This window comes from Brevibacillus laterosporus (assembly GCF_030489605.1).
Classification (GTDB): domain Bacteria; phylum Bacillota; class Bacilli; order Brevibacillales; family Brevibacillaceae; genus Brevibacillus_B; species Brevibacillus_B laterosporus_E.
Window position 1 is genome coordinate 57,672 of the sequence record NZ_JAUKFY010000008.1, and the last position, 57,671, is coordinate 115,342.

General features: G+C 42.4%; 46 protein-coding genes (2 of these 46 cut by a window edge). 30 read left to right on the plus strand and 16 right to left on the minus strand.

Annotated features, from left to right (window positions below; all coding sequences use genetic code 11):
- A protein-coding gene (locus QZ995_RS10890) for a HesB/YadR/YfhF family protein (RefSeq protein WP_301806604.1) crosses the window boundary here: on the minus strand, window positions 1-268 show its 5' portion. 20 nt of this gene lie to the left of the window's left edge; 268 of the gene's 288 nt are visible here — the first part of the coding sequence; it begins with the start codon at window positions 266-268; the stop codon falls past the left edge of the window.
- Window positions 269-659: 391 nt separating this feature from the next.
- Between QZ995_RS10890 and adhE the strand changes: the two genes are divergently transcribed.
- The 4 genes from adhE (at window position 660) to QZ995_RS10910 (ending at window position 6,501) form a co-directional block, all read left to right on the plus strand.
- A complete protein-coding gene (gene adhE, locus QZ995_RS10895) occupies window positions 660-3,269 on the plus strand; it encodes a bifunctional acetaldehyde-CoA/alcohol dehydrogenase (protein ID WP_301806605.1) in 2,610 nt (869 codons plus the stop codon).
- A 374-nt stretch (window positions 3,270-3,643) separates the two neighbouring features.
- Window positions 3,644-4,657 (plus strand): ABC transporter substrate-binding protein, encoded by a 1,014-nt coding sequence (locus tag QZ995_RS10900; RefSeq protein ID WP_301806607.1) that lies wholly within the window; start codon window positions 3,644-3,646, stop codon window positions 4,655-4,657.
- Window positions 4,658-4,783: 126 nt separating this feature from the next.
- A complete protein-coding gene (locus QZ995_RS10905) occupies window positions 4,784-5,713 on the plus strand; it encodes an ABC transporter permease (RefSeq protein WP_301806608.1) in 930 nt (309 codons plus the stop codon).
- On the plus strand, window positions 5,707-6,501 hold the full coding sequence (locus QZ995_RS10910; protein WP_301806610.1) for an ABC transporter ATP-binding protein: 795 nt from the start codon (window positions 5,707-5,709) through the stop codon (window positions 6,499-6,501). The genes QZ995_RS10905 and QZ995_RS10910 overlap by 7 nt, the downstream gene beginning before the upstream one ends.
- 81 nt (window positions 6,502-6,582) lie before the next feature.
- Here QZ995_RS10910 and QZ995_RS10915 read toward each other — a convergent pair whose 3' ends face one another.
- A complete protein-coding gene (locus QZ995_RS10915) occupies window positions 6,583-6,897 on the minus strand; it encodes a DUF4870 domain-containing protein (RefSeq protein ID WP_003334459.1) in 315 nt (104 codons plus the stop codon).
- Between the two features lie 345 nt (window positions 6,898-7,242).
- On the opposite strand from QZ995_RS10915, the gene QZ995_RS10920 reads away from it, so the two are divergent.
- On the plus strand, window positions 7,243-9,540 hold the full coding sequence (locus QZ995_RS10920) for an immune inhibitor A domain-containing protein (RefSeq protein ID WP_301806614.1): 2,298 nt from the start codon (window positions 7,243-7,245) through the stop codon (window positions 9,538-9,540).
- 263 nt (window positions 9,541-9,803) lie between these two features.
- Here the strand turns inward: QZ995_RS10920 and QZ995_RS10925 are convergent, their stop codons facing one another.
- A complete protein-coding gene (locus QZ995_RS10925; protein ID WP_113756953.1) occupies window positions 9,804-9,890 on the minus strand; it encodes a putative holin-like toxin in 87 nt (28 codons plus the stop codon).
- A 120-nt stretch (window positions 9,891-10,010) separates the two neighbouring features.
- Window positions 10,011-10,781, minus strand: coding sequence for a sulfite exporter TauE/SafE family protein (locus QZ995_RS10930; RefSeq protein ID WP_301806615.1), 771 nt, complete (start codon window positions 10,779-10,781; stop codon window positions 10,011-10,013).
- A gap of 270 nt (window positions 10,782-11,051) precedes the next feature.
- Here QZ995_RS10930 and cyoE point away from each other — a divergent pair, with 270 nt between their 5' ends.
- Together cyoE and QZ995_RS10940 are read left to right on the plus strand one after the other, a co-directional pair.
- On the plus strand, window positions 11,052-12,002 hold the full coding sequence (cyoE, locus tag QZ995_RS10935; RefSeq protein WP_031411643.1) for a heme o synthase: 951 nt from the start codon (window positions 11,052-11,054) through the stop codon (window positions 12,000-12,002).
- Between the two features lie 205 nt (window positions 12,003-12,207).
- On the plus strand, window positions 12,208-13,104 hold the full coding sequence (locus QZ995_RS10940; RefSeq protein ID WP_301806620.1) for a COX15/CtaA family protein: 897 nt from the start codon (window positions 12,208-12,210) through the stop codon (window positions 13,102-13,104).
- Between the two features lie 42 nt (window positions 13,105-13,146).
- Here the strand turns inward: QZ995_RS10940 and QZ995_RS10945 are convergent, their stop codons facing one another.
- The gene (locus tag QZ995_RS10945) at window positions 13,147-13,731 is read right to left on the minus strand and encodes a GNAT family N-acetyltransferase (RefSeq protein ID WP_301806621.1); all 585 of its coding nucleotides are present in this window, start codon (window positions 13,729-13,731) and stop codon (window positions 13,147-13,149) included.
- Between the two features lie 183 nt (window positions 13,732-13,914).
- Here QZ995_RS10945 and QZ995_RS10950 point away from each other — a divergent pair, with 183 nt between their 5' ends.
- From QZ995_RS10950 to addA, 4 genes are read left to right on the plus strand one after another with little or no spacing between them, the layout of a single operon-like run.
- Entirely contained in the window at window positions 13,915-15,171 is a 1,257-nt protein-coding gene (locus tag QZ995_RS10950) for an exonuclease SbcCD subunit D (protein WP_301806623.1), read from the plus strand.
- Window positions 15,171-18,848 (plus strand): AAA family ATPase, encoded by a 3,678-nt coding sequence (locus QZ995_RS10955; RefSeq protein ID WP_301806624.1) that lies wholly within the window; start codon window positions 15,171-15,173, stop codon window positions 18,846-18,848. The genes QZ995_RS10950 and QZ995_RS10955 overlap by 1 nt, the downstream gene beginning before the upstream one ends.
- Window positions 18,849-18,860: 12 nt before the next feature.
- The gene (gene addB / locus QZ995_RS10960; RefSeq protein ID WP_301806626.1) at window positions 18,861-22,331 is read left to right on the plus strand and encodes a helicase-exonuclease AddAB subunit AddB; all 3,471 of its coding nucleotides are present in this window, start codon (window positions 18,861-18,863) and stop codon (window positions 22,329-22,331) included.
- Window positions 22,328-26,518: a helicase-exonuclease AddAB subunit AddA gene (addA, locus tag QZ995_RS10965; protein ID WP_301806628.1), complete on the plus strand. Its 4,191-nt coding sequence runs from the start codon at window positions 22,328-22,330 to the stop codon at window positions 26,516-26,518. Before addB ends, addA begins: the two co-directional genes overlap by 4 nt.
- Before the next feature lie 63 nt (window positions 26,519-26,581).
- Here the strand turns inward: addA and QZ995_RS10970 are convergent, their stop codons facing one another.
- Together QZ995_RS10970 and QZ995_RS10975 are read right to left on the minus strand one after the other, a co-directional pair.
- Window positions 26,582-26,854 (minus strand): hypothetical protein, encoded by a 273-nt coding sequence (locus QZ995_RS10970; protein WP_301806630.1) that lies wholly within the window; start codon window positions 26,852-26,854, stop codon window positions 26,582-26,584.
- 407 nt (window positions 26,855-27,261) lie between these two features.
- Window positions 27,262-27,540 (minus strand): DUF5316 family protein, encoded by a 279-nt coding sequence (locus tag QZ995_RS10975; protein ID WP_301806631.1) that lies wholly within the window; start codon window positions 27,538-27,540, stop codon window positions 27,262-27,264.
- Between the two features lie 151 nt (window positions 27,541-27,691).
- On the opposite strand from QZ995_RS10975, the gene purU reads away from it, so the two are divergent.
- Complete coding sequence (gene purU / locus QZ995_RS10980; protein ID WP_301806632.1) at window positions 27,692-28,591, plus strand: formyltetrahydrofolate deformylase; 900 nt, start codon at window positions 27,692-27,694, stop codon at window positions 28,589-28,591.
- Here purU and QZ995_RS10985 read toward each other — a convergent pair.
- The 3 genes from QZ995_RS10985 to QZ995_RS10995 all read right to left on the minus strand — a co-directional run bounded on the left by QZ995_RS10985 (window position 28,564) and on the right by QZ995_RS10995 (window position 30,885).
- The gene (locus QZ995_RS10985; protein ID WP_301806633.1) at window positions 28,564-29,268 is read right to left on the minus strand and encodes an alpha/beta hydrolase; all 705 of its coding nucleotides are present in this window, start codon (window positions 29,266-29,268) and stop codon (window positions 28,564-28,566) included. The two genes, purU and QZ995_RS10985, sit on opposite strands and share 28 nt — an antisense overlap.
- 170 nt (window positions 29,269-29,438) lie before the next feature.
- Window positions 29,439-30,095, minus strand: coding sequence for a CoA transferase subunit B (locus tag QZ995_RS10990; RefSeq protein ID WP_301806634.1), 657 nt, complete (start codon window positions 30,093-30,095; stop codon window positions 29,439-29,441).
- 94 nt (window positions 30,096-30,189) lie between these two features.
- Window positions 30,190-30,885: a CoA transferase subunit A gene (locus tag QZ995_RS10995; protein ID WP_301806635.1), complete on the minus strand. Its 696-nt coding sequence runs from the start codon at window positions 30,883-30,885 to the stop codon at window positions 30,190-30,192.
- Window positions 30,886-31,090: 205 nt separating this feature from the next.
- Here QZ995_RS10995 and QZ995_RS11000 point away from each other — a divergent pair, with 205 nt between their 5' ends.
- From QZ995_RS11000 to QZ995_RS11090, 18 genes are all read left to right on the plus strand, one after another.
- Complete coding sequence (locus tag QZ995_RS11000) at window positions 31,091-31,906, plus strand: HAD family hydrolase (RefSeq protein WP_301806636.1); 816 nt, start codon at window positions 31,091-31,093, stop codon at window positions 31,904-31,906.
- A gap of 407 nt (window positions 31,907-32,313) precedes the next feature.
- The gene (locus QZ995_RS11005) at window positions 32,314-32,820 is read left to right on the plus strand and encodes a VanZ family protein (protein WP_301806638.1); all 507 of its coding nucleotides are present in this window, start codon (window positions 32,314-32,316) and stop codon (window positions 32,818-32,820) included.
- Between the two features lie 120 nt (window positions 32,821-32,940).
- Window positions 32,941-34,680, plus strand: coding sequence for an acetate/propionate family kinase (locus QZ995_RS11015; protein WP_366919694.1), 1,740 nt, complete (start codon window positions 32,941-32,943; stop codon window positions 34,678-34,680).
- Window positions 34,681-34,793: 113 nt separating this feature from the next.
- Window positions 34,794-35,234, plus strand: coding sequence for a S1 RNA-binding domain-containing protein (locus tag QZ995_RS11020; RefSeq protein ID WP_301806639.1), 441 nt, complete (start codon window positions 34,794-34,796; stop codon window positions 35,232-35,234).
- Window positions 35,235-35,343: 109 nt separating this feature from the next.
- Entirely contained in the window at window positions 35,344-36,174 is an 831-nt protein-coding gene (locus QZ995_RS11025; RefSeq protein WP_301806641.1) for an alpha/beta hydrolase family protein, read from the plus strand.
- 332 nt (window positions 36,175-36,506) lie between these two features.
- Complete coding sequence (locus tag QZ995_RS11030) at window positions 36,507-37,802, plus strand: radical SAM/SPASM domain-containing protein (RefSeq protein WP_301806642.1); 1,296 nt, start codon at window positions 36,507-36,509, stop codon at window positions 37,800-37,802.
- Window positions 37,802-38,077, plus strand: a complete 276-nt coding sequence (locus tag QZ995_RS11035) for a PqqD family protein (protein ID WP_301806644.1) — start codon at window positions 37,802-37,804, stop codon at window positions 38,075-38,077. The genes QZ995_RS11030 and QZ995_RS11035 overlap by 1 nt, the downstream gene beginning before the upstream one ends.
- Window positions 38,078-38,228: 151 nt before the next feature.
- Complete coding sequence (locus QZ995_RS11040) at window positions 38,229-39,488, plus strand: MFS transporter (protein WP_301806645.1); 1,260 nt, start codon at window positions 38,229-38,231, stop codon at window positions 39,486-39,488.
- A gap of 126 nt (window positions 39,489-39,614) precedes the next feature.
- Window positions 39,615-40,844: a PucR family transcriptional regulator gene (locus QZ995_RS11045; protein ID WP_301806647.1), complete on the plus strand. Its 1,230-nt coding sequence runs from the start codon at window positions 39,615-39,617 to the stop codon at window positions 40,842-40,844.
- A 156-nt stretch (window positions 40,845-41,000) separates the two neighbouring features.
- A complete protein-coding gene (gene ald, locus QZ995_RS11050) occupies window positions 41,001-42,128 on the plus strand; it encodes an alanine dehydrogenase (RefSeq protein ID WP_301806649.1) in 1,128 nt (375 codons plus the stop codon).
- 162 nt (window positions 42,129-42,290) lie between these two features.
- Entirely contained in the window at window positions 42,291-43,379 is a 1,089-nt protein-coding gene (locus QZ995_RS11055; RefSeq protein ID WP_301806650.1) for a quinone-dependent dihydroorotate dehydrogenase, read from the plus strand.
- Window positions 43,380-43,543: 164 nt separating this feature from the next.
- Window positions 43,544-44,470, plus strand: a complete 927-nt coding sequence (gene panE / locus QZ995_RS11060) for a 2-dehydropantoate 2-reductase (RefSeq protein ID WP_301806651.1) — start codon at window positions 43,544-43,546, stop codon at window positions 44,468-44,470.
- Window positions 44,471-44,508: 38 nt separating this feature from the next.
- On the plus strand, window positions 44,509-45,459 hold the full coding sequence (locus tag QZ995_RS11065) for a 4-hydroxy-3-methylbut-2-enyl diphosphate reductase (RefSeq protein WP_301806654.1): 951 nt from the start codon (window positions 44,509-44,511) through the stop codon (window positions 45,457-45,459).
- An 84-nt stretch (window positions 45,460-45,543) separates the two neighbouring features.
- Window positions 45,544-46,761: an MFS transporter gene (locus tag QZ995_RS11070; RefSeq protein ID WP_301806655.1), complete on the plus strand. Its 1,218-nt coding sequence runs from the start codon at window positions 45,544-45,546 to the stop codon at window positions 46,759-46,761.
- Complete coding sequence (locus QZ995_RS11075) at window positions 46,748-47,437, plus strand: hypothetical protein (protein ID WP_301806657.1); 690 nt, start codon at window positions 46,748-46,750, stop codon at window positions 47,435-47,437. The genes QZ995_RS11070 and QZ995_RS11075 overlap by 14 nt, the downstream gene beginning before the upstream one ends.
- A 272-nt stretch (window positions 47,438-47,709) precedes the next feature.
- The gene (locus tag QZ995_RS11080; protein WP_301806659.1) at window positions 47,710-48,279 is read left to right on the plus strand and encodes a TetR/AcrR family transcriptional regulator; all 570 of its coding nucleotides are present in this window, start codon (window positions 47,710-47,712) and stop codon (window positions 48,277-48,279) included.
- Between the two features lie 96 nt (window positions 48,280-48,375).
- Window positions 48,376-49,623: an efflux RND transporter periplasmic adaptor subunit gene (locus tag QZ995_RS11085; RefSeq protein ID WP_301806660.1), complete on the plus strand. Its 1,248-nt coding sequence runs from the start codon at window positions 48,376-48,378 to the stop codon at window positions 49,621-49,623.
- Window positions 49,616-52,723: an efflux RND transporter permease subunit gene (locus tag QZ995_RS11090; protein ID WP_301806663.1), complete on the plus strand. Its 3,108-nt coding sequence runs from the start codon at window positions 49,616-49,618 to the stop codon at window positions 52,721-52,723. The genes QZ995_RS11085 and QZ995_RS11090 overlap by 8 nt, the downstream gene beginning before the upstream one ends.
- Before the next feature lie 129 nt (window positions 52,724-52,852).
- On the opposite strand, the gene QZ995_RS11095 is transcribed toward QZ995_RS11090, so the two are convergent.
- The 6 genes from QZ995_RS11095 to proB all read right to left on the minus strand — a co-directional run.
- Window positions 52,853-53,185 (minus strand): spore coat protein, encoded by a 333-nt coding sequence (locus QZ995_RS11095; protein WP_031411611.1) that lies wholly within the window; start codon window positions 53,183-53,185, stop codon window positions 52,853-52,855.
- A 27-nt stretch (window positions 53,186-53,212) separates the two neighbouring features.
- A complete protein-coding gene (locus QZ995_RS11100) occupies window positions 53,213-53,503 on the minus strand; it encodes a ferritin-like domain-containing protein (protein WP_301806666.1) in 291 nt (96 codons plus the stop codon).
- A gap of 157 nt (window positions 53,504-53,660) precedes the next feature.
- Window positions 53,661-54,488: a hypothetical protein gene (locus QZ995_RS11105; protein ID WP_301806669.1), complete on the minus strand. Its 828-nt coding sequence runs from the start codon at window positions 54,486-54,488 to the stop codon at window positions 53,661-53,663.
- A 119-nt stretch (window positions 54,489-54,607) separates the two neighbouring features.
- Window positions 54,608-55,456 (minus strand): pyrroline-5-carboxylate reductase, encoded by an 849-nt coding sequence (gene proC, locus QZ995_RS11110; RefSeq protein ID WP_301806671.1) that lies wholly within the window; start codon window positions 55,454-55,456, stop codon window positions 54,608-54,610.
- 28 nt (window positions 55,457-55,484) lie between these two features.
- On the minus strand, window positions 55,485-56,786 hold the full coding sequence (locus QZ995_RS11115) for a glutamate-5-semialdehyde dehydrogenase (protein WP_301806673.1): 1,302 nt from the start codon (window positions 56,784-56,786) through the stop codon (window positions 55,485-55,487).
- Window positions 56,787-56,804: 18 nt separating this feature from the next.
- Window positions 56,805-57,671: the 3' portion of a glutamate 5-kinase gene (gene proB, locus QZ995_RS11120; protein ID WP_301806674.1), read on the minus strand. Its footprint extends 285 nt past the window's final position; the window shows 867 of its 1,152 coding nt (coding positions 286-1,152); its start codon lies off the right edge, out of view — the gene reads right to left on this strand; its stop codon occupies window positions 56,805-56,807.

Consider the following 57,671-nt stretch of genomic DNA (forward strand, 5'->3'; position numbering starts at 1 on the left):
TTTCTTCTAAAGCTTCATTAAAATCAACGGTCATGCTTTTATCCTCAATAAACCACATATCATCTTGTTCAAAAAAGAAGGTAATGCCTTCAACCGTATTGGAGAGTGCGATCTCATTCGGTTCGGCTTTAGAAATCCCCATGGAATAGCTTTTATGTAGGCTGGTGCCTCCGCCGTATCGGACGAAAAAGCGAATGAAATCGCCTGATTTGAAGCCCCAGTCTTTTTTGAACCAAGCAAGTGCCTGTGGTGTAATGGTAATGGACATTGAGAGCCACTCCTTTATCATGTCATCTGGAGATTGGTCGATACAGAAGTATCCTTTTATGTAGCATACCAGATTTTTATTGAAACATGATAGGAGATAAGTGTAAAGTCTAAAAAAGTTAGTTAAAAAAATACACAAACGTGTGATAAACATCACTTACATATGCGTGGTTATCGAGTAAGATAAGTGTGTACCGAGGAGCTGAATAGAAAAAGATAGCTCTAAGGCGGTTTATAAGGAATTGCTTTGTTGCACTACTTTATATTAACTAGAAAAAGTTCCTTGTAAACTATAATGTGAAAAATTTCACTTTATTTTTAAAGAGATATGTGAAATTTTTCACTAAATGTGTGGATACAATGCTTTCTTATTTAATAAGGAGGAAGAAACCATGAGCAATGAAGGAAAAGTGCAGGAGCAAGCAAAAGAAGAGGCAGCAAAAACAATGATTGATACCTTGGTCGAGAATGGTAACCAAGCGTTAAAGGACTTTGCTAATTACGATCAGGAGCAAATAGACAGCATTGTAAAAGCAATGGCGTTAGCCGGGTTAGATAAGCACGTATATTTGGCAAAATTGGCTCATGAGGAAACAGGACGCGGTGTTTTTGAAGATAAGATGATCAAAAACATTTTCTCTACAGAATATATTTATAACAGTATTAAAAAGGATAAAACAGTTGGTCTTATCCGTGAAGATGAGCAGAATGGCATCATCGAAATAGCTGAACCGATTGGTGTAGTAGCAGGGGTTACACCAGTAACAAACCCGACCTCTACCACCATGTTCAAAGCAATCATTTCTATTAAAACCAGAAACCCAATTATCTTCGCCTTCCATCCATCTGCACAGAAGTCTAGTGCAGAAGCGGCGCGAACATTATATGAAGCAGCAATGAAAGCTGGGGCTCCAAAGAATTGCATTCAGTGGATCGACCAGCCTTCCCTGGAAGCAACCAAACAATTGATGAATCATCCAGGCACAGCTCTTGTATTAGCAACAGGTGGAGCCGGTATGGTGAAATCAGCTTACAGTACAGGTAAGCCGGCACTTGGAGTAGGTCCTGGTAACGTACCTTGCTATATTGAACGGACGGCGGTAATCGAGCGTGCGGTAAATGATTTGATTTTATCCAAAACCTTTGACAATGGTATGATTTGTGCTTCTGAGCAAGCTGTGATTGTTGATGCGCCCATCTATGAACGAGTTAAACAACTTATGATCTCCAATAATTGCCACTTTTTGACACCTGATGAAAAGGCCAAAGTGGAGAAATTGGTCATAAATGAAAATACATGCGCCGTCAATGCGGATATCGTAGGAAAACCAGCGGCAGTTATTGCGGAAATGGCCGGTGTCCAAGTAGATCCGGAAACGAAAATTTTAGTCGCAGAATTGACAGGTGTAGGTCCTGACAATCCACTCTCTCGTGAAAAATTAAGTCCTGTCCTTGCATGCTATAAAGTGAAAAACGCGGATGAAGGCTTCCGCCGTGCAGAAGAAATGCTTGAATTCGGCGGCTTGGGACATACAGCTGTTATCCATACAGAAGACGATGATCTCATGGAAGCATTCGGAATGAGAATGAAGGCTTGCCGTATCGTAGTGAATGCTCCATCTTCTCAAGGTGCAATCGGGGATATTTACAACGAATTCATTCCATCCCTAACGCTTGGTTGCGGTTCTTATGGCCGAAACTCTGTATCTACCAACGTTAGTGCTGTGCATATGATCAACGTCAAAAAGGTGGCGAAACGACGCGTGAACATGCAATGGTTTAAGATTCCAGAGAAAATATACTTTGAGAAAAATTCAATTCAATATCTTCAAGATATGCCTGACATCTCTCGTGCTGTAATCGTGACAGACCCAGCTATGGTAAAACTAGGCTATGTAGATAAGGTATTGAGAAATCTCCGCAGTCGTTCTCAATACGTCCATTGCAAAGTGTTTAGCGATGTAGAGCCAGATCCATCTGTAACAACTGTACGTAAAGGAACTGAGCTCATGGTGGATTTCCGCCCTGATGTGATCATTGCATTAGGCGGCGGTTCTGCGATGGATGCAGCGAAAGCGATGTGGTTGTTCTATGAATATCCAAATGAAGAATTCCAAAACCTATACCAAAAATTCTTGGATATCCGTAAACGCGTTTATAAATTCCCTAAACTAGGCCGTTTAGCTAAATTTGTTGCGATTCCTACCACCTCTGGTACTGGTTCTGAGGTAACACCATTTGCGGTAATTACTGACCGTGAGAAAAACATGAAATATCCAATTGCTGATTACGAATTGACTCCTGACGTGGCGATCCTTGATCCGCAATTTGTAATGACTGTGCCAAAGGTAATCACTGCTGATACTGGTATGGACGTCCTTACTCACGCGATGGAGGCGTATGTATCTGTAATGGCAAATGATTTCACAGATGGTTTGGCACTAAAAGCCATTCAGCTTATCTTTGAATACTTGCCACGTGCCTACAAAGACGGTGGAGACGAGGTCGCCCGTCAAAAGGTCCACAATGCATCTTGCATAGCAGGTATGGCTTTTGCCAACGCATTCCTGGGTATCAACCACAGCTTGGCACACAAACTGGGAGCTGAATTCCATCTTGCACACGGTCGTTCCAATGCGATTTTAATGCCACATGTTATTCGCTTTAATGCTACTGTTCCTAATAAATTCGCATCTTTCCCTCGATATGAAAAGTTCATAGCACATGAGCGCTACGCAGAAATCGCTCGTTTGCTAGGACTGCCTGCTAAAACAACAGAAGAGGGTGTTGAAAGTCTGATTCAAGCCGTCGTTACATTAGGAAAATCTTTAGATATTCCAATGAGCATTGAAGCGAATGGAGTAACAAAAGAAGCCTTCGAAAAAGAAGTAGATCGCTTAGCAGTTCTCGCATTCGAAGACCAATGCACTACGGCTAACCCTAAAATGCCATTAGTTACTGAACTTGCAGAGATTTACCGAAACGCATTCAAAGGCGTGTAGAGCTACACAAATTTGTGTTAGCTATACCATATAGCTTCCCCTTTCCGATTTTCATATGATAACCTTCCCTTCACACTACTAAATTGGGCGAGCCGAATCTGGCTCGCCGTTTTTTTCTTTCCTGCGCGACAGCAATCTTATTACTTTAGCTGCTGTATTCTTACTATGTAAAAAATTTTACTGAAGCATTTGTTAATTTCAGCATATTTCAGAAATTATATTTACAGTCTTCAAAAAATCAGATAATGTATTACAAAAGAACATAGCAGTACAGTTGAGAGAGCAGTTAGAGAAGAGTAGATAGGCTTTTTAGGAAACAGTGCAGGTTAGACCAGTATAGTACAGGGTTTATAGAGCTGAGGAGGAGAGTTTAGATGAGAAAAGTAACAGGTTTTATCATGTCTGTTGGATTAGCGTTGTCATTAGCTGCATGTGGTGCTGCACCAACTGCAAAGCAGGAGGGAGTAACAGCAGCTGGACAAGGTGAATCAGATAAGCAGGTCAAAATTGGTGTATCCCAATTTGTACAGCATCCTGCCCTAGATTCCATTTATCAAGGAATTAAGGATGGATTAAAAGATAAAGGCTATGAAGAGGGTAAGAACCTGGAAGTAGATTATCAGAACGCAAACGGCGAACTGAATAATACCATCACAATTGCTCAGAAATTTGCCAGCGACAAGAAAGACGTGGCAGTGGCGATTGCTACTCCATCCGCTCAAGCGTTGGCTAAAGCTATTGAAGATGTTCCAGTAGTATTTACTACAGTAACAGATCCTGTGTCAGCAGGATTAGTGCCTTCTTTAGATAAACCAGATAAGAATGTAACAGGAACTTCTGATAAATTGTCAATGGAAGTGCAGTTGAAGCTCGTTCAAAAGTTCATTCCTACCATCAAAAAAATCGGTGTCATCTATACTACATCAGAAGTAAATGCAGAGGTTCAGGTTAAGGATTTACAGGCGGCTGGTCAAAAAATGGGTATCGAAGTAGTCCCAGCAGGCATCAGCAGTCAAAATGAAGTGCAAATGGGCGCTCAATCCTTAATTGGCAAAGTGGAAGCTATTTTTATCCCGATTGATAATACAGTGGTTGCTTCCATTGAAGGCGTGCTTGGTGTAGCGGAGAAGGCGAAAGTACCGGTGTTTGCATCCGATATGGATACTGTGAAACGCGGTGCAGTGGCTACGTATGGCATTGATTATTACAAGATGGGCAAACAGACCGGGGAAATGGTCGGGCGTATTCTGAATGGTCAGAGTGTGGCAAATACACCGGTTGAAGTTGGAAAGGATACCGAATTAGTCATTAACGAGAAGGCTGCTCAAAAGTTTGGTTTGACTATTTCAGATGATTTGCGTAAAGAAGCGAAAGAAATCGTGAAATAACAAAGGGGGCAGCGATGCCCTCTTTTTGGCGTGCGATTAGACGAGGTACTGCTTGGAGAGAGCAAAAATCCTTTGATGCAGATAATTGGAGATTAGTAAGCTGAGACGAGCACAGGAGGATGACAGATGAGTGTAGCAATGATGGGAGCTTTGGAACAAGGATTATTATTTGCTGTAATGGCTTTAGGTGTTTATCTTACGTTTCGCATTCTTACCTTTCCTGATTTAACAGTAGACGGGAGCTTTGCCTTAGGTGGAGCAATGGCAGCTACCTTGATTTCGGAAGGAACAAATCCTGTATTAGCTACTTTAGTTGCTACAGGAGGGGGAGCATTAGCAGGAGCTTTTACAGGAGTACTTACTACGAAGGGGAAAATTAACGGGCTCCTTGCAGGGATTTTAACCATGATTGCCCTATATTCGATTAATTTACGGATAATGGGTAAATCAAATGTTCCCCTGTTACGTGAAACGACACTGTATTCAATGGCAAAGGATATGTCTATTCCAGACTTCACGGTGAATGGCATTACATTGTTTTCGGGAGTTGCGTTGCTTTTCCTAGTGGGAGTTTTCATCTTAAAAGGAGCCTTAGATTATTTTTTACATTCTGATATAGGGCTTGATCTGCGTGCTACTGGAGATAATCCAACTATGATACGGAGCTATGGGGTTGGTACGGATGGAACGTTAATTATGGGACTGGCCTTATCTAATGCACTGGTGGCCTTATCTGGGGCGCTAATTGCCCAATTTCAAGGATTTGGCGATGTAAACATGGGAATCGGCATGATTATCATCGGGCTCGCCTCTGTTATTATTGGGGAAGTGATTGTTGGCGATAAGAGCATCATGAGAGCTACCTTTGCAGTTATTATTGGCTCCTTATTGTACCGATTTGTCATTACTTATGCATTAAAAGTTGGTTTGTCGCCTGGCGATATGAAGCTGATTACCGCTTTACTAGTGATTGTGGCACTTACTTTACCGAATGTTTTGCGTGGGATGAATAAGCACCTGCCTGTCCTAGGTAAAGGAGGGAATAAATCATGCTAAAGCTAACAGATGTGTCTAAGCTGTTTTATAGAGGAACTGTAAACGAGAAGATTGCTTTACAGCAAATTCATTTACATTTGAAGCCGGGCGATTTTGTAACCGTAATAGGCAGTAATGGAGCGGGTAAATCAACATTGCTAAATATGATCGGCGGAGCCTTGTTGCCGGATGGTGGACAAGTATGTATTGATGGGCAGGATGTAACACGCAGGGGAGAGCATCAACGCGCTAAATATATAGGTAGAGTATTCCAAGACCCAATGGCGGGAACCGCACCCCATATGACTATTGAGGAAAATCTAGCTATCGCACTAGCGCGAGGGGAGCGTAGGTTGTTCCGACTAGGGGTTACGAAGTCAAAACGGAGCTTCTTTCGCGAACAATTGAGCATTTTGGAGCAAGGGCTGGAAGATCGCTTGCAGGCTAAGGTAGGCCTGTTATCTGGAGGCCAACGTCAAGCTCTAAGCTTGTTAATGGCAACCTTGACGAAGCCAAAAATCTTGCTGTTAGATGAACATACCGCAGCGCTTGATCCGAAGCGGGCGGCACTGATAACCGCACTGACTAAGCGAATTGTCGAACGTGATCAGCTAACGACTCTCATGGTCACACATAACATGGAGCAGGCACTTTCGCTAGGAAATCGATTGCTGATGCTGCATGAGGGCAAAATTATTTTGGACGTAGGGCAGGAGCAAAAAGCTGACATGACGACAAAAGAGCTGCTGCAGGCTTTTGAAACAGCGCGGGGCGAGAGCTTTGCAGAGGATCGGTATTTACTGTCGTAACAAACGAAACTATGAAAATGCAAAAGCCAATGCTTATGGTGATATGACCTAGGCATTGGCTTTTTTATATGAAAATCCCTATTAGCCGTTGATCAGACGACCAATGATTGGATAGTAGTACGTTCTACCTGTAAGAGAGTAGAAGATACCTTTGATTGGGCAGTAGAGAGCCATGATTCCGAACACGATGAGAAACGGAATACCGATTAGTATAAACGACAAAGCCCAAGAAATACCGATCAATACAGACATGGAAATATGGAAAACGAGTGCTTGCAGAGCTACGTTTTTGACATATCGATCAGATGCGAGTAACCAAATAAGAATGGGCCCGATGATGGGAGCAAAAAAAGTGCTGGCATGGGATAGTAATTTTAACACTTGATTCATTTCCATAGCATAAACCTCCTATTCGTTATAGCGAATATCTCGTAAGTAACAATAGATTCACATGATATCATGTTCCCAATGAATTTTCAAAATGTCATACTCAAAATATTTCTTTGTTTTACACTTTTATTTTACAAGTGAATCAATGTTTTTTATACCAGCAAACGAATGATTTTTATCTCCTCCTAGAGACGGAGAGGATTAGTTAAATGAAAGTGGAACAATTGTCGAAATATATATTTGATTTATCGAAAAAAATAAAAAAATGTAAAAGGATTTTATGATTATGAAAAGAATGGTAAAAAGATAACCGAATAATGAGTTTTTATAGGGGGAAAGGAAGGTTTTCAGATGAAGTGGAGAAAGACAATGTCTGCGCTGCTTGCCTCCGCGCTGCTTATTAGTACAATGGCAGGCGTACCAAGTATTACGGAAGCCAAGAGCAAGAAAGATACGAAGCAGCAAAGGTATCACCAGAAGAAGAACAAAAACAAAGAAACGACAAAAGACAATTTTGCACCGGTAGACGAATCTACTCTTAACCTCGATCGTTTAGCGAAAAATCTACAGGCAAGAGGCATTATTGCCGAAGATGCTACTCAGGATGAGATTCGAGATTCGATCAAGCAATATCTGGAGGATAAGCGAATACCGAGCGGGCCAGATACCTCAAGCTCATTCGGTGCTGAGGCAAAGCGGAGTCAAGAAGCTGCTAAAGAAGAGGTCATCCAGAATGTAGCTGAATTTAAAGGGAAGAAGCGTTCCAGAAATTTTGACGATAATATGTTTGTTGATAATATCGTTGTTAGTCTCATTGAGTTCCCCGATCGGCGTCACAATGAATTACCAAAAGTGAAGGATTCGATTTGGACGGCTGATTTTAATGAAGAACATTATGAAAAAATGCTGTTTGAACCAGGCGGATATACTACGCCGGAGGGTACATCAATGACCACAATGGCTAAATATTACGAGGAGCAATCGCGTGATACTTGGTCTGTAAACGGGATAGTAACACCTTGGATAGCTGCTAAACATTCCTATAAATACTATGGAAAGAATAGAAACGGCGGGGATGCTCACCCGCGTGAGCTAGTTATTGAATCCTTGGAGCAGGTAGGTAAGGCAATTGCTGGCCATGAGGAGGAATACGATCAACGTGACCCTTACGATCTTGATGGAGACGGAGATTTAAATGAACCGGACGGCATTTTGGATAACCTGATGCTGGTACATGCCGGTATTGGGGAAGAAACAGGAGAGGATGATGATGCGATCTGGTCACATCGTTGGACGCTGGAAGAGCCTGTTAAGATACCAGGAACCAATTTACTTGCATATGATTATATGATTCAGCCAGAAGATGGAGCGCCAGGTGTTTTCAGTCATGAGTATGGACATAATTTGGGCTTACCGGACTTATATGATACGAATAAAGGCGGACACGATTCTCCAGTTGGAGCTTGGTCATTAATGTCAAGCGGCAGTCACACAGGCTATGTATTTCAAACAGAACCAACCAGTCTTGATCCATGGTCTAAGATGATGCTGCAAGAAATGTACGGAGGCAAATGGGTATCTCCGCAGGTAGTAGATTATGCTGACCTTCGCAAGAAACAGAAGTTTACATTGCATGAAGCGGTAAACCAGGATATTGATAATAACATGGTACTAAAAATAGATATGCCTGAGATTATCAAGGATGCACCAACGAAGCCCTTTCAGGGTGAATATTCTTATTTTTCGGATGAAGGTGATAATTTAACAAGTACGATTACCACTCCTGAAATTGACCTCACGGATGCTACGGAAGCGGCAATGACTGTAGATATGTGGAGGAGTATTGAAAAAAATTACGATTTCTTATACCTAAATGCTATTGATGTGGATACAGGCGAGGAGGAATTAGTAGAGGATTGGAGCGATGATCCCGAGGAATGGGAGGAAGTAGAGATTGATCTCTCTGAGTATGCCGGGAAAAAAATGAAATTCCAATTTGAATACGTGACAGATGCTGCTACGACGAAGCAGGGAGTATATCTGGATAACATCGTAGTATCAGTTGATGGTGAAGAGGTATTTAAAGATGATGCTGAAGAGGAGCCTAAGATGGAATTAGACGGCTTCACTCAATTCGATGGCAAGGGTAAAAAATATGATGCCTATTATCTCGTAGAATTACGCTCTTATAACGGTGCTGATGAAGGATTGAAATATTTTCGCCGTGGAGAAACATTTTTAACCTATGATCCTGGAATGGTTATTTGGTATTACGATGGGAAATATGGTGCAACGGAAGATAATAAAACCAGCTTGCATCCTGGTCATGGAATGCTTGGCGTAGTTGATTCCCATCAACAAATAAAATATTGGGATGATAACAAGAAGAAACCAGCTGATGCCCGTTACCAAGTAAGTGATGCCGCGTTTAGTCCGAATTCTACCAGTGAAGTTAATCTTGATTATATCTTGGGCAATATGTGGAGTCCGTCGAGGAAGGGTGTAACAACCTTCTCTGATGAAAAGGATTACTCGATGCCAGGCTTAGAGGATGTAGGGATGATACTGCCGCAGGTAGGTCTTAACATCAAGATCAAGGATGTTGAGGAGGACTTCTCAAAGGCTACAATCGAAGTGTGGAAAGACTAGAGAATAGGACAAAAAAAGACAACTTGTTAGAAAGTCTTCACCAAAAATTAGAAAATAGGTTACATGAATTCGAGCATTTGTGTTAACATATGAATTGTTGGAAATAGCAACCTGTTTCGACAAAAAATTACAAAAATATTGTCGAACCTCATAGAAAAACCGCAGGTGGCCGAACACCTGCGGCGATCGCAAATAGTCGTACGGGGTAGGTAGCCGTTCGAGTCAGCCATGGCCACTTTTCTGTTTATTAGACAGACTAGTGGTCATTTCCGTTTGGCAGAGGCGGTCAGCAAGGCTATGATGAGTGTCCCAAACGTAATCATCAATGATAAGCCTTCATACACTGACATATGCCCACCCCCTTTCCGTGGGGATACGGTCCGCCTTACCGTCGTTTGACTTATCTGCTTAAAATTTATTATATCATGATATTTTCCTTTGTTGTATTATTTTGTAAAATGTCATGATTGTTAAATCATTTTTAGACCGCTGATTAAAATAATAACGCAAATCATGTAGCGTAAATGAATGGTAGGCACTTTAAGAGCAAGCAAACTTCCAATAAAAACACCGGGAATCGAACCTGTTAACAATTGGAATACGGTAGCATAATTTATGTTTCCATATAGAATATGAGTGAAACCAGCAGCGGTAACAAGAAAGAAAGCGTGGGCAATATCGGTTCCGACCGTTGAGGCACCTCGCATTTGAAAAAGGTAAAGCAAAACAAGAGCAAATAAAGAGCCGCTGCCAACAGAGGTAAAGCCTACGATAAAGCCCAAAATGGCTCCTGAAGTAATGACTAACATACTTTTTTCTTGCATTGTTTTCAGTTGCCATTTGTTTGGCTTCACTTCTTTATGAGATCGAATCGTTTTGATCAGCATGACAATAGGAATGAGAATCAGCGCAAAGCCTAAAACCTTTTTGACTACTACATCAGCCGAACCGAAATTTGTTTGTATCCAATGTAGAGAATTAACGGCGAGAATGGCGCTGGGAACACTTCCAACACCTAAATAGAATACAATGGTCCAGTTCACGGTTTTTTGTCTCCAATGCTGAAGAGTGCCAAATATTTTTGTAATGGAGTTGTAGACAAGGTCTGTTCCTACGGCGATCGTTGGCTGAATCCCCATCATGATTAAGAAGGGCGTCAGTAATGCTGCCCCACCTACTCCTGTTAATCCGACAAGAAAGCCAACTAACATACCGATGAGAGTCAATGAAATATCGATCATGCGAAACCCTCTCTTCTATGGGCGAGTGTACCTTTACATGGTATGGAGCAGATAGAATCAGGGTGCGTATCAATCAAAAAATGGGCGAGGGACAGTTGTTGTGTGCTAACTGTGTTTCTATTGTTGACTGTATATGGAAAGATTCGCTACAATGAATGCGAATCTATTTATGAAAAAAATCACTTCTTAGCTATAGACTTTCGAGTAAATATTCCGCTGTTATAGGATATGGGATCACTTATTTTGAAAGAAGGAAAGGAGCCTTGCAATATGGAACACGAGGTTGACTTAAAGGAGTCCGGCACCTCTTTCCTAGATGATATGGATACAAAACAAGTGCAAACTGAACCCGCAACGCTATCAGATTATGTACAATTAATGAAACCAGGTATTATTTTTTCTAACTTGCTTACTGCTTTTGCTGGCATTTGGCTAGCTTCAGCAGGATTTAAAAATTTTCAATTTGACCTAACGATCTATACGTTGATCGGAACTTCCGTCATTATTGGCTCTGGTGCTGTACTGAATAACTATCTGGATCGCGATCTGGATAAAAGAATGAAACGAACGCAAAACCGTGCTTTAGCATCAGGACGAATACAACCACGTAATGCATTGATTTTTGGACTAGGTTTATTATTGCTTGGATTGATAGTGCTGTTCTTTCTAGCTAATCCGCTGGCAGCAGTTTGTGGTCTGGTGGGGCACATTTTTTATGTGTTAATTTATACCCCGATGAAGCGTGTCAGCACTTTGAATACCGTAGTAGGTAGCGTCTCAGGAGCCATGCCGCCTTTAATTGGCTGGGCTGCCGTAACAGGAACGCTTGATTTAGGAGCCTGGACTTTGTTTCTAATCATTTTCTTGTGGCAATCTCCGCACTTCTTGTCATTGGCTATGATGAAGGTGGAGGATTACCGAGCAGGCGGTATTCCAATGCTTCCGGTGGTACGCGGATTTGAAGAGACCAAGCGACAGATGTTCTTCTGGGGTGCTGCATTACTGCCGGCATCACTCATTTTATTCCTATACGGGAATGTAGGTATGTTATATTTTATTGTCGCATCCATCATGGGGATTATTTATGTAGTGCTTCTCTTCCAAGGTTTTTCTGCCAAGGATGATATGGCGTGGGCGAAAAAGCTATTTGGTTATTCGCTCATTTACTTAACAGTGATGTGTGCCGCAATGGTTATCAGCGCAATTTTGGTTCATTTATAAAAAAGTTTGAAAAGTTGACATGTTTATCACACATTAATATAGGAACATCTCTTGCAAAGCGGGGGATGTTTCTTTACTGTTAAAGGAAGTAAGAAAAAATTCGGAATAAAGGAATTTATTAAAAAGATGGCGGTTACATTTTTGCGCCAGCTAGGTTCGTTGCTTCTTCAAAACGATTTGCTACATTAATAAAAGAGGTATGGAAATGGACAAAAATGTAAAACGATTAGCGATCCTCTCGACTCTTGTTATGTTTATCGTGATGATTGCCGGTTCTTTAGTAACCAAAACTAATTCTGGTCTCGGCTGTGGAAATGATTGGCCATTGTGTAACGGGAGGTTTGTTCCTTCCTATGCTTTGGAGTCGATCATTGAGTATGTTCATCGATTAACCACTGGTCTAGCGGGGATTGTAGTGGTTGTCTTTTCTATTTACTCGATCTTTAAATACAAGGGCAATAAAGAAGTATTAGGGCTAGCAATTTTCGGAATGTTTTTTATTGTAGTAGAATCTATCCTAGGAGCCTCTGCAGTCATTTGGCCGCAATCTTCACCTGTCTTAGCTCTTCATTTTGGCTTTTCGTTACTCGCTTATACAGGGGTATTTATGCTTACTATGTTTGTGATTAACCGTGAACGCCTCCAGAATGTAATCAAGGGAACTGTTGAAAAAGGTTTTGGTTTATATGTGTGGATGGTAAGTTTATACGCTTACGGGGTTGTGTATTTGGGCGCCTATGTGCGTCATACAGGCTCCAGCTTGGGCTGTTCGGGTTGGCCGCTTTGTAATGGAAAGCTTATTCCAGAATTGAGTGGTCAGGTAGGTGTTCAGTTTTTACATAGGGTGGCTGCTGCTGTATTGGTGCTGTTGATAATCGGAATTTATGTATATGCTGCCAAACATTATAAAGAATCACGCAAAGATATTTATACCTGCTCTAAACTGGCGCTTGTATTGGTTATTCTTCAAGTTCTTAGTGGGGGATTAGTGGTGTTTGCCAATTTAGAATTATATGCTACTTTGACACATTCTGCCATCATTACAGTATTTTTTGGCATCCTATGCTACTTAGGCTTACAGACATTGAAGAGGCCATCCTAAAAAGCGGAGATATGAAAAGAGCGAGGTGTTCTCGCTCTTTTTTTAGGTAGACGGATGACTTGCTGAAGAAGCCTGATCATCCTCCATATATTCGTCCTGTAAGACGGAGTATACCTTTGAATCCCGCAGTTCCCCTTTGATTAATACATTTTTACGCAACGTTCCTTCATAAACCATCCCCAATCGTTGCATGACACGTTCGGATAGAGTGTTAGTTGCTTCACATTTACCTTCCATGCGAACGAGACCGATTTCTTTAAACCCATAAGCCATTACTGCTCGAAGCGATTCGTATGTCATTCCTTTTCCGCGATAGTCAGGATGAAGGACTGCACCTAATGAAGCGCTTTTTTCTTTTTCCGCATATTGAAAAAGACCCGCCACTCCAATGGTTTTACCAGATTCTCGATGATAGATCGCCCAAATAAAGGCTTTTTTCTCTGCGCAATCGGCTATTCGTTTTTCTAAGTACAGAACCGTATCTAATTTGCTTTTATGGATTTTTCTGGGGACATGATGTGTGGTTTCTTCCTTTGAAAAGATTTCAAAAAGGTCATCGGCCTGATGCAAGGATAAATGGAGGAGCATGAGTCGTTCGGTTACGAGAACAGGGTAGTCGGTTATCATTGATCCAACTCCTTTATATGTATTAGTTCCTTGAACGTATTTTTTCTTATTCTATGTATATCACAGGTTTTGGTAGAAACAAAAGAATATCTCCAAAACTTTCATCACTATCTTTTCTGAAGCAACCCTCTTACTTCTGGTACAATAGATAAAAGCAAACAAATGATCGATAGAGGTGGAAAGATGCGTATTTTACATACAGCAGACTGGCACTTCGGCAGATTGCTGGAAGGTCGGGATAGACGTATAGAACAAGCGGCTTTTGTAGACGAACTATGCCAGATTGTTGAGGATAAACAAATAGATTTAGTGGTGATAGCAGGTGATGTATATGACTCTGTAAACCCACCGGCATGGGCAGAGGAGCTGTATTATGAAGCCTTAGAGAGATTGTCAGCAGAAGGTAAGCGCGGGGTAGTCGTTATTGCAGGTAATCACGACCAACCAGAGCGGGTGCGCGCTGCTTCGCCGCTAGCTCATAAGCATGGAATTGTGTTGCTTGGTTTGCCTAAGGAGCAGCCCTTGCTTACTAAGTCTGAAACGTCGGCAGATAAAGTAAGAATCCTTGATGGAGGATCATCCTGGTTTGAGATTGCCATTCCGGGAGTAGAGCATACCGCTGTAGTGGTGGCTTTATCATATCCTTCAGAAGCACGATTAAAGGAATTGATTAGTGAAAGCTTTACACCAGAGCAAATGCAACAGGCATTCAGCGAGAGAATCAAAGACCTCCTCCACGATTTAGCCAGCCATTTTCGACAGGATACGGTCAATATTATAACAAGCCATCTGTTTGCTATGGGCGGAATGGAGACTGACTCGGAGCGTCCCATACAGATTGGTGGGACACATACTGTCTCGCTGGATGCATTTCCTCCACAAGCAGATTATGTTGCCTTAGGTCATTTGCACCGTTTGCAAAAACTAAGCGAAGCACCATTGATTCGCTATAGTGGCTCACCGTTATCGTACAGCTTTTCAGAGGCGGGACAAAGCAAGGCGGTGGTGATGGTGGAGATTATTCCGGGTCAGCAACCGAAAGAAGAAATTATTTATTTAAAATGCGGTCGTACTCTAGCAAGATGGAAGGCGACTGGCGGAATAGCAGAAGTTGAAAAGTGGCTGGAGGAAGGAAAAGATGCAGATTGTTGGATTGATTTAGAAATTCACGTGGATGATGTGATTGATCCAGCAGAGTTTCAACGTATTCGCAAGCTGAGCGATAACTTTGTAAAGGTACAGCGCGTGCTGGTTGCCTCCGCAGAACAGGAGAGGCAGGAAGTAGAAAAACGCGAGGAATTAAATCCTGTACAGCTTTTTACTCGTTTCTATGAGCGAAAGCGTGGAACTTCACCGGATGAACAGGTTATTCAATTATTTTCCCGTTTGATGATAGCCTCTGATGCTGAGACAAAAAAACAGCCAGGAGGAGATGAATAATGAAACCCATTTACTTGAAACTATCAGGATTAAATAGTTATCGAGATTTGCAGGAGATTGATTTTGAAACGTTATGTGAAGCCGGATTATTTGGGATTTTTGGCCCAACTGGCAGCGGTAAGTCCACCATTTTGGACGCGATTACGCTGGCGTTGTATGGACAGGTTGTTCGTACAGGAGGAGGTTCGCATCCACATGAGGTTCTCAATCAATTGGAGTCGCGGCTGTTTGTCTCCTTTACCTTTGAATTAGGAGGGGCGAGCCAACGACAGCGCTTTACCATCGAGAGGGAGTTTGGGCTGAACAAAAATGGAAATCGAAAGCAGCCGGAAGTACGTTTAATTCATCATGGCTTACTTGATGGAGAACAAGATCAGGTGCTGGAGTCAAAAGCCACAGCAGCTACATCCATGATCGAGAAGCTGGTGGGTTTAACCATTCATGATTTCACACGGGCAGTCGTGCTACCGCAAGGCCAATTTTCTAAGTTTTTGACCTTAAAAGGCAGTGAGCGAAATGAAATGCTCCAGCGGATTTTTCAATTGCACGAGTATGGCGAAAAGCTGATGCAACGGGTCAAGGAGCAGATTGACAGCAATAAAGCCTCTCTGCATCAGTTAGAAGTGGAAGAAGCACGGCTAGGTGATGCGAGCAAGGAAGCTGTTGAAGCGGCGACCCAGGAGGCAGCGGGATTAGAGAAGGAGTATGCGGAAGCGGAGCAGATTCACAAGGCTTTGTTGAATCAAAAGAATGAATGGGAACAAATTCGCAAGTGGCAGTTCGAATTGAAGGAAATTCAACAAAAGCTGACACAGCTTGAAGAGCAGGCTCAACAAATCATGCTGCGAAAAAATGAAATAGCTAGGCTGGAGGCATCTGTTTCTCTTTATCCATTGGTGCAAAAGGAACGACAGACGATAAAGCTATGGGAAGATGCTAAGCAACAGTTGCTTGCTAAACGAGTAGAGCGGGAGCAAGTAGAGTTGCGTTGCCAAGAGGCTGAACAAGTAAGCCAACAAGCCCAACAACGATTGCGAGAAGAGGAGCCGCAGCTAATTCAGAAGAGAATCGAACTGCAGCAAGCCGCAGAGTGGGAGCAAGAAATAGTAAAATTAGCTCAGGAAATCGGGCAATACCAGACAGAGATCCGTTTATTACAGCAGCAAATAGATCAGGATGAGGCTATGCTGTCAGCACTTGATCAGCAAAGAGCGGTAGCAGCTCAAGACCTGCAAAAGATTGATGCTGAATGGCAACAGACTACATTGCGTTCAGAGGAACGCAAAGCGATTCGTGCGATGCAACAGGCCAAAATTGCTTTTATTCAGGAAGAGCAACGTTTTGTAAGCACTGAGCGTGAAGCAACGGAGCTATCTCAAAAGGTACAGCTTGGGCAAACCCGATTAAATGAAGCCAATAGCTTATATATTCATGCTCATGAAAAGCGTAAAGAGACCGAAACCGCGTTAGTTGAAAAAGAAGCGCAGCCGATCAGAAGTGAAGAAGACATTACTCGGTTACGTGAACAGCTAGTAGATGTAAAACGCATCGGCATTGATTGGCGTGGCTTCGAAAAAAAACAGGATGATTGGCAATTAAAATGGACGGACTGGACTGCTTTACATGCTGATGTCACAACCAGGTTACAGCAGGCAGAACAAACATTGAAACACCTAGAAACCAAGAGAGTGGCTAGTCAAAATCAGTTAAAAGAGTGGGAGACAAAATGGGCCTTTTGGCAGCAGGCGAATATGGCTCATGCGTTGCGTTTACAGCTAAGAGCTAATGAAGAATGCCCGGTTTGTGGATCAACGCATCATCCTTATCAGGATACAGATGCGGATACGGGCAATATTGCGCAGACAACAGCCCAAGCTTCTTTGCTACAACAGCAGGAATCAGCTTTGCGTGACCGTCGGGCCAACTTAGATCACATCCTGGAACAGGTGGAGGAGGAATGGAGGAGTGCCTCGGAAGCTTGTCAGCAGGTCAGAGTCGAGCTCGCTGGATTATTGGAACGAAAAGATTCCTTGCAAAAGGAAAATGCACAGCTTGATCAAGATTTGCAGCATATCAAGCACCAATTAATTCAATTGGGCGAAGAGTGGGTTGTAGCGTCTGTCGATGAATTGGGCGGGAAGTTCAAACAGGTTAGTCAAGAAGTAAAAGAACTCTCGGAACAACGTCAAAGCCATGTGAAGCAACTAGAAGAATTGCAAAAGCTTCTTCGTGAACAACGTGATGAAGAGTTGGAAAAAAAGGCGCAACATGAAAAAATCACGACCTGGCTGGAAGGTCAGCAGGAGCAGCTACAGCAAGTTAACAAGCGTCTGTTGGAGCATCAAAAAGCTTTCTTAAACGCAGAACAGCAATTGGATGAACTACGGGGCGAAATTCCACGTGATCAGATTGAAGCTCATCACGCCAAAATGGAAAAGATGGAGCAAAGACAGGAAGAATTGCGTGCGCTACGCGTGAATCTGGAAAAATCCCTTGAGGAATTACAGCAACAAAAGCAAGTTCAGATAGAACAGCGGGGAGAAAAACAAGCCAGACTAACAGTGTTACAACAACGCCATGACGATCGAGAGGCACAATATAAAGCTAAACAAGAACAATGGCAGATACGTACACAGGGTAGACCGGCTAATGAATTATTGCAGTTGTTGGAGCAGAATCTACAAGAGCTACGGACAGCAGCAGAACGAGCAGATACTCTAAAGCTTCAACTGATAAATCAACGGCAACAATTGATAGAATCATTGGTTTCATTAGAAGAAACAAATTTACAGCTTACGAAGCAAGCAAAGGAATTGGAATTGGAAGTTGAACAAGCTTTGTCGCATGCTATGTTTGCTGATCGGGAAACCGTCTATGAATATTATGAGCGCCGAGCTTTATTGGATTCGTATCAGGCAGCGGTAGAAAGCTATCAAAAGCAGCTGACGGAATTGTCTTATGCTAAGACACGTTTAGTTGAATCTCTTGCTGATCGGTCTGTAAGCGAGGAGGCTTACAATGAGCTTTTTACCTCCTTTTCAGAAGGAGAGAAACGCTTGTCTGAATGTAGGGAAGCTTTAACGCTGGCCAAAGAGAGACTCCTAATCGTGCAACAAAATCACGAGAAATGGAAAAAAATAGAGAAAGAATTCGGTGCTGTCATTGATGAGCAGAGCCGCTTAGAAGAGTTACGAAAGCTGTTTGAAGGAAAATCATTTGTTCAGTATATTGCTGAAGAAAAAATGATGACGATTGCCCGGGATGCTACCTACCATTTAGGGCGTATGACGAAAGGCCGTTATGCACTGGAAATTGGAGATGGTGGAGAATTCGTCTTGCGAGATGAAGCAGCAGGTGGACTACGCCGTGCTGTTAATACTTTATCCGGAGGGGAAACGTTCTTAACGGCTTTATCTCTAGCATTGGCTCTATCAGTTGAAATTCAAATGCGGGGAGGGCGCTTGGAATTCTTCTTCTTGGATGAAGGGTTTGGAACCTTAGATCCTGAATTGCTAGAGGTTGTGCTGGATGCTTTAGAGAAGCTAAGAATGAGCCAATTTACTATAGGATTAATTAGCCATGTACCGGAACTGAAATTGCGTATGCCGCGACGACTGGTTATTACCCCTGCTGAACCGCTTGGGTCTGGTAGTCGCATTCATATGGAGATGGAATAGGAGGGGAGACAATTGGCTGTACAGTTTTTACTAGGCCGGGCAGGTACCGGCAAGACTGCTGCGATCTATTCTGACGTAATAAAGAAGCTCGATGAGGAACGGATGGGTCCCCCTCTAATCTACCTGGTTCCCGAGCAGTCTACTTTTCAGGAAGAATATAAATTAATCAATTTGCCCGGGTACTCAAGTCATATCAGAGCACAGGTGTTAAGCTTTGGCCGCCTTTCCTACCGAATATTGCAGGAGGTTGGAGGACTGACAACGCTTCCTATTGATGAACGAGGTAAGCAGATGGTGCTGCGACTGCTATTAGAACGTTATCAGGATGAACTAAAGGTGTTTCATCGTTCTGCCTTGCAGCCAGGATTTGCTGAAGAATTAGTACAAATGATCAGTGAATGTAAGAAGTATAGTGTCAGTCTGGAAATGCTGGAGCAGCTACAAATAGAGAATGCAACCCTGCAGCATAAATTACATGATTTGCTATTAATCATGAGAGCGTATGAAGAATATGTTACAGATAAATATTTTGACAGTGATGAACTTTATTCCACAGTTGCCAGCAAGCTAGCTCAATCTAGTTTTATTGCAGATGCAGAGATCTGGATTGATGGTTTTAGTGGTTTTACAAAACAGGAATATGCCTTAATTGAGCAATTGATGTACTGCGCAAAACAAGTAAATATTACTTTGTGTTTAGACCCGCAGGATCGGATGAAACCGCTAGATGATCTTTCGCATTTCTACCCAACAATGGAAACGTATCAAAAGCTACTAGATATTGCGATGCGAGGTAATATTCCAATTGAGGAGCCGCGTTTGTTTGAGCATAACTATCGAGTTGCTGGTAGTCCATGGCTTGCACAGGTGGAACAAAAATATTTTGACTGGAAAAAGCCTGCTGTTCTGCCTTCACCTAAGCATGTTGACGAGGTAAAGCTGTTTACAGCCGCCAATCGCAGGGCTGAGGTACAAGCGGTCGCTCTGCAAATTTTGTCACTTGCACGTGATTATGGCTACAGATATCGTGATATGGCTGTGCTTTTGCGAGAAATGGGTACCTATTCTGAAGAAATTGCTCATGTATTTACGAGCTATGATATACCATTCTTTCTTGATCAAAAGAGAACCGTAAGTCATCATCCTTTGATTGAATTTATTCGTTCATCACTTGAGGTTATCTCTAAAAATTGGAGATATGACGCCGTCTTTCGTTGCTTAAAAACTGATTTACTGTCCCCGCTGAGTCAGCCGCTTAGCCAATCGAGGGCTGAGATTGATTTGCTAGAAAACTATGTGCTCAGCTATGGCATTCAGGGATATTATTGGTCCATGGATGAGTGGAGGTTTCACGGAACTAATGCTTTATACGAGCAAATTGAGTCCATACGTCAACAATATGCAACACCTCTTAAAACGTTTGAGGCTAATATGAGAGTGGCTTGCAAATCAGGTGTACGCCAAATGGCGACCGTCCTATATGAATTTTTACAAATGCAGGATGTTCCTACTAAGCTGGAGAAGTGGCAGGAACAGGCCGAATTAGAAGGCGATTTAGAAGCTGTTCGTGAGCACGAACAGGTTTACAATGATGTGATGGATTTATTGGATCAGATAGTAGAAGTAATGGGCGATGAAGATATGGAGCTTGTTACATTTGCTCGGATCATAGATACAGGCCTTGATAGTATTCGTCTTGCCTTAGTTCCTCCTTCGCTGGATCAAGTGGTCATTGGGTCCATGGAGCGCTCCCGTCAACCTGACGTAAAAGCATTGTTCGTGATGGGAGCAAATGAAGGTGTGATCCCACTACGTCCCAAAGAAGAAGGGATTTTAAACGAAGCGGAGCGAGAAAAGCTGGAAAAGGCAGGTATTGAACTAGCACCAACAGCGAAGCGAAAGCTCATGAATGAGCAATATCTTCTCTATCGTGCTATGACACGGCCATCGGAGCGACTATGGATTAGTTGCCCGTTGGCTGATGAAGAAGGCAAAGCCCTGCTACCATCTAGCTTGTATGAAGAGATGAAAAAGACCTTGCCTGGCCTTACGATTGGATATTTTCACAACGAACCAACTGCAGAACCACAGTTGGATATAGGCTTGCTGGGAAGACCCCGGCAGGTGTTCAGTCATTTACTCACATTAATTCGTCAATTAAAAAAAGGAATTTCGCTTCCCCCATTCTGGTGGGATGTGTATGACTGGTTCCTTGAGAATTCAGAAGATGAAAAGCGAGAGAAATGGCTGTTATCGGGGCTGGGGTATCAAAACCGTGCTTATCCACTCTCGAAAGAAGTTAGTCGTTCCTTGTACGGAAATGAGATTCGGGTAAGTGTTTCCCGGTTAGAACGATTCCAAGCCTGCGCCTATTCCCATTTTTCCTCACATGGTCTGCGGTTAAGTGAACGCCAAATGTACCGTCTAGAAAGATTTGATGTTGGTGAGCTTTTTCATGCGTCTTTAAAAATGGCAGTAGAGCAAATGAACAAACAGCAGGTTAATTGGAGTGATATGACGGAGCAAGGTAGCATGCAGTTGGCTGATCAGGTGGTGGAGGAGCTTGTTCCACAAACCAGAAGCAGTATTTTGCAACGAACTGCTCGTTATCGTTATGTCACAAAGAAATTAAAACGTGCTGTTGGGCGGGCGATCTCTGTACTGAGTGAGCATGCTCGAAGAAGTCAATTTGAACCGATTGGTCTGGAAATTGCTTTTGGGCCTGGCGGAGAAATTCCGGGGCTGACTCTGGAGCTGGAAGATGGGATCAAATTACATTTGTTAGGCAGAATTGACCGAATTGATCACTCTGTAGGAACAGAAACTGAATTTTTACGAGTGATTGACTATAAATCGGGCCCGAAAGCCCTTGTTTTGTCCGATGTGTGGAATGGATTGAATCTCCAATTGCTAGTATATCTGGATGTAGCTGTAAGCAACGCTGAGAAATGGGTAGGCAAGCAGGCTGAGGTAGGTGGTGTCTTCTATTATCAGGTAGCAGATCCGTTTGTTGCTGCTAAACAAATGCTGTCAGCCGAGCAGGTGGAAGCGGAACGGCAAAATAAGCTGAAAATGAAGGGACTTATGCTAGCAGACCCGGAACTAGCGCGATTAATGGATAGCCAAACAGAATCGGGGAATTCTGATCTGCTTCCGTTTGGGATAAAAAAGGATGGAAGCTTCACTCAATATTCGTCAGTAGCTTCCAAGGAGCAGTTTGACCTTCTGCAAAAATTTGTGCGCAAATGTATTGTGAAGCTGGGGAAACGATTAACAGATGGAGATATAAGCATCGCGCCTTATATGCAGGGGCCAAGACTTGCATGTCAGACTTGTGCGTATAAGTCGGTTTGTCAGTTCGATAGTTTATTGGATGGCAATCAGCCACGTTTATTAAGTAAAAAGACCGATAAGGAAGTTTGGGAGTTAATTCGTGAAGAAGTCTGCGAACAAGATGACGCGGGAAGGGAGGTAGGAGCATGAGTGAGCAGGAGAATGTAGTGGAACAAAAGCCTAGTCACTGGACTGATGAGCAGTGGAGAGCCATTATCGAAAAGGGAGATAATCTGCTGGTAGCTGCTGCTGCCGGTTCTGGTAAAACCTCGGTTTTAGTAGAGCGGATTATTCGTAAAATCTCTGACGTTAACGAGGCTGCAGGGGTGGATCAGCTACTGGTTGTAACATTTACAAATGCGGCTGCTGCCGAGATGCGCCATCGAATTGGCGATGCCCTGCGTAAAGCCTTGGAAAGCGATCCTACCTCTGCCCATTTACGGAAGCAGTTGGTTTTACTGCAACGAGCAACCATTACAACGTTGCATTCTTTTTGTTTGGGCTTGTTACGTCAGTATTATTTCATGGTGGAGCTTGATCCAGGGTTTCGCATTGCAGATGAAATGGAGGCAGAATTACTGCGTCAGGATGTATTGGAAGAGCAATTTGAACATTGGTATGAATCTGATGAAAGCTTTGCAGCACTAGCTGACGTGATGGTAGAGGGCCAGGATGACGAGGCGTTAATGGGGTTATTTATGCGATTGTTTGACTTCTCCCAAAGTCACCCGCATCCAGATCGTTGGCTAAAAAATGCAGCCGATATGTTTGCTCGTACACAAATGGAAGAGCTACACGAATCTCCTTGGGTCGTGACATTGGCAGGGGCTATTTCTTTGGAATTATCTGCCCTTGAGTCACAAGTAAAAAAAGCAATAGCTCTTGCGGAAGAACCAGACGGACCTGGAGCATACGTGCCTTTATTACAGCAGGAGCTTACCTTCATTAATCAAGCGAAATGTGCTGCTGAGCAAGGGTGGAAGCAGTTGGATGACAGTATGAGAAGCATTGCATTCGGTCGATTGCCAGCAGTAAAGGATGCTGACCCTCTGCTTAAAGAACAGGTGCAAAAACTACGCAATGGTGTAAAAGATAAGACAAAGAAGCTGCTGGAAGAATATTTCACGATGACGCCTGAGCAATATGCGGCAGACCTCAAACGAATGGCTCCTTATATGCACACACTGGCTCGGCTTGTTAGTGAGTTTAAACAGGCCTTTCAGCAGGCTAAGCAAGAACGGGCTCTTGTTGATTTTAGCGATCTGGAGCATCTGGCACTGCGTATTTTGCAGCAGGAACAAGAGGATGGCAGCTTCGTCCCCTCTGCTATTGCCATGCAACTGCAGGAACAATTTGCTGAAGTGCTAGTCGATGAGTATCAGGATATCAATCTTGTGCAGGAAACGATTTTACAGTTGGTATCAAGGAAAGAGACAGCGGGAGTGGCAGCAAATCGTTTCATGGTAGGGGATGTTAAACAGAGTATTTATCGCTTCCGACTTGCTGAGCCTAATCTATTTATGCAAAAGTACGATTCGTATGAAACCAATGAAGAAAAGGATCCCTTTGCTCCTAAGGAAAAGAGTGTGCCTTTGGAGCTGAAGGGAAAGCGAATTGATTTGGCCGCTAACTTCCGCAGTCGAAAGGAAGTAGTGGATGCTGTCAATTATCTGTTTCGCCTAGTCATGACTCCGCGTGTAGGCGAGATTACTTACGATCAAGCAGCAGAATTGATTGGTCGAGCTTCCTATCCGGAGATAGAGCCAGAACAATTAGCGGTAGAAGTACATTTAATCGATCGTACGGGATTTGAATCGGAGGAGTCCAGTTCAGGGCAATTGTCGGAGCGAGCAGGTACTAGCTCTATAGAAAATATAGATAGCTATGATAGTGAAGGAGAAGCTCTACCTACTCTTGAAGAAGAAGCCTCTGTTGCTCAGCTGGAAGCACGATTGATTGCCAAGCGTATTAGGGAATGGCTAGAGCCTGGTGTGGGAGGTCAGCCGTTACTTGTATTTGATAAAAAAACACAGGGGATGCGTCCCCTGGAATATCGGGATATTGTTATTTTGCTTCGAGCTACTGCGGGCTGGGGACAAGCAATAGCAGACGAATGTAAGCAGGCTGGAATCCCTATCTATGTGGAACAGAATCAGGGTTACTTTTCTGCAAATGAAGTGGATGTAATCATGTCATTATTACGTGTCATAGATAATCCGAAGCAGGATATCCCATTAACGGCGGTACTTCGTTCTCCTCTTATCGGCCTTAGCGAAGAAGATTTAGCTCAGATTCGTGTGTTGACTCCTACGGGGCCTTTTTATCAGGCAGTCGAACAGTATATTATGACCGAGGAGGAACAGTTGAATCGAGTCGTAATGGCAAAGCTTCGCCGATTCTATCGGATGGTGCAGGGCTGGCGAACACTGGGAAGACGAAGCTCTGTAGCAGAGTTATTGTCTGATATTTATACCCAGACAGGCTATGTTGATTATGTAGCATCACTAGAAAATGGGGCGCAGCGTCAGGCAAATCTACGCGCTTTGTATGACAGAGCGAAGCAATACGAAGCTACCTCGTATCGTGGATTGTTTCGATTTTTACGCTTTATTGATCGAATGCAGGAGCAAGAGAACGATCTTGGAGAGGCGCGAACCATTACAGAAAGTGAAAATGTAGTCCGTTTAATGACGATCCATAAAAGTAAGGGATTGGAATTTCCAGTCGTATTTGTGGCTGGAATGGGTAAACAGTTTAACCAAAGCGATATGAAAGGCCGTTTTTTACTGCACAAGGACTTAGGCTTTGGCCCACAGGTGGCTGACCCGGTTTTGCGTCTGCGTTATCCAAGCTTAGCTTTTTTAGGCATTCGTCAAAAGCTTAAATTAGAGATGCTGGCAGAAGAGATGCGTGTACTGTATGTTGCGCTGACTAGGGCTAGAGAGAAGCTTATCCTTGTGGGCTCAGCTAAGGACTTGAGCAAATCAGCCATCGCTTGGTGCAGCCAGTCTACTGATAAAGAGACTCTATCTGATGAAGATTTAATCCAAGCGAAAGGCTATCTTGATTGGATTGGTCGAGCATTAGTACGGCACAAACATGGAGAACCATTACGCTTGCTGTGCCCAGAGAGTCAGGATATTTCCTCGATTCCGCTAGTGCGAGATCCGTCTGTGTGGCAGTTCCAGTTTTATCAGCCGAGTGATCTGATGGCGATAACCGAACAGAGTGAGCATGATGAGGAGGTTTTCTCCTTATTGCAGAAGCGAAAGCCAGTTCCTGATCATCCACATGCAGAGGAATGGCGTGATAAGATTAGGTCTGTGCTGGAATGGCAGTATGCTCCACAGGTCGTGTCACAGGTGCCTGCTAAATGGACTGTTAGCGAATTGAAGAGTCAAGCCGCAAATCTAGCCGAAGGAGCAGAAGGAGCTGGAGTTAAGCTTGATTGGGAGAATGAGCGTGTAGACACACAATCTCAATTGGTAGCAGGAATAAGAAGCCAAATGGATAGACAGTTGTCCACTCAGGCTGTAGCCGAAGACCACGGACACCTTAATGCAAACCTTGAGCCATTTGAAAAGGGTTCAAGGCTACGCCAGTCAAGACTCACAAAGAAGCCGAGATTTCTAACAGAAACGGACAAGAAGAGTCAGGATATAAACAGCGAAAAATGTGATCCGAATTTCATAGCAGATAGTGATTCCGTAATTATCAAGAAAGAAAGACGCGAGAAGCTGGCAAATCAAACGAAGTATGAAAAACCTATTTTTACGAAGGCAGAAATAGGTACCTTTACGCATTTGATTATGCAAAATCTACAGTTGAATAGAGCCTTAGATCAAGCGGACGTTACTGACCAGATCGGGCAAATGATAGCACGACAGATGTTGACTAAGAAGCAGGCCAGTGTGGTGGATATTGCTTCTATAGCTCGTTTTTTTGCCAGTGATTTGGGACATCGCATGCAAAAGGCTGTCAAGGTATACAGAGAGCTGCCATTTATGCTTGCCGTTCCTTTACGTGATATTAGATCTCGCTTGCTTGCAGAACAAGCAGAATTATTATTAACTGATTCAGGTGACGAACGGGTACTTGTGCAAGGGGTAATTGATTGTGTTATTCGTGAGGCGGACGGTGGATTGACTTTGATCGATTATAAAACAGATCAATTACCAGCAGACGAAACTAAAGCAGCTCAGATACTTCGGACAAGATACAACGAGCAAATAAGCTTGTACGCACGCGCTCTTGAGGAGAGCTGGAAAGAGCCAGTTGCGAACCGCTATTTGATAGCTATGGCAACGGGACTTGCGGTACCATTGCATGAAGCATAAGGACGTTTGAAAAAAACAAAGAGGTTTCCCGAAAATTGAATGAAAGAGGGGAGCCTCTTCGTTTTATTTTTTATCTTGTTTCATCATCACTATCATAGTGAGTACAATACAGGTCAGTAGGCTCGTGATGCCGATCGTAGCACCAATAAATGCAATTCCCAAGCCTTCAAATCCACTTAGATTGATGCTATATAGAACTGCTATACTGCTGACAATAAATACAACTGTTGAAGGGATATACATAAGAATCATGCTTTCAGGTTTTTTGATGTACATAAAGTAGGAAATAGAGAATAATCCCAAAAAGGTAATGATAGCTATCATGATTATGCCCAACAAATAAACATCACCATCCTTCAATGTTGGCTTAGTTTATCCAATTTTTAAACAGGAAATTTAGTGATGAGTAATCATTTTACCGACAACATTGTGAGTTTTCTTACCAGTTGACCGCAACTTCCCTCGATTTTTAGCGTACTAGTATGGAGGGGGAAGAAAGAAATGGAAAGTAGAGAATATATGGAGTTTATGGGGGCCTTAACTGCAATAGCGCTACCTGTCTCCTTAGGATTATTGCTTGCCTATTTTATCCGGAAACTGCCTGAATGGTTCAAGTGATGATGACATTCTTTTCGTACCGCATTTCTTCTATATCTGGCATCATAGCTTATAGATTCATCATAATTGCTAACATAGAAAAGCAGGTATGGTCCTTTGCTATATGCTAAAAGACATGCCTGCTTTTACATTTCTACATATAAAAAAAGAGATAATAACATGTTGGGAAGGCCTACTAAAAAAAAATGAACGGCCCACATTTGCTGTTTTTTGTGTTGTTTATCATAAAAAAGAGAGCGTTCATGCATTCTGCTACTATCTAATAGAAAGGTAGAAATGAATGCGCTGATCCCCCAGAATAAGACGCCAAGGATAACAGCTACTTTAAGCATGAGTAGGTGGTCTTGGATGAGTAATGAGACGAGGAGTGAGACAAGTAAACCTAAACTTAATGATTTTAACATGAATCCCCCCTCCTTTCCTCACTCATTTTTACGCTTGGCAGGCTGAAAAGGTTACAGGAAAAAATGCTATAAATCTATTCTTTATTACGGTGATTGGATAACGGAGGGGAACGTGCTATACTTTGAAGAAAAAATTCGGGAGGACCCTACGATGCAACCAATATCAGACAAAGAATGGAACCATTTTAAGCAAAAGCATGAAGATACAGCAATTATGCTAATTACGTGCCCTGATCGTCCCGGGATCGTCTCGACAGTTTCCCAATATCTATATGAACAAGGTGCTAATATCATTCAATCTGACCAATATACAACCGATCCAGAAGGCGGACGTTTTTTCATGCGGATTGAATTTAAGCAAAACCGTCTACAAGATTGCTGGGAGTCATTAAATCAGGGATTTGCACCGATTGCCAAACAATTTGAGATGGAATGGAAGCTAGTAGAAGCATGCAAGCGTAAGCGTATGGCCATTTTTGTATCGAAAGAAGATCATTGCCTAGTAGAATTGCTGTGGCAGTACAGTGCAGGGTACTTACATGCCGATATTGCGATGGTTATCAGCAATCACTTGGATACAAAAGATATTGTAGAAGCGATGGGGATTCCTTTCTATCATATACCTGTGACAAAAGATACGAAACAAGAAGCTGAGCAACAGCAAATCGAGCTCATCAAAGGCAAGGTAGATATGATTGTATTAGCTCGTTATATGCAGATTTTATCGCCGATCTTCCTTCAGGATTTTCCATGCCAAATTATCAATATTCACCACTCCTTCCTACCAGCTTTCGTAGGAGCAAAGCCATATGAACGAGCGTATGAGCGTGGCGTTAAATTAATTGGTGCTACTGCACATTACGTAACAGAAGAACTGGATGCGGGCCCGATTATTGAGCAGGGAGTAGAACGTGTTACTCACCGTGATGATGTAGATGATCTTAAGCGTTTGGGTAAACAAATAGAGCGGACCGTGTTGGCCCGCGCTGTTCATTGGCATTTAGAGGATCGAGTTCTGGTTCATCAAAATAAAACCGTAGTTTTCCCGTAAAGATCAGGCAATTCTTGCTGCAGAACGTGGTTGATATAGGAGATGACCTGCTGAGATTCAGGGCCATGTAAAATTATGTGACCAGAGTTTGGGAAGTATTGAACAGTGGTTTGCTTGCTCGTCACCTTTCGCTGTAGATACTCAGCGCTAATAGCTTGAACAGTATCATCCCTTTTCCCCTGAATAATGTAGTACGGGCATGTAACACGATGCATGATTAGCTTTGTTTCAGCTAAAAGCCTTCGGAATTGAAGCATGCTGGAAAGCGGAATACGGAACAGGCTAGCCAGGTATTTGTTGCTGTAGTTACTGAAGTCTTCTTTTAAATTAGAAAGGGATTGGGGAATGTCCCAATAGTAGTAGGGTGTACACAGAGTAAACAAGAGTCGCACGGGGTAACGAGCGGCTAGATGGAAGGCGAGTAAGCCACCCATTGAAAAACCGATGATCACCGTGACATCTACGCGCATGCTAAGCCGTTGATAGGCCTGCTCGGCTGAATGTAACCATTGCTTGCGAGTAGAATGTTTCAAATGATAGCGATCGGTCCCATGACCTTCTAATGTAGGGCATTCAACAGTATAGCCTTGACTACGCAAAAATTGAACGAGAGGTAACACATCTTTAATTTTGCCTGCAAATCCGTGTAAAACAAGGAAGCCAAGCGTGGTAGCCATTTGCAAGCTCCTTTCTAAATAAAAAAGGCGACCCAAGGGTTGCCTTTTTTTTGCTTGAATACAGGTATTCTTAGCTCTAACAAGCGCAACAGATGAGATGCTTTTTTATGTGTAAAGCCAAGCTTACAATGTCTTGTTAGGTTATGCAAAATCAAATGAAAGTAACCGTGTTAGACGGAAACGGTTTTTAACTCGTTTGCTACTTGGAAGGAAGCGGCGGTGCAGGCTTTAATATCATCTGCTGTGAAGCCGTCCGCCACTTCGATTAGAGTAAGGCCTTCTGACGTTACGTCAAATACAGCACGATCAGTAATAATCCGGTTAACCACTTGTTTTCCGGTTAAAGGAAGAGTGCAGGCAGGAAGAATTTTGCTCTCTCCATGCTTATTTACATGCTCCATAATCACCACAATTTTTTTTGCACCGTGGACCAGATCCATTGCCCCGCCCATTCCTTTTACCATTTTCCCTGGAATCATCCAATTAGCTAAATCACCCTGCTCGGATACTTCCATCGCACCCAGAATGGCCAGATCAATATGACCCCCGCGGATCATGCCAAAGGACTCAGCAGAGGAAAAATAGGAAGCTCCAGAAATGGCGGTTACGGTCTCTTTTCCAGCGTTGATCAAATCAGGGTCGATATCGTCAGCATACGGATAAGGGCCGATGCCCAGTAACCCATTTTCTGATTGTAAAACTACGGTTTTACCCTCCGCAATATAGTTAGCCACCAGTGTAGGCATACCGATTCCCAAATTTACATAAAAACCATCCTCGATTTCCTGAGCGGCACGCATGGCCACTTGCTCGCGAGACAAGGTCATGGATAACTACCTCCTTATTTTAAACAGTGAGTAAGCGCATGATTGAAAATTATCAATATTTATGATTAATCGAGAGTATTTTAATAAAGTTGTATCAGGCTTTTTGAACAGTGCGCCGCTCGATACGTTTTTCAAAGGAAGGGGCTTTAATCAAGCGTTGTACGTATATGCTTGGAGTATGAATATGATCAGGGTCCAGTTCACCTGCCGCTACGATTTCTTCCACCTCAACAAGCGTGACTTTTCCAGCCGCCGCCATCATTGGATTAAAGTTACGTGCAGTTTTATGATAAATTAGATTACCGAGCGTATCTGCCTTCCAAGCTTTAATTAATGCAAAATCACCTGTAATTGCGGTTTCCATCAGGTATTCTTTATCATTAAATATGCGTGTTTCACGCCCTTCGGCAATAGATGTGCCGACTCCAGCCGGGGTATAAAAAGCCGGAATGCCAACCCCGCCAGCACGAATTCTTTCCGCTAGCGTACCTTGTGGAGTTAATTCTACCTCCAGTTCACCGGAGAGGAATTGCCGCTCAAATTCTTTGTTCTCTCCTACATAAGAGCTGACCATTTTCTTAATTTGCTTTTGCTGTAGCATGAGGCCAAGCCCCCAGTCATCCACGCCGCAATTATTGGAAACCACGGTTAACCCCTTGACCCCTTTATCACGCAAGGCAATGATCAGATTTTCCGGAATACCGCAGAGACCAAACCCACCTACTAATAACGTAGCCCCATCATGAATATCCGCAACCATATCCTGATATGATTCATAAATCTTTGCCACGATGCACCTCTCCCTCCTGTTTAAAAAAAGCTATCACAGTTTTGTACGATCTGGGATGTGTGTAAGCGTTTTATAAGTTGAATTTTATCAGACTATTCTAAAAGATAAAAGGGCAGAACACAACTTTGGCGACCTATCATATCTTTTCTTTTTAAGGTAAGATTACTAAGGATAGATAGAGAGTTTTGAAACGGAGGAAACCTGCATGATAAAAATGTTTGTAAGCGATTTGGATGGCACTTTGCTGACAGATGAGAAAAAAATTGATCCGGCCGATCGTGAAGCATTGCTGTTTTTAGCTAAAAAGGGAATCCAAATTTGCATTGCCAGCGGTCGTATTGATAGAGATATTAAATGGGTCATTGAGGAGCTAGGTCATCAATGCCATCGTGTGAGCCAAAATGGCGGATTTGTTATTACGCGAGAAGAGCAGTTACTGCATGCTTGCGATTTTGATCCAGAGATGGCTCGGAAATTGTGTGAGACAGGGCAGGAATTCGATGCAATAAGCTTGGTGAGTGTGGGCGATGATGTGTACCTGACGAAAAAAACAGCATACAAGGAATTAGAAGAGGCTCATAAGGAACAAATTAAAGAGGAGCCAAACCTGATTAATATGTTCAGTGATCAGCTAAAACCAACTAAATTAACATATATCGGGGAAATGGAGACATTAAAGCAATTACAGCAAAAAGTTCATGAGCTCTACCCTGAACAATTTGATTCATTTGTATCCTTTAGCGATTGTCTAGATCTAATGCCTCTACATGTTAGTAAAGGGGATGGTGTAAGCCGATTGATGAAAAACTTAGGCCTATCACCGGATGAAGTGGCCTGCATCGGGGATTCCTACAATGACCTGCCTATGTTTGAAGCAGTGACGCACAGCTTTGCCATGGGACATGCTGATGAGCCTATTAAAGAAAAAGCGGCTCATACAGCAAAGAGCGTGCGGGAGGCAGCAGAGTGGGTCGCTTTGCAAAACGGTTGGCAGTTGACACCTTTATATACATCTAAATAGCAGGAATAATAAGACACGGCTCTGTATAGCGCCTAGCTTATACCGACATGGTACTAGTCAACAAAACGATCACCCAGATTCCATAAGTCTGCTTTTTTGCCGGTCCTTTGGTAATTGATGGAATAATAGAGGAAGACGCAATTATGTAAATGATGGTAAATTTAATCAAAATGAAAGGAGGAAAGAAGAGAATATTACAGAAATAGAAGAGAAACGAGAAAAGCTATGTTTAGAAGATTTTCAACCCTTACCGCGTACGAATAGGTAACGAAATAACAGATAACAATAGATTTCCATAAACGGTAGAACGGAAAAGGGGCTGTCAACTCAATGGATAGCCTTTTTTCCATTGGTCAAGCTTTCAGGTATAATAGTGAAAATCAGTTTATTTCACAAAGAGGTGACCTATGAATCATCGAAAAGGGCTAGTGTACGCATGTATTCTGCTATTGGCACTAGCTATTCAATTCGTATTTTCTTCCCAACCATACGGACAACAGGATATACGCGGACAATTAAAAAAATATCTCGACCTGCATGATGTTCAAGAAAAAGTTGGAAATATTTCATTTCATTATGTAAACAAGGAGGTAAGCTTTGAAAATAATGGTGTAGAAGGAGTTTTAGAATTTTTCATTCGTAAAGGAGGCCATTTCTTTGGTTTTATGTTCATTGGAATCATGCTGTTCCAAGCCATTCGCTATTTCTCTTCCCCTGCTTATTCCTTGCCGTGGAGCTTGTTTTTAAGCCTTTTTCTAGGGGTGCTAGATGAATGGCATCAGTCCTTTACACCCGATCGCTCTGCACTCGTTACGGATGTTGTGCTTGATTTTTCGGGAGCCTTCATTGGCATAATATTTTTATTTGTCTATACAATTTTCAGAAAAAAACAAAAAAGTTTAAAAATGTTGTAACAGAATACTCACAGGTGTTAACATTTTACCGTAGGGTTGATGATAAAATTTAGAAAATCAACCATCATAAAGAGAGATAACACCACTATAGAATTAGGAAAAAGAAGGGAAGTCTGTTAAATGAAAGTACCTGTTGGTATTTCAAACCGTCATATTCACTTATCACAACAAGATCTGGATCAATTATTTGGACCCGGCTATGAACTTAAAAAGCTAAAAGATCTAAAACAAGTTGGTCAGTACGCAGCAGAAGAAACGGTTAACATTGTTGGACCAAAAGGTAGAATTAATAAAGTTCGTGTATTAGGACCGGTACGTAAAGCGACTCAACTAGAAGTATCCCGTACGGACAGCTTTGTCTTGGGTGTAGAGCCTCCGGTACGCGATTCCGGAGACATTAAAGGCAGCCCTGGTATCACTCTCGAAGGTCCTCATGGAACTGTTGCCATTGATGAAGGTGTTATCATTGCATTCCGTCACATTCACTTCTCAGAAGAAGAAGCAAAAGAATTTGGCGTAAAAGACAAACAATTTGTTTCCGTTGAAGTTCCGGGAACTCGTTCCATTGTGTTTGAAAATGTATTGTGCCGTGTGCATAAGGATTTCCGTTTGGAATTGCACATTGATACAGACGAAGCCAATGCTGCTGGTCTTAAAAACAACATGGAATTAGAAGTTATTGTACCAGTTGATAATCGCGACACCTATTCTAAGTTTAAAGCACAAGAGAAAAAGCTAAGCCTTGTACTAAACTGTGGTAGTTCCTCTGTTAAATATCAATTGTTCGAATTGCCTTCCCGCAAAGTAATCGATAAAGGCATTGTAGAAGAAGTAAAACGCGATGCTTATGAACAAGCTATTAAGGCTATCTTTGATAAATACAAGCAATACGATATTTCTATGGTATCTCATCGTGTCGTTCACGGTGGAGAGGATTTCAAGGAATCCGTGATTATTACGGACGAGGTAAAACAAAAAATTGATGCATTGTCTCGATTTGCACCTCTTCATAACCCTATCAATCTACTGGGAATTGAATTGGCGCAAAAAATTCGTCCAGATGCGCTACACGTAGCCGTGTTTGATACAGCTTTCCATCAAACAATGCCTCCAGTATCGTATTTGTACCCATTGCCATATGAGTACTACGAGACATACGGCATTCGTAAATACGGCTTCCACGGAACGTCTCACCGTTATGTTGTTCAACGTGCTGAGCAATTAATGGGCACCCCAAAAGAAAAATTACGTCTAATTAGTTGTCATATTGGTAGCGGTGCAAGCATCACGGCTGTTCGCTATGGCCAATCCATTGATACATCTATGGGTATGACTCCACTAGCGGGTGTAATGATGGGGACTCGCAGCGGTAACATTGACCCAGGTATCTTGCCGTACATCGCTGAAATCGAAAAAACAGATACTGCGGGTGCAATGGATATTTTGAACAAAGAAAGCGGTGTGCTAGGCTTATCTGGCATCTCAAGCGACTTGCGTGACATTGAAAAAGCAGCGGCAGAAGGTAACGAGCGTGCTAAATTAGCACTTGAATTATTCGCTCAACGCCTGCATGACTTCATTGGTTTGTACTTGGCTCGCCTGAATGGCATCGACGGTATCATCTTTACAGCAGGTGTGGGCGAAAACAGTGAACTGGTTCGTCAATTGGTATGTAACGGACTAGAATACGCTGGTGTTATTCTTGACAAAGAAGCAAATCGCAACAACAAAGGAGAGGGCTTCATCAACAGTCCTTACTCTCCAGTTAAGATTATGGTAATCCCAACTAATGAAGAATTGGTGATGGCTACCGATGCTTACCAGCTTTTCCTAAATAAAACAGATATGGTACAAGCATAAAAGTGAAGAATGGGCTTTTCATTAAATCGTTTTGTCTGCTATACTTAGGAAATGAGCCTGTATGAAGTAAGGTTCTCGACACTTGGTGAAAAGATAAAAGGAGTGCAAAATGGATGGCAGTAGAAGTTGGAAGCATCATTGAAGGAAAAGTGACGGCAATTAAACCTTTCGGTATGTTTGTTGCTGTGGATGAAACGCAACAAGGATTAGTTCACATTTCCCAAGTTGCAAATGGTTTTGTAAAGGATATTAATGATCACTTTTCCGTTGGAGATGCTGTGAAAGTTAAAGTACTCTCCATCGATGATGCGGGTAAGATCTCCCTTTCCGTTCGCGCAGCTTTACCAGCACCAGAACGCGAAGCTCGCGACGAACAAAAAGATCGTGGTGGAGACCGTGGCGGCTATCGTGGGGGTAATCGTGGTGGAGACCGTAGCTTCAGTAAGCGCGACACTCCTAAGGACTCGTTTGAGGACAAAATGAAAAAATGGTTGAAGCACAGCGAAGAAAATATAGCTGCCATCAATAAAAAACAGAATAAGCGCGGATACTAATCGCAGCGATGTTATAAACAGAAAAGAGGAACTATCATAGTTCCTCTTTTCTTTTTCATGTGTAAGGATAGGATGCGGATATTTTTCTGAGAACAGGTGGTAATAAAACATGCGAAGAGAACTTTTGCAAGATGTAACTGAGATCATGCAGATAACGGAAGAAGAACGAGCCATACCGGAAGTGGCTCTGTTTACGGTAACTTATCTAAGTGATAATCACCCTGTAAAAGCGCTTTTAGCTATTCCAGACGAGAAATTGATACCACATCAAAAGGCGGTAGACCCCTTGCCAGCCCTTCTCTACTGCCGAGGCGGCTATAAAAAAATCGGAAGGGTTCAGCCATTACGAATTTCTCAATTGGCAGCTTTCGGTTATGTCGTTGTTGCTCCCCATTATCGCGGGAACGAGGGAGCTCCTGGTAGAGATGAATTTGGCGGAGCAGAGATGGAGGATGTGTACCAAGCGTATTTTTTGCTCGCTAGCATACCCTTTGTAGATACTAATCGCATACATCTATACGGCTTTTCACGTGGTGGCATGATGGCATTACGTGCTGCTATGTTTCCTAATCGTTATGCGTCTGTTGTTGTTTGGAGCGGTGTCAGTGATATGCACCTCACGTATTCAGAACGCCAGGATATGCAGCCTTTATTGAAAAAAATAATGGGTTCTCCAGATACGGCTCCCCATGCCTATGATAGCCGTTCACCTGTGAGACAAGCTGAACAAATCACCTGTCCAGTTTTGATCATTCATGGTCAAGAAGATGAGAATGTAGGAGTAGAACATGCCACTCGTTTGGCTAAAGCTCTTGTCCTGCATCATAAACCACATGAGTTGTGGTTGGTAGAGGATGCGTCCCACTTATTTACTTCGGAGCAGATTGGAGAATATACGAAAGCTATGTTTCGTTGGTTAGAAAGCATTTCTATTAAATAGATAACAGGATAAGTAAAGCCAGTTAAATTAACCTATCAATGTTTAATTGGCTTTTTTAGTGAAAGTAAAATATTTAGATTATTGACAATAAATAGAATTAAAAGTAAATTTAGATAAAGTTATATTTTGCCATTTATAGAAGGGAGGTGAGGGCATGAAAAATTATACAACACCAAAAGTGAAAGTAGTAAACCCTGGCGTAATCGAAGTTGATTCTTGTCAATGTGGTGCAAAAAATGGAGCAGGAGCGTAAGACACATAGGTAATATTAGTAATGGCACTACTTGTAAAAATAGTGCCATTACTATTTCTATTAGGAAAGGAATGATACGATGTTAGTAACCGATGATGTATTAACTTTTCCAAAATTGGCTGTCTACCGAGAAAAGGAAGACTATATTATTCATAATTACTTGGTGAGTAGTTGGATTGTGTTAAATCAGCAAGAATATGAAATAGCGCATGAAATGATTTACAACAAAAAGTCACCGCAGGGTTTAATAGACGAACGATACGATGCAAGTTTGGTAAAAAGGGTCATTGGTTTGATTAGACTGTATAAGATTGATAGCTTTAATGTAGATACTGAGAACAAGCAAAGTATGCATAAACCTGTGCCTAAATCTGTTTATTTTGTTACAACATACAAATGTAATTTAAATTGTGTCTATTGTTATGCAGAAAGTAGCCCCAGCAGATCTATGGATAATGATATCTCTACCGAAGAGGCTAAAAGAGTCATCACAGAAGTAAAGGAATTAGGGACAAAAACGATTGTTTTTACAGGGGGGGAGGCATTTTTACGAAAAGATCTCATAGAGTTAATGGAATATTCCGATTATTTAGGGTTAAATGTCCATATGATTTCAAATGGATCTTTTATTTCTAACAAAGAGATAGCTAATAAAATTGCCGAGATTACGAAATTAGTAACGATAAGCCTTGATTCCACGATCGAGGACGAGCATGACAAAAATAGGGGAAAAGGATCGTGGCAGAAGGCGAAAAAGGCCATTGATTTATTGCTAGAAGCTGGTTGTAAGTTAAAAATTAACCAGACAATCACGAAAAATAATATGGATGCTGTGGAGGACGTAATCGATTATACAAATAAAAATAACATCAGGCTCATTATAGCTCCTGTAGCTTCATTAGGAAGAGGCAAGACTCACGAACACGAATTAAATTATGTGCAACGTATAAAAATCGAAAACACAATCATCAACAAACAACCTAATTTTGATGCTGTTAACCAGTTTTACATTAAAAATCATTGTGGTCACGCGTACAGTGAGTTTTCGGTTGATAGCAAAGGCGATGTATTTCCCTGTAAAATCATGCATAATCCCGAGTTTTTAGGTGGAAATGTAAAAGACAAATCGTTAGAAGAAATTTATTACGAATCTCCAGTCTTTACTGCATCACGAAACAGAATCACGGATAACTTACCGATTTGTGGAAAATGTACATTTAAACATATGTGTGGTGGTGGATGTAGAGCTATCCAATGGAGCGATACAAACAGTATAGATGGCACAAACACGGAAGAGTGCAAAATTATAAAAAGTAATTTGAAAAAACATATGTGGAATTATTTTAGAAAGTCAAAAGAGGAGGTTCCTTCCTAATGATGTCTCCCTATCAAGTAAACAAAGATATCTTTTATGATCGAAATGTAGAGGGTATATTTGTCCTTACACCTGAAGGACAAACGATATTGTTTGAGGATGAAGTAGCCTGTACACTGTGGACACATATTTGTACGAAAGAAACAATTACGCTTGAAGAGATGCTAAAAGAGATATCGGAAAAATTTAATGTTAATACAGAAAATACGATGATTACAAATGACATACAGATGTTTTTAGATGAATTAGTTAGGCATAGGTTACTTACTATCTAAGTAATGTTTCTATTTGCTATCATGACAACGAAAATGATGGATATCAACGCCAAACAATTTAGGGCATGACCATCTAAGATAATAAGCAAGTGCATGCAATCATGCCCTGTAGCATCTAAAAATAATTGTACGTTAAGAAGGAGATTTTGGTTTGGATATCATAAGAATATTCAAAAATAAAAACTATACATATCTTTTTCTGGCGAATGTAACCTCCTCTATGGGGAATAAAATTGGTCTCATCGCATTCACATTATATATTCTTACAAGATTTTCTTCACAGCCTATCTTTGCTACCATTACAGAATTAATGTACTCTCTCCCCATGCTTGTCATTTTCTTGTTCATTGGTGCTGTGGCAGATCGTTTTGACCGCAAAAAGGTTGCTTCTTGGGCGGATTTTATTTGTGCTTTTCTTTCTATAGGATTACTTTTTAGTATTGCCATTGATTCCATCGTCCTTTCCTTTTTCATCATATTTGTCAGGAGTGCAGTCTCTAATTTTTTTGGTCCTGCACAAAGAGCTATCATGCAAGGCATTTTAACCAAAAAGGAATATCCAGTAGCTACCGGTTTAAATCAAATGGTAAACAGCATTCTAATATTAGTAGGCAGTTCCATTAGTATCTTTCTTTATTGGCACATTGGTATAGAGGGAGCAATCTTGATAGATGCCATATCATATCTGGTATCTGGATTGCTAATCCAATTTTGCAATATCAAAGTAGAAATCAGATTGCCAAATGGTGAGAAATCGTGGAAAGATGTATCAATAGGAGCCTTGATATCAGATTTCAGCAAAGGTGTTCGATATATTTGGAATAATAAACCAGTATTAGCCATATCAAGTGCTTTTTTTCTATTTGGAATTATAAATGCCGGTTATGCACTCATTCCTACTTACGCATTGAAGTATAAACTTGCTCCAGAGTCATATGAGACAGTATTGCTATGGATGGGGATTGTGTCAGGGGTAGGTTCTTTGTTTGGAAGTATAGTGGGGTCCTATTTAGCAACTAAAATGAAACTTTATCACATAGCAGTTCTTTCCCTTATAATTATGGGGAGCTCGGTTGTTTTCTCAGGTCTTACGAACAACGTCTCCATTTTTATTCTCCTTGATTTTTTCATTTCTCTGGCTTTTCCCTTATTAAACATAGGTTTTGGTGGTTGGTTGCCAAGCCTCGTTGACCCCAAAATAATTGGAAGAGTATACGGGTGCCTTACGCCTATGATGATGCTGTCACATTCTGTTACGTTGGGGATTATCGCAGTTACGTTCCCTGTCTATATAGGTGTAAGCTTCTTATTCTTCATACACGGCACATGTATGCTTCTAGCGGCCATTTTTTACTACTATATCTTTCAAAAGAATTTTGCAAATAAGCGAGTTGTTGAGCAACAGATGTAAAAGCAAGTAATGGAAACAATTCGTTTGAAAAATCGCTTTTTCCTCTTATGCCCATTCGTTATAATGAAAAGACAAAAGGATGATAACGGGTCCATATAGGTAACTAAAAAAGCGGGGAATTCATGTATGCAGCAAAATTTTTTTGAGCAGTACCAGCATAGTGATATAGATGAATTGGCAGATGTTATAGGTGAATTACTACAAAATCCAATTACCATTGAAGATTTGGATCATCGGCTGATAGCTTATAGCTCTCACGGTGATAGCACCGATCCAGCACGTTGGTCTACGATTATGGGACGGCGTGTGCCAGAAACAGTATTGGCAAGGCTCTGGAAGGATGGCGTTTTTCAACAGCTCTTTTCGCAAAAGGACCCCGTACATATTCCTGAAAAGAAAGAGATTGGACTTGGAAAGCGGGTTGCAATTGCGATACGCAGAGGCAATGATATCTTGGGCTATATCTGGGCGCAGGAGGTAAATCGTGCCTTGACCTCCTGGGACGATGAAATTCTTCGTCAGGCTGCTAAGGAATCGGTGCCTCGACTGTTGCAACGACAAGGAAAGCGCAAAGCCGAGCAGGATAGACAAAAAGAATTCCTCTGGGAGCTTTTGCTTGGTGGACACGGCGAGGAGACGAAGCTGCAACAGAAGGCGATTAATCTACACATGAAGATTGTTCCTCCATTGCTGGTTTCTACCATAGAGGTGCTGGAAGGCAAGGGTGAACAGCTACACCAATTGCTGTATCCTCTATTGATGCGAGATAAAATTTACAGTCTGACAGATGGTTCTCAGCTTATTTTGCTCATGCTGCACCCTAAAGGGCAAGCTGTTACAGAAGATGCGCTGGTTGCTTATTCTGAGCAATTTTTAGAGGAATGCATGTCTAAGCTCACAGATAAGTTTGGAAAGGGAAAAGCCCATATTGGCTGCGGCCGTCCGGTTTGTTCCCTCATTGAAGGGCGCCAAAGCTATCAAGAGGCTTTGCAAATGAATGTAATAAAACGGCTGTTTCCTGAGGAGACAGAGCGGATACTGAGATTTCAGCAATTGGGAATCTACCGTTTCTTGCCTCAGATGAAAAGCTGGAATAAAGAACAAGCCTACAAGAATGATCAGCTAGCTAAGCTGCTTTATTATGATCAGGAAAACCAAACGAATTTAACCGAAACGTTGGAGGTCTTTCTTGATCATGTGGGCAAGGTTAACCGAACAGCGGCTCATCTGCATATTCATATTAATACGCTTAGCTATCGATTGAAGCGCATTGAAGAAATCATGCAGATTGATTTAGATGATCCAAACCAGCGATATTCGCTCTATATTGATTTAAAGGTAATGAAGCTGGGATAGTTCTTTTGCGCATTTGTGAAAATTCACAAACGAACGCTTTTTCTCTCAAAGGAATCTCTAATGCTCCCTTTATGAAAACGCTGTATTATTGAGAAGTGAAGAAGATCTTTAAGTGAAAGAGAACTGAGCAGGGGCTATCAAGGGGAGGATTTAATAATGATTATCGGAATTCCTAAAGAGATTAAAAACAATGAGAACCGTGTAGCGATCACGCCTGCTGGAGTGACAGCATTGGTACAAAGCGGTCATCAAGTATTAGTTGAAACAAATGCAGGACTAGGCAGTGGATTTATTGATACTGAATATCAAGCAGTGGGGGCTACTATCGTTCCAACAGCGGCAGATGCTTGGGCAGCTGATATGGTGATGAAAGTAAAAGAACCGCTTGCTGTTGAATATAACTATTTCCGTGAAGGACAAATTCTATTTACTTATTTGCACTTGGCGCCGGAACCAGAATTGACCAAGGCGTTGGTTGATAAAAAAGTGATTGCCATCGCTTATGAAACCATCCAAATGCCAAATGGCTCACTTCCGCTGTTAATGCCGATGAGTGAAGTAGCAGGACGTATGTCTGTTCAAATCGGAGCTCAATTCCTCGAAAAACCATACGGCGGTAAAGGTGTACTTCTAGGAAGCGTTCCGGGCGTTCCAAAAGGTGAGGTTGTCATTGTCGGTGGTGGTATTGTAGGGACCAACGCTGCGAAAATGGCAGTAGGCTTAGGTGCAAATGTTACGATTTTAGACATTAGTGCTGATCGTCTTCGTCAATTAGATGACCTATTTGGTGGACGTGTTCACACATTGATTTCTAACAGCTTTAACATTGCTAACGCAGTGAAAAAAGCAGATTTGTTAGTGGGGGCAGTTCTAATTCCAGGTGCTCGTGCTCCACGTCTGGTAACAGAAGAAATGGTAAAAACAATGGCTCCAGGGTCTGTGATCGTTGACGTTGCAATTGACCAAGGCGGTTCTATTGAAACGATTGACCGCATCACTACACATGATAACCCAACCTATGAAAAGCATGGAGTTATCCATTACTCCGTAGCCAATATGCCAGGAGCAGTAGCTCGTACCTCTACTCTCGCTCTAACAAATGTAACTGTTCCTTATGCTGTGCAAATTGCTAATAAAGGATATGTGGAAGCAATCCGTAGCAACCAAGCTCTAGCAAAAGGTGTTAACGTTATTAATGGTCAAGTAACCTATAAAGCAGTTGCGGATACACACAATCTGCCATTTGTTGCTTTGGAAGAGGCGTTACTAGTAGCAAGTAAATAAGAAGTTCCAGATTATAAAAATAATTCATTTGAAAAAGTGCCATACTTTTTGTTAAAAAAGGTATAGCACTTTTTCTTTTTTTGACTTTCTATCCAATGCCAAAGGTTTGTGGTATGCTCTTATATCGAGAACAGAATATGCGTTAGGAGTGAAGTGGCAACAATGTACAAGCACCTAAAAAAGTTTATCTTTAAAATGGATCCTGAATCGGCGCACGAGAATGCGATTAATGGACTACGAATGGCTGACAGCATTCCTTTAGGCAAAAAGGTATTAAACATGATGTACGGCTATGAAAATCCAATGCTCGCAAACAAAGTATGGGATATCGTTTTCCCTAATCCGGTAGGACTGGCGGCTGGGTTCGATAAAAATGCCGAGGTGTATATTCCGCTCGGATTAATGGGATTCGGCCATGTGGAAGTCGGCACGTTAACTCCGCTAGCTCAACCAGGTAATGACAAGCCGCGTTGTTTTCGCTTAAAGGAAGATCAGGCGATTATCAACCGAATGGGTTTTAATAACCACGGTGTACAAGCAGCAGCGAAATCCTTGAGTCATTATCAGGATGCCTGCATGCCAGTTGGGGTAAACATTGGAAAAAATAAACTAACTCCTAATGATCAAGCAGCAAGTGACTATGAAAAATGCCTCGAAGCACTATATCCCTATGGTCATTATTTTACGATTAATGTAAGCTCACCTAACACTCCTAACTTACGTGACTTGCAGGAAGTAGATAGTTTACGCCATCTTTTGCGGACAATCCGTAAGAAAGCGGATCAGCTAGAGAAATACGGTGCGAAACGTAAACCAATCCTCTTAAAAGTAGCCCCAGACATGTCGGATGAGCATATGAGCGATGTTGTTCATGTTGCTTTAGAAGAGGAAATGGATGGTTTGATTGCCACCAACACTACTCTGTCTCGAGAAGGCGTTTCCGATCGCAGGCTGGCGAAGGAAGCAGGAGGACTGAGCGGTCCAATGCTATTGCCGCGTGCAACCGAATGCGTTCGTGATATTTATAAAGCAGTAGGCGACAAAATGCCTATCATTGGGGTAGGGGGTATCTTCACTGGTGATGATGCGTACCGCATGATGAGAGCAGGTGCGTCTATGACCCAGATTTATACGAGCATGATCTATGTGGGACCCGGTGCTGCCACAGAGATTAACAAGCGTTTGGTTCAGCTTATGAAGCGAGATGGATTTACTCATATTAGTGAAATTATTGGGATTGATCATAAATAAAGGTGGAATTCTGCTAAAAGGAGCTCTTTCGTTTTGAAAGACTCCTTTTTTATATGCCGATTTTTCTACACATTGTTCAAAAATTTGCTTGGGATTTCCCAAAAACCAGATACAATATATGTGAGACGATACAATAAGAGAAATGATTATAGGGGGTTAGTGTAATGCGAATACTGATGGTAGGTGCGGGTGCAATTGGTGGATATTTCGGATGTCGTTTAGTGGAGAGTGGCAGAGATGTTACTTTTCTTGTGCGTCAAAAACGTAAGGAACAACTGGAAGAGCGAGGTCTAGTTATTCAAAGCGTAAATGGCGATTCCACAGTCCATCCCGCCTTATTAGTAGCTGGAGAAGAAGCGACCCCTTTTGATGTCATTATGTTATCGCCAAAAGCATACCATCTGGAGGATGTAATCCATGATATTGCTCCCTATGTGGGTGAGGATACGATGATCATCCCGCTTTTAAATGGAATTGCTCATATGCAGCCATTACAGGAGCATTTTGGGGCTGAAAAGGTTTTGGGCGGATTGTGCTTTATAGAGACAACGCTAAATGCTGACGGGGATATCGTCCAAACTAGTAAGGCTCACAGGCTCGTTTTTGGGGAATGGAATGGAGGCACGTCCGAGCGAGCAGAGCGATTATATGAGTATGTAAAAGCAGCGAATGCGAGCTTTGAATTATCTCATAACATTCAGCAGGAGGCTTGGCAAAAATATTTGTTTATTACGATGCTCTCAGGTATTACCACCTTGATGAACGCAGCAGTAGGACCCATTCGCGATTCTCCATTTGGAATCGAGCTGACCAAACAAGTAACAGAGGAATGTGTGAGAGTTATGATGGCGATTGGCGCTCCTATCTCTGCTGACATGGCAGATCGTGTGATGGAGACTTTTAAGCAACAGGGCTATAAAATGAAATCCTCTATGCTGCGAGATATGGAAAAACGTCTGCCAATTGAAGGAGAGCATTTGCAGGGATACCTGCTGCGTCTTGCCGAACAGCAGGGAATAGAAACACCAATGCTGCGAATTGTTTATAATAACGTAAGAATTTATGAACAAAAGCGTCAAAGCACATTCTAATGTTATAATAAGGGGCAGAAAAGGAGGGCTATGCTGATATGGAAGTTGTAAAAATTGCTCCCCGTGGTTATTGCTATGGCGTAGTAGATGCCATGGTACTGGCTATTAAAACGGCAAAAAATCAAAATGTGCCGCGCCCTATCTACATTTTGGGAATGATCGTGCATAATGCGCATGTGACGGAAGCCTTTGAACGTGAAGGAGTTATCACGTTGGATGGAGAAGATCGTCTAGCGCTTTTAGATAAAATTGATCACGGAACCGTTATATTCACTGCTCATGGAGTATCGCCAGAAGTCCGCAAAAAGGCGAAGGAAAAAGGTCTGACGGTTGTGGATGCTACTTGTCCTGATGTAACGAAAACGCATGATCTCATTAAAGAGAAGGTGGAGGAAGGCTACCATATTCTCTATATTGGTAAAAAAGGACATCCTGAGCCGGAGGGCGCCATTGGGATAGCGCCTGATCGCGTTCATTTGGTTCAAACGCTGGAAGATTTGCAAAACGTACACATTAAGACTGACAAATTGGTGGTCACAAACCAGACAACGATGAGCCAATGGGATGTCAGACACATTATGGAAGCTATTGTAAAGAAATACCCTTCGGTAGAGGTGCACAATGAAATATGCATGGCTACACAGGTTAGACAGGAAGCGGTAGCAAAACATGCTGGTAAAGCAGAGGTAACGATCGTTGTAGGGGATCCTCGAAGTAATAATTCCAATCGTTTGGCACAGGTTTCAGAGGAGATTGCGGGCGTTCCGAGTTATCGCATTTCTGATCTGTCTGAGCTTAATATTGAGTGGCTGAAGGGGAAAAAGAGTGTATCTGTTACCGCAGGTGCATCTACTCCGACACCATTAACGAGGGAAGTTATTGCTTTTCTTGAACAGTTTGATGAGCATGATCCTTCTACATGGGAAAAAGTACGGACAGTTAATTTTGATAAGCTGTTACCTACCGTAAAAGAAGAGAAAAAAGAGTAAAAGTGGCAATCTGATACAAAAACAGCTTCTTCGGTAATTCCGATTGAAGCTGTTCTTTATGTGGAAAGTAGAGGAGAAAACTGCATGAACAGCAAAAATAACCAGCATACTTTTACAAACGAAAGCGCTTCAAATGCTTACGTAGCCTTAGGTGGACTTTATATCTTTTTGTATTATGCTATGGGTGCTTACTCGCCTCTATTAACAGAGTACTTTAAATCCATTCACTTAACTGGAGTTGAAATTGGTACTCTTAGTTCGATCACTCCTGTAGTATCCTTGCTCCTGCAGCCTATTTGGGGAATGATTTGTGACCGCTTTCAGGTTCGGAAAAAGGCGCTGATTCTGGCACTTATCGTTGCAGCCTGCGTGTCATTTTTGTTTACCTTTATTCATTCCTACGCATGGGTGTTTTTTACCATTGCGCTCTGGTCTGTTTTTCAATGCGCGGCTATCCCGATTTCAGATAGCTTAACACTTAGCTATGTAAGCAAGCGCTCCATGCATTTTGGCAGTATTCGTTTATGGGGAGCCATTGGATTTGCGATTGCCGCTTTTCTTACTGCCTTGGCTGTTCAGCAGTGGGGGCCGTCTGCAATTTTTTACAGCACAGGATTTGCTTATTTTATCGCTGTACTCTTTTTGATCAGAATTCCCGATGAGCGAATTGAGCGCAAGGCGATCACGCGTAATAGCTTTAAAGAAGCCGGAACGCTTTTTAAAGGTCCACGCTTTATACTCTTTCTCGTCTGTACATTTTTCGCATTTGGTCCAATGAATGCTCATAATACCTGGTTTAATCTATACTATCAGCATATCGGCGGAGAGATTGCCACATTAGGATTTGCTTTTTTACTTTTTGCAGGTAGTGAAGTACCTTGCATGAAGCTGGCATCAAGCCTTGTCAAAAAAATAGGTCTGGAGCAAACTCTCTTATTTGCTTGCCTTGTCTCTGGTGCCAGGTGGTTTTTCTACGGAACAGCTCCTAGTACGACAATCGTCCTAAGCTTATTTTTCTTACAAGGGTTATCTGTTGGGCTATTTCTCGCTACGGCTGCTCAATATGTACGGGATAATACACCGCTTGCCTTGCAGGTAACAGCCCTGGCCCTATTTGCTTCGTTTGGGCAGGGATTAGGCTCGATGTTTGCTAACTACACAGCAGGCTGGGTTATGGAATACTGCGGTATTTTGCGTACGTATACCTTCTTTGGGATTTCTACCTTACTCGGAACGATCCCTTTATTGCTCATCTGTTATGGTCCTTGGAAGCGCCGTTCAGAAGATATTGCTGCAAAATAAAATACAGGCATATGAAATTCTCGATGAAACAGGAACTGTCGCTGCAGCCTTTGATGATATATGTCTATATGACAAGGTATTGAGTTTAGAAAAAAATAAGATTCCGAATGGTTCATCAGGCAAGCGTAATGCGGATGGAACAATGAGCTCTTGGGATACATTTATTCCTTTGAAAGATAGGAAGTCTCTTACCTTAAAACTTAGTCGTCTCTATACCAATGTGGTATCACCTTTTCGTGCTGAATTAAAACCAATAAAACTAGCTAAACATCCTGGTACTCAAAAGGATCAGCTTGGAAATAGGTTTACTTTTACAGATTTTACATTTGTTGAATCCAAGGGAAAATCATTTGACCCTCTAACCATACCTAAACCAGATACGATTGTTGAGGCAAATCCATCGGAGGTATCCCTTGTTCAATTTGAAGCAACTCTAGCTAAGGGGATTATTTCTACTGGAGTATGGTATGCAATGGATGAAAATGGGGAAGAGTACAGAGCTTATTTCGATGAGAAGGAAAGTGAAAAGGACCAAAACGGGATTGTAAAACTGAAAGGATCATTAGGAATTGTCGATCTGAAACATCAGCCTAAGAAGCTTACGTTACACTATAAAGTTGCACAAAAACAAAACACTGATATCGATTGGAAAATAGAAATCCCTTTAACAAAATAGAGAAAGGCAAGTCCATATAAATGGGAAACTGCCTTATGAGATCCCTAAAAGATGACCCGATGATCGGAGTCATCTTTTTTCTATCTGAAGAGACAAGAAAAATTACGCGCGTAGTACTCTGATAGCAAATTACCCGGAGTGACCCCGCAATTATGTTGAAATGAATAAAGCACTGCTAAAACGATGCCACTTACAGTAATTGACAATCGCCAGAGCTGTGATTTATACTCGCCTTACAGAATGAAAATTCATTCCGCAAAGGAGCACAGGATGTGTCGGAATCTAAACGCGATTTAATAATGAAAGCTGCACTAATTCTTTTTGAGGAACGAGGCTTTGATGGGACGACAGTTCCGATGATTGTCGAGAAAGCGGGAGTCGGTGCCGGTACTCTTTATCGGTATTTCGAAAATAAGGAGTCGCTCGTCAATACCTTGTTTCAAGAATGTGTAATGGATTTGCTAGAGACTGTGAAAAAAGGATATCCTCATACTTCTGAAGATATATATGAGCAATTTCAACACATTTCCAATCAGGTTATTAGCTATTTATTGAACAACATGTATGCATTATTGTTTCTTGATTCACATGCGAATAGGCATTATCTGGACGAGGCTAGTCGCCAATCCTACAATATGCTACGGGATTTTTTTATTGACTTTATTCATCAGGGCCAACAAAAGAACATCATTCGCCCACTACCTGCTGAAGCATTGCTAACGATTGTTGACGGTGCCTTTATCGCTTTAAATAAGGCCATTCGATTTTGCGAAATTAAGAATCCATCAGAATTAATTGCAGGTGTACAAGAAGCATGCTGGGATGCGGTCAGAATTCATTAATTCAGACCCCCCTTACCAAAACGGAATGAATATTCATTCCGATCCCAAGTCAGTTTTCACAATCTAACAGATTTAAAATATAGGAGTGATAAGAACATGAATGCTACCGTACAAAAAAGGTTTTGGATTCTACTCATACTCTCCCTCTCGATGATCGTGATGACGGCATGCAGTAAAGATAAGGAAGCACTTGTTCAACCGCAGGAGGCAAAAATAGTTGTAGCAGAGGCAATTAAAGCGAAAACATTTAAAGAGATGAGTGAGCTTTCCGGAACGCTTGCTCCCAAGGAAGAAACCACGTTATCTTTCGAAGTAGCAGGAGAGATCAAGTCTTTACCATACAAAGAAGGAGATCAAGTAAAAAAAGGCGATATCTTGGCCCAGCTTGATTCCACAGATTATTCCCTCCAGCTAGCTTTGGCCGAGGCTCATGTATATGGTGCGAACGCTAATTTGGCTAAAGTAAAAAACGGCTTCAGAGAACAAGAGATTCAGCAAGCAAAAGTAGCGGTTGATGCAAAGAAAATCTTGCTGGAAAAGGCACAAAAAGATTACATACGCATGGAGCAACTCTATAAGAGTGGTGCGATCCCTCAAACTGAGCTTGAAAATGTCAAAAACGCACTAGAACTTGCTAAAAAAGACTTTGCCTCGGCTCAGCAATCCTATTCGCTTGTAGTGGCAGGGGCCCGGACGGAGGATATAAGCTCGACTCAAGCGAGCTATCAGGGCGCTGTTGTTGGCCGAAATCAGGCCGCAGCCACTCTAGCAAAAACACAGATAAAAGCTCCTATTACTGGAACAGTACTATCAAAGTTAGTGGATGTGGGACAACTGGCTAGTCCGGGCGTTCCTGTTTACCGTATCGGGAACATTACCCAACTGAAAACAGTTTTACCCGTGCCTGACAGAGATATATCCGCTTGGAATGTAGGAGATACAGTCGAATTTACCCTGTATGAGCAAAAACGAACAGGAAAAGTCTCAAAAATCTATCCGGCCACCAATGAGCAGACAGGTACGATCAGCGTAGAAGTTGTGATTGATAATGCAAAGCATGACTGGTTTCCCGGACAGGTAGTAAGTGCGAAGCGGGCATTGTCACAAAAAGAAGGAATTTTTGTGCAGATAGAAGCTGTTTTTAGCCGAGGGTCTGGTCCTTTTGTCTATGTGATAAAAGACGGTAAAGCAAGGAAGACGCCTGTAGTCATTGGCCAGTACGTTGATAATTTTCTGGAAATTACATCTGGGCTCCAAGCAGGAGATATGCTGATTACGAAAGGTGCTGACCGATTGCTCGACGGTGACATTGTTACCGTGGGAGGGGGCAAACAGCATGATTGAATATTTCATCAAAAAGCGAAAAATAACGCTTGTTTTCTTTACGATGGTGGTGCTGATCGGGATATTCATTTCCCTCTCACTTCCTAAGCAGGAATCACCAGACACCATTGTCAGTATGGCTACGGTCACAACCATTTATCCAGGGGCAACTCCGGAAAAAATGGAACAAACCGTAACGAAGAAATTGGAAGAAAAGATCAATGAGGTTCAAGGCATCAAATCAATTAGTTCCGAATCCCGGTCTGGGATATCCCTCATTACCGTTCGATCAGAGAGTAAAGTCGAACCGAAAAAGGTATTTGAAGAGCTGCGGAAAAAAGTGAAGGATGCTGAGGCTGAATTACCTGAGGAAGCAGAGCAACCAATCATTAATGATGACATGAGTCGTACGTTTATACAGACCTTTCAAATTACGGCAGAATCATTTGAGGAAATTCTTCAGCTGCGCGATACGCTTGATCTTTGGAAGGACCAGCTTCGTACCATACCTGGTGTTTCAGATGTCTCTATACTCGGTTTGCCAAAACAGGAACTAAAAATATATGTAAATGCCCAAAGATTGCAACAATACCAACTTTCTTGGACACAGGTAATGAATGCTGTTCGAACGAAAAACGAAACAACGCCACTTGGGGATGTCAACATTGACACCCGTAAATATCAGCTTACCTTGCCTGTTAGCTACAAGGCTGACGCATTCAACAAAGTAATTGTAAACCGTACAAAAGAGGGAGTTCCTGTTTATCTTCAGGATATCGCGACGATTTCAGACAGTACCAAAAGACTTGACTATCGAACCTATTATAACGGGAAGCCTGCTGTGACAGTCAGCATAAATGCCGAATTGGGAAGCGATGTTCCTCGTGTTCAGAAAGCCATTGATCAAAAGCTGGAAGCGTTAGAAAAGAACCTTCCCTCGTGGGCGAAAAAAGAACCTGTCTTTTCTCAGGTCGATCGAATTGATGAGCTTTTCTCCGGACTGTTGCACGAGATGCTGATTGCCATTGTGGCCGTTCTTTTCATATGCACGCTAGGCTTGAACCTGACGACATCCATGATGGTAGCGTTGGCGATTCCAATCTCATTGGCAGCAGGGATGGCTGTCCTTCCTTTCTTTGGAATTACACTCAACCAGATGACGATCTTCGGACTCATCATTGTACTTGGTATTCTGGTGGATGACGCAGTAGTGGTGAATGACAATATCGAGAGAAGGCTGTCTGTACTGGGGGAAGACCCGTATGCGGCTGCCGTACTTGGGACCAAAGAGGTCTCGGTTTCGATTATCACAGCTACTCTGGCTACGGTTTCGGCGTTTGGACCGATCATTTTTCTTCCTGGAGATGCGGGGCATTTTATCTTTCCTGTTCCGGTCATCATCATCTTTACGATGCTAGCCTCCATGCTCATGTCACTTACGATAGTTCCTATTTTTAGAGAATGGAACCAGAGACGGAACAAAAAACAGACAAACTACCAGAAGCCAGCCGGTCTGTTAGGAAAACAAATCAACTCCTTGATTCATTGGTATGGGGATCGCGTAATGCCGATTATGCTGAAGAATCCATTAAAAACAGGAATAATTGGGGTATTGATAGCAACCGTGTTCTATGGATTGATTACATTTATACCCGTTCAGCTTTTTCCTGATGACGACCGACCACAGATGGTTGTCAACATTAGCACGCCTGTCGGCAGTAATTTGCAGGAAACAGATCGAATTGTTCAGGGCGTTACAGAGTGGATTCAGAAGCAGCCGCATATTGAAAAGGTCTCTGCTTTCGTAGGTGGGAATGGGCCACAGATGATTCCGAGCGCACCGCCTGTCGGATCAGGAGAAAATATGGCACAATTAGTGATTGCATTTGATAATAAGCAAATGGATTCAAGAAAAATCCTGAAGCCGTGGATGGCAGAGTTTAAACAGATGTACCCAGAAGCAAATATTATTCCCTATAGTGTAAAGGCAGCGATGTACACAGGAAGTCCGGTAGCCATTCGGGTGTATGGAGACGATTTGCATCAGCTATATGCCATTTCGGAGCAAATAAAACAACTGATTGCTGAAACGCGGGGAACCTATAATATAAATGATACTCTTGGTAACGAGCAATATGCCCTGCAATTCAATGTGAATCAGGGAAACATGGATAAGAAGCTGATCAGTGAAGCTGACTTAACGCGGACGTTGCGTCTGATTAGCCAAGGAATTCCTATGGGGCAATTTGATAATGGGAAACATTTGATTGATATCACTCTGCTTGCGGATCAATCGGGAATGACAACTCAGCAAGTCTTTCAACAGCTTACAGTTCCAAACGTTCAGGGCCAGCTCATTCCTGTCTCTCAGATAGCGGAAATGAAGCCAGCCTTATCAATGCAGAATATACCTCGCTACAATTTATCAAGAAGTGTCACGATTACTAGCGATGTAGGGGATCGGACGGCTGATGATGTGATGAGGGAATTGAAAGAGAAGATGGAGAAGCTAGAATTACCGGCTGAGTATGCATGGAATGTAACTGGTGAAACAGAAGAGGAAACCGATATTTTATTTGATTTAGGAATGCTGGCGGTTGTAGCCGTTTTCCTCATTTTTCTCTTGATTGTCATACAGTTTAATTCGTTATCCATTCCTATTTTGGTCATGAGTACGGTTTATCTGGCGATTGCTGGTAGTCTAATCGGGTTATTCGTTACAGGAACACCAATCGGATTTATGACAGTGGCAGGCTTTATCTCCTTGTCAGGGATTGTTGTGCGAAATGGGATTGTCTTGATTGAGTTTATCGAGGAGGCAAGACATACTGGCGTTGAGTTGAAGGAAGCAGTTATTGGAGCTGGTAAAGCCCGATTGAGACCGATCCTGTTAACATCTCTGGCAGCAATAGCAGGGCTTACACCAATGGCGATTACGGGCAGCGTGATGTTCAAACCGCTCGCTATAACCATTATTTCCGGTTTAGTGTTCTCCATGCTGCTAACACTGATTGTGGTCCCGTCCCTGTATACGGTTATTGCAATTAGCAAGCAAAGTAAAATAGCAAAAAAGAAGGCGCGGGAACAGATAAGCAGCCAACAAGCTGAAAGGCCATTGTAAGTAAGTAGAAGGCTTCCTCGGTGGTCATAAAAACAGCAAAAAGGAATGGATAGCAAGTCAAATGATTTACGACTGTTATCCATTCTTTTTCGTGTCTTTAAAAGTCAAAGATAAGCTTTTCGGTGTTGTTTAATGGTTATATGGGAATTGAGTCGAATATCCGCTAAATTGCTGATGAGCTTGCGTTACCTTTTGCTGATCTGCTGCTTCAAGCTTATACCAGCCCTTTTGAAACATACAATTATATAATTCACGGGCTGACTGATGAGTTTCCGTTAATAATTGCATGTAGGTTTCATGTAATTGCTGGTGACTTGCTTCCCGTACCGCGTCATTTAAGCTATCAGTTAAATATTTGCAGGTGCTAAGCGCATCATTGATATAATCACGATCATTCATTTCAGGGCCTTTGACCTGCGGCAATTGATTGGATTGCGGATTCGCAATTTGTTTGTTTTGCATGAGGACACTCCCTCCCTTTCCTGAAGATTATTGCATCTGTGGCAAAGTTTTGGTGACGTTTGCATTGTTGATAGTAAGGTGGGTTAACAGTTGTTCATAATGCATTTGGTGCATGTAGCCCGTTTTATTTAACAGGTCTTTAATCTGAGGGTCTTGTACCTGCTGTGCGAAAAAATGAAGCTTCTTAAAGGCGTTTAACTCCCAGGACAGGGCATCCTTTAGATAAGATAAATCTTTGCCCGTAATGATTGTAGGCGGGGTAGGGAATGGAATTTGTTGATTTTGGACGCTAGCTAACTTAGAAGAGATGGTTTGCATAGTGGAAAGCCTCCTTTCAAATCTGGACAGTTCACAAGGATAGCTTTTGTTTGGACAGAAGGTTTCATACGAGACAAAAAAGCCCTTTCCAGAGCCAAATCGGCCTGTAAGGAAAGGGGTATTATGTATTTATTTTCAGGTTTGCCAGAGAGCTTGCTTACTTTGAGTGGTCGTTTGCAGCTTGGATGAATTGCAAAGCGATTATTTCAAAGTCAATGCTGGCTGGAGCGATGAATAGGTAGTATTCTAGCTCCTCCTGCAGTTGATGCTGCAGCTCAATTAACCGAGAACGTAAATCTTCTCCAAGCTTTGCTTGTACAGATAATGTTACCTGAAGACGAGGCATGGCTTGAAATGTATAATCCACTTTGTGCACTTTCACGACAGTGCTATTTCGATAGCAGGCCTGCTGTACCAGTTTACGCAATACCTGTTCATGAATTTGAATACGGCCTTGGGAAAAGGAAGGCTGAACAACTGTGGTTTCACCCATGTGTTTTTTAGAAGCAAAGATTTGCCATGCGGAATCAACAATTCGTTTAAATAAATCCTTCTCCACTTCTACGCGTGGAATAGGAATTACGTGCTGGCCCATTGTTTCACGAACATAGCGGGCTGCTTCAATCTCTTTTTCAGGTTTAATCGCTTCTATTGGGATGTATTCCGTTACTTCCGGCAAATCGAGCGCAGTGATAATCTTTCCAATCATCCGTTTTGAGGTGCCTAAAATTAAAATTTTTTCTATAGGAAGCTTGTGCAGAACGCGCTGTACTTCATCCACATGATCTGAAAAATGAAAGATAGCGCGTTTTACTGCACGAATTTTTGTCTTTTCGTATTTAGCTGAGTAGCCTGCAACCTTACGACCTTCATAGATGAGAATTCCATCATCAATGATGGCATCAATGTGACGTGAGTGAGCGAGACTTAATGCACTGGTGCTTTTACCTGTACCACTAGGGCCATAGAGAGCATATACTTGCACAAACTTCCCTCCTCCACTTTTTTATTCAGTATAGCATGGATTAATCAAGCACAGGGAGAAAAGCGGGGCAATGCATAGAAGCACATCGAAATGGCTAATAGAAGTCTTAGCTGACTTTTTTACCGATAAGGCGCTCCCAGTTCTCGTGCTCGTTGAGTAGCCCGCAGAACCGCTTCTGTTATAGCTTTCTTAAAGCCGTGTGCTTGCAATACCTCTAGGCCTGCTTGCGTAGTTCCGCCTGGACTAGTTACTTTTTTACGCAGGACCGCTGGCTCTTCCTTGGTCGCTATCAGCATATGAGCGGCGCCAAGCAGTGTTTGTACGGTTAGCTCACGGGATATCTCTCGGGAAAGACCTGCTAGCTGTCCAGCACCCTCCATGGCTTCAACAAGATAATAAATATAAGCAGGCCCACTTCCAGATAAGCCAGTGATAATATCTAATTCCTGTTCGGGAACGATACACACATGACCGATTGATTGAAATAAACATTCTGCTATAGCCAGATGCTGCTCAGATGCATATTTGCCAGCAGCCATTCCAGTTGCAGATAAACCTACGGCTGAAGATGTGTTTGGCATCGTACGAATGATTGGACATTCGACTCCAAGCCATTCCTGAATAGAGGAAGTAGGGACTCCAGCAATGACAGAGATAATCAAATGATCAGGGGTAACGTATTCACGCAGGGTCTGGCATGCAGAGGCGACGTCCTTTGGCTTCATTCCCAAAATGATTACTTGAGATTGAAGAAGCATAGCAGATAAATCACGAGTTGGGATCACTCCGTACTGTTCTTGCAGCTCACGGAGCCTAGCATCATCTGAATGATTCGTCACATAGATGCTGTTTGCAGGTAGTAAATGTTTAGCTGTGATACCTTTTACAATGGCTTCTACGATGGAACCTGCTCCCATAAAACCTACGTGTAGTTGTTGGCATATCTGGTTAGCTTGATGATCGTTCATGAGAGAGATCTCCTTTCGCAAATAAAAATTACCTTGTTTGTCCGTTTCCTAAGACACGGTATTTAATGGAAGTCAATGCTGTTAGACCCATAGGACCGCGAGCATGCAATTTTTGGGTGCTAATTCCAATTTCAGCTCCAAAGCCAAATTCTCCGCCGTCTGTAAAACGTGTAGAAGCATTATGATAAACAACAGCGGCGTCTACGGCTTGCAAGAAGCGTTCTGCTTGCGTTTGATCCTCAGTCAAAATTGATTCCGAATGCTTGGTTCCATAAGTAGCGATATGCTCCAAGGCCTCATCTATACTCGTAACCGTTTTAACGGCAAGAATGGTATCTAGGAATTCAGCATGCCAATCCTGTTCGGTAGCTAAGACAAAGCGATCGCGCAGCTCTGGGTGGGAAGCCATTGTTCTTTCGCATACGCGCAACTCTACTCCTGCATCTAGCAGGGATGTCAAAAGAGTTGCGGATTGATCATGTCCAAAATCTTGATGGATAAGCAGGGACTCAAGAGCATTGCATACAGCAGGACGGCTTAGCTTGGCATTTTGTACGATAGCTTGGGCCATAGCCGATTCAGCGGATTGATCAATGAAAATATGGCAATTACCTACTCCGGTCTCAATAACAGGCACAATGGAGTTTTTCACAACACGATTAATTAGTGCTGCTCCTCCGCGCGGGATGATCACGTCAATAATTCCATGGAGACTGCACATAACATCTACCGCTGCCCGATCAGTCGTAGCAAGATACTGAACCGCTTTATGTGGCAGCCCCAGGTTTTGGAGAGCGGTTTGAATACTTTTTACCAAAGCTAGATTAGAACGAGTGGTCGAGGCGCTGCCGCGCAGTACAACGGCATTTCCCGTTTTTAGTGAAATGGCGGCCGCATCTACTGTAACATTTGGACGTGCTTCATATATCATACCGATTACCCCTAGTGGTACACGCACAGAACGAATAGACAAGCCGTCCTTTTGTACCCACTCTGCAGTTGTTTCGCCAATAGGATCAGCAAGAGCAGCTAAATCCTCCAGACTGTCAGCTAAGGCAGTAATTCGTTCGGGTGTTAGACTAAGACGATCAATTAAGCTCGCAAGCTGTCCGCTTTCAATTGCCTTGTCAACATCCAATTTATTTTCAGCTAAAATATAAGCTTGATCAGCTAAAAGCTGTTCCTTTATAGCCTGTAATGCAGCGTTCTTTTGTTCACTGGTCAAAAGTGCTAATTTTCGCGAGGCTGCTTGAGCTAATTTTGCCTGCTTCGTAACCTGATCAATCACCTCATTGGAGGCTACTTTCGTTTGTTGGTTTCCTTCTCTCATTTTTTCCCGCTCCTTTTTCTATTTTTGAATGAGATGGGGCAGAGATACCCATTGATCTCGATGAATGGCTTCTGTAAAAGGCTTTTCCCTTTGCGGTTCACTGATGATTTGGCGCAGCAGTTCACTATCATAGCGGCAGACACCTCGACCAATTAAACCAGTAGGAGCATAAACTTCAACAACATCCCCTTGCGAAAAATCACCTTCTACACTGGTAATTCCTGCTGGCAGCAGACTGCTTTTGCGTTGCTGGATCGCTTCTTGGGCCCCGGCATCTACATGCAAGCGGCCGGCGATAGCGGAATGCAGGGCAATCCACTGCTTTTGGGTTGAAACACTCTCGCGCTTTTCAGCAGCATGAGCAGTAGAGGTGTCCGAATTCATTCCGCCAAAATCTCCTATATAGGTTCCTTCTCCTGTCCCATTAATGACATGTAATAAACTATCCTTGGAGGATAACCGGCCGATAAAGGTGCGCGTGCCTACCTTTAAGGCAGTTTCAGCAGCAATTACCTTTGATTGCATTCCTCCAGTACCAAGAGATGAACCTGAACCGCCAGCTACTGCTTTGATTTCATCTGTAATGGTAGCGACCTTTTCGAAGCGCTTTGCGTCAGGATTATTTCTTGGGTCTTTATTATAAATGCCATCCGTATCAGTCAAAATGATGTAGATGTCAGCATGCAGCATGCCAGCCACTAATGAACCTAACATATCGTTATCGCCGAACGTTAACTCTGCAACAGAAACAGTGTCGTTCTCGTTAATAATAGGAGTGATGTTGCGTGAAAGGAGTAGGGACATCGTTTGAAACGCATGACGGTATCGTTCCTGATTAGAGAAGTCACTGCGAGTCAACAGAATCTGTGCGATATGATAGTTGTA

Excerpts from the sequence above, each read along its gene's own strand:
- ald (WP_301806649.1), top strand. The coding sequence starts at position 41,001 with ATGATTATCGGAATTCCTAAAGAGATTAAAAACAATGAGAACCGTGTA.
- QZ995_RS11095 (WP_031411611.1), bottom strand. The coding sequence starts at position 53,185 with ATGCAAAACAAACAAATTGCGAATCCGCAATCCAATCAATTGCCGCAG.
- QZ995_RS11090 (WP_301806663.1), top strand. The coding sequence starts at position 49,616 with ATGATTGAATATTTCATCAAAAAGCGAAAAATAACGCTTGTTTTCTTT.
- QZ995_RS10930 (WP_301806615.1), bottom strand. The coding sequence starts at position 10,781 with ATGATCGATATTTCATTGACTCTCATCGGTATGTTAGTTGGCTTTCTT.
- QZ995_RS11045 (WP_301806647.1), top strand. The coding sequence starts at position 39,615 with ATGCAGCAAAATTTTTTTGAGCAGTACCAGCATAGTGATATAGATGAA.
- purU (WP_301806632.1), top strand. The coding sequence starts at position 27,692 with ATGCAACCAATATCAGACAAAGAATGGAACCATTTTAAGCAAAAGCAT.
- QZ995_RS10975 (WP_301806631.1), bottom strand. The coding sequence starts at position 27,540 with ATGTTAAAATCATTAAGTTTAGGTTTACTTGTCTCACTCCTCGTCTCA.
- QZ995_RS10925 (WP_113756953.1), bottom strand. The coding sequence starts at position 9,890 with ATGTCAGTGTATGAAGGCTTATCATTGATGATTACGTTTGGGACACTC.
- QZ995_RS11000 (WP_301806636.1), top strand. The coding sequence starts at position 31,091 with ATGATAAAAATGTTTGTAAGCGATTTGGATGGCACTTTGCTGACAGAT.
- QZ995_RS11005 (WP_301806638.1), top strand. The coding sequence starts at position 32,314 with ATGAATCATCGAAAAGGGCTAGTGTACGCATGTATTCTGCTATTGGCA.
- QZ995_RS11065 (WP_301806654.1), top strand. The coding sequence starts at position 44,509 with ATGGAAGTTGTAAAAATTGCTCCCCGTGGTTATTGCTATGGCGTAGTA.
- QZ995_RS10905 (WP_301806608.1), top strand. The coding sequence starts at position 4,784 with ATGAGTGTAGCAATGATGGGAGCTTTGGAACAAGGATTATTATTTGCT.
- QZ995_RS10985 (WP_301806633.1), bottom strand. The coding sequence starts at position 29,268 with ATGGCTACCACGCTTGGCTTCCTTGTTTTACACGGATTTGCAGGCAAA.
- QZ995_RS10950 (WP_301806623.1), top strand. The coding sequence starts at position 13,915 with ATGCGTATTTTACATACAGCAGACTGGCACTTCGGCAGATTGCTGGAA.
- QZ995_RS10920 (WP_301806614.1), top strand. The coding sequence starts at position 7,243 with ATGAAGTGGAGAAAGACAATGTCTGCGCTGCTTGCCTCCGCGCTGCTT.
- QZ995_RS11030 (WP_301806642.1), top strand. The coding sequence starts at position 36,507 with ATGTTAGTAACCGATGATGTATTAACTTTTCCAAAATTGGCTGTCTAC.
- cyoE (WP_031411643.1), top strand. The coding sequence starts at position 11,052 with ATGGAACACGAGGTTGACTTAAAGGAGTCCGGCACCTCTTTCCTAGAT.
- QZ995_RS10955 (WP_301806624.1), top strand. The coding sequence starts at position 15,171 with ATGAAACCCATTTACTTGAAACTATCAGGATTAAATAGTTATCGAGAT.
- QZ995_RS10900 (WP_301806607.1), top strand. The coding sequence starts at position 3,644 with ATGAGAAAAGTAACAGGTTTTATCATGTCTGTTGGATTAGCGTTGTCA.
- QZ995_RS11055 (WP_301806650.1), top strand. The coding sequence starts at position 42,291 with ATGTACAAGCACCTAAAAAAGTTTATCTTTAAAATGGATCCTGAATCG.
- QZ995_RS11085 (WP_301806660.1), top strand. The coding sequence starts at position 48,376 with ATGAATGCTACCGTACAAAAAAGGTTTTGGATTCTACTCATACTCTCC.
- QZ995_RS11070 (WP_301806655.1), top strand. The coding sequence starts at position 45,544 with ATGAACAGCAAAAATAACCAGCATACTTTTACAAACGAAAGCGCTTCA.
- proC (WP_301806671.1), bottom strand. The coding sequence starts at position 55,456 with ATGAACGATCATCAAGCTAACCAGATATGCCAACAACTACACGTAGGT.
- QZ995_RS11025 (WP_301806641.1), top strand. The coding sequence starts at position 35,344 with ATGCGAAGAGAACTTTTGCAAGATGTAACTGAGATCATGCAGATAACG.
- QZ995_RS11015 (WP_366919694.1), top strand. The coding sequence starts at position 32,941 with ATGAAAGTACCTGTTGGTATTTCAAACCGTCATATTCACTTATCACAA.
- QZ995_RS11035 (WP_301806644.1), top strand. The coding sequence starts at position 37,802 with ATGATGTCTCCCTATCAAGTAAACAAAGATATCTTTTATGATCGAAAT.
- QZ995_RS11115 (WP_301806673.1), bottom strand. The coding sequence starts at position 56,786 with ATGAGAGAAGGAAACCAACAAACGAAAGTAGCCTCCAATGAGGTGATT.
- QZ995_RS10990 (WP_301806634.1), bottom strand. The coding sequence starts at position 30,095 with ATGACCTTGTCTCGCGAGCAAGTGGCCATGCGTGCCGCTCAGGAAATC.
- addA (WP_301806628.1), top strand. The coding sequence starts at position 22,328 with ATGAGTGAGCAGGAGAATGTAGTGGAACAAAAGCCTAGTCACTGGACT.
- QZ995_RS10945 (WP_301806621.1), bottom strand. The coding sequence starts at position 13,731 with ATGATAACCGACTACCCTGTTCTCGTAACCGAACGACTCATGCTCCTC.
- panE (WP_301806651.1), top strand. The coding sequence starts at position 43,544 with ATGCGAATACTGATGGTAGGTGCGGGTGCAATTGGTGGATATTTCGGA.
- QZ995_RS10940 (WP_301806620.1), top strand. The coding sequence starts at position 12,208 with ATGGACAAAAATGTAAAACGATTAGCGATCCTCTCGACTCTTGTTATG.
- QZ995_RS11020 (WP_301806639.1), top strand. The coding sequence starts at position 34,794 with ATGGCAGTAGAAGTTGGAAGCATCATTGAAGGAAAAGTGACGGCAATT.
- QZ995_RS11100 (WP_301806666.1), bottom strand. The coding sequence starts at position 53,503 with ATGCAAACCATCTCTTCTAAGTTAGCTAGCGTCCAAAATCAACAAATT.
- QZ995_RS10915 (WP_003334459.1), bottom strand. The coding sequence starts at position 6,897 with ATGGAAATGAATCAAGTGTTAAAATTACTATCCCATGCCAGCACTTTT.
- QZ995_RS10910 (WP_301806610.1), top strand. The coding sequence starts at position 5,707 with ATGCTAAAGCTAACAGATGTGTCTAAGCTGTTTTATAGAGGAACTGTA.
- adhE (WP_301806605.1), top strand. The coding sequence starts at position 660 with ATGAGCAATGAAGGAAAAGTGCAGGAGCAAGCAAAAGAAGAGGCAGCA.